The sequence below is a fragment of the Ideonella azotifigens genome (genome assembly GCF_021043325.1).
GTDB lineage: Bacteria > Pseudomonadota > Gammaproteobacteria > Burkholderiales > Burkholderiaceae_C > Ideonella > Ideonella azotifigens.
The window spans coordinates 57,416-113,955 of sequence record NZ_JAJNKD010000010.1; the positions used below are offsets into that span (position 1 = coordinate 57,416).

Consider the following 56,540-nt stretch of genomic DNA (forward strand, 5'->3'; position numbering starts at 1 on the left):
CTGGCGCGCCAGCTGCGTGCGGCAGGTGTTGCGCACGATGCCCAGCAGCCAAGGTCGCGCTTCGTCACCTTTGAGCGAGTCGAGGTAGCGGAACGCGCGCATCGCGGCTTCCTGCAGCGCGTCGTCCGCCGCCTGGGCGTCGCGCAGTAGCCAGCGCGCCAGGTTGTAGCCGGCGTCCAGGTGCGGCATCACCTGTTGCTCGAAGACCTGGCGGCGGTTCATGTGGACATGCTACGCACTGACGATGAAACGGCCATTCATTTCCTCGTGGCCATCGCCGCAGAAGTTGTCGCAGAGGAAATCGATCTTGCCGGGCGCGGTGGGGCGGATCTCCAGCTTGACGATCTGGCCCGGCACCAGGTCGGCCCGCAGATTCAGCGCCGGCACGTTGAAGCCATGCGTGAAGTCCAGCGCCTGCAGCTCCAGCAGCACCGCCTCGCCGGCCTTCAGCGGGATTTCGGCAGGCTCGTACTGGAAGCGCCTGGCGACGATGCGGATTGCGCGAGGCCCAGACTGGGCACCTGCCACGCCGGCAAGCAAGACGGCACCCCCAAGCAACACAAATCTCCTGTCCACGCCGCTCATGCCTTCGCCACCGGCAGATCGGCGATGTCGTACTGCAGGCCCTTCTGCTCGGCCTCGACCTGGCGCCAGCCCAGGCCCTGGTAAGGCGCAGCCGGGTTCCAGGGCAGCGGCGTGCGCTTGTCCTGCGAGCCGGGCACCGGCAACGGGAAGATCAGCGACTGGGCCGAGTGGTGGGCGATGTGGCCGGTCATGCGGTGCAGCGCCTGGTGGATGTGGCCGTAGAACACGGTGACGTGCTGGAACGGCATCAGCAGTGCAATCGCCTGCGCGCCGTCGCGCGTCGCCCAGTCCCACTGCGGCGCCAGGTCGAACAGCGGGCGGTGGGTCAGCACGACCAGCGGGGCCTGCGGGTCGCGGCCGGCCAGGTCGGCCTTGAGCCAGGCAAGCTGTTCTTCGCCGATCTTCGCGCCGGGGTCGGAGACATTGTCCAGCGCGATGAAGTGCACGCCCTGGTGGTCGAAGCTGTAGTGCGTGGGGCCGAACATTTCCTGGAACGCGGCGCCACGGTCCAGCGAAGCGTCGTGTTCGCCGGGCATGAAGTGCACCACCGGCACCTTCAGCCCGGCGACGATGGCCTTGAACTCGGTCATGCGGCGGCGGCGCTCGGCAGGGTCGTCGGTGGTGTGCGTCAGGTCGCCGGTGAAGACGATGAAGGCCGGCGGCTCGGCCAAGGCGTTGACTGCCGCCACGGCCTTGGTTAGCGTGCCGCGCGCATCCGGGTTGGCGGGGCCTTCGTAGCCCCAGTGACTGTCGGAGAGCTGGACGAAATAGAAGTCGCTGCCAGTCGCGGCGCCGGCGGTCTGCATGCCTGCACAGCCGGCCAGGCCGGAGGCGAAGACCGCGCCGCCGCCTGCGGCGGCCAGGTGGAGGAAGTCACGTCGTTGCATTCGAAGGCTCCTGAGCAAGGGAGTTGGGGGTCCTGCCATGCCTTACCGGCGCGCCGCCCGGTTTATTCCGTCGGCGGCACCACTCAATGCGCGGAGAGCGTCTTCAGGTAGGCGATCAGGTCGGCCCGGTCCTGTGCTTCCGGCACGCTGACGCCCATGCGCTGGCCGGGTGCGAAGCGCTCCGGGTCGCTCAGCCAGCGGTCCAGCGTGGCTTCGGTCCACACGCCCCCGGTGGCCTTCAGCGCACTCAGCGCAGGTGAATAGGCAAAGCCGGGCGCCGAGCCCGGCGCCCGGCCGAACACGCCCTGGTGCGCCGGGCCCACGCCGTTGTAGGCAACGGAATGGCAGGCGGTGCAGCGTGCCTGGTAGAGCTGGCGGCCGTGCTCGGCGTCGCCCACGGCGGAGGCAACGGCCGGCAACAAGGCCAGCAACAGCGGAAAGACAGTGAAGCGACGGCTTGGGGACATGGCGGTTCCGGTGGCTGCGGCAGACGGTGTGTCCGCCTCCCCATGCCTTACCGCCGCGCCCTCCGGTTCATTCCCGCCCAAGCTGCACGCCGCCGGTGCGGCGCACCGTGCCAGCCCCGGCACGACCCTCGCCAGTGCACTGGCGGCGTGCGCGTTTCAGGGCCCAAACAGGCCACTCAAAGGCCACGCCCCGGGAACACGCGGCAGCGGTCGGGTTCGCCAGGGCTGGCCTGCAGATTGCTTGTATACCAGCTAGAACTTCAATCCGAACACCAAGGCAGTGCGGGGAAGGCGCTGTGGTGTGTCGGTCGGCTTGTCTACCCACCTTCTGGAGCTTTTGATGACGCAGCAGCACGCGCACTGGAACCGCAGGCAATGGATCAAGCACACCGGCGTGGGGCTGGGCGCCCTGAGCCTCGGCGACCTGGCCCTGGCGGCCGATGCACCGCTCACCGTGGGCTTCATCTACGTGGGCGCCAAGGACGACTACGGCTACAACCAGGCGCACGCCGAGGCGGTGGCCCAGGTCAAGAAGTGGCCCGGCATCAAGGTGGTGGAAGAAGAGAACGTGCCCGAGACCACCGCGGTGCAGAAGACCATGCAGGGCATGATTTCGCAGGACGGCGCAAAGCTGATCTTCCCCACCTCCTTCGGCTACTTCGACCCGCACATGCTGGCCATGGCCGCCAAGTTCCCGGACGTGCGCTTCGCCCATTGCGGCGGCATGTGGACAGCAGGCAAGCACCCGACCAACACCGGCAGCTTCTTCGGCTACATCGACGAAGCCCAGTACCTCAACGGCGTGATCGCCGGCCACATGACCAAGAGCAAGAAGCTCGGCTTCGTGGCGGCCAAGCCCATCCCGCAGGTGCTGCGCAACATCAACGCCTTCACGCTGGGCGCGCAAAGCGTGCACCCGGATATCACCACCACGGTGATCTTCACTGGCGACTGGTCCATGCCGGTCAAGGAAGCCGAAGCCACCAACAGCCTGGCCGACCAGGGCATCGACGTGTTCACGATGCACGTGGACGGGCCCAAGGTGATCGTCGAGACCGCCGCCAAGCGCGGCAAGTTCGTCTGCGGTTACCACGCCTCGCAGGCCAAGCTGGCCCCGGCCGCGTACCTGACCGGCGCCGAGTGGAACTGGACCACGGCCTACAAGCAGATCATCGACGCCGCCAAGACCGGCAAGCCGCACCCGAACTTCGTGCGCGGCGGCCTCAAGGATGGTTTCGTGAAGTCCTCGCCCTATGGCGCGATGGTGCCGGAGCCCGCGAAGAAGCAGGCTGAGACCGTGCGCGCTTCGATGATGGCCGGCACGTTCGACATCTTCAAGGGCGAGCTGAAGGACAACACCGGCAAGGTCGTGATCCCCAAGGGCAAGGTCTTCAAGCAGACCGATGCCGAGCTGGAAGGCATGAACTACCTCGTCGCCGGCGTCGTCGGAAAAGTCTGAGCTTCATCCATGGCGCCGCAGGCCTTGCGGCGCCGCGCAGTCCAGGGAGATTCCCATGTCCGCTGCACCCCGGCCCTGGCATGCCAGCGCTGAAAACATCGCCCTGCCGGTGCTGGCGCTGGCCGGCGCGCTGCTGCTGTTCGGCCTGTTCGTCTGGCTGGGCGGCCACAGCCCGGTGGAAGCCTGGACGCTGCTGTTCAAGGGCGCGTTTGGCGACGCCTTCTCGTGGCAGAACAGCCTGCAGCGCGCCGCGCCGCTGATGCTCACCGCGCTGGCCGTCGCGCTGCCGGCCCGCGCCGGGCTGGTGGTGATTGGCGGCGAGGGCGCGCTGGTGGTGGGCGCGCTGGCCTGCGCCGCGGTGCCTTATGCCTTCACGCCACCGGCCAATGCCTTCGGCAGCACGCTGCTGATGCTGGCCGCGGCCATTGGCGGTGGGCTGTGGGTGGCGCTGGCCGGTGCGCTGCGCCAGTGGCGCAGTGTCAACGAGACCATCTCCAGCCTGCTGCTGGGCTACATCGCGATTGCACTGTTCAAGCACATTGTCGAAGGCCCGCTGCGCGACCCGGCCAGCCTGAACAAGCCTTCGACCAAGCCGCTGGCCGAGGGCCTGCGCATCGGCCCCATCATGGGCGCCGACGGCTTCGACAGCTGGCTGGGCGACGTGCACTGGGGCCTGGTGATCGGCCTGGTGCTGTGCGTCCTCGCCGGGCTGTGGCTGAGCTTCACGGCGCACGGCATGGCGCTGCGCGTGGTTGGTGGCAACGCCAAGGCCGCGCGGCTGGTGGGCCTGCCCAGCACGCGGCTGATCCTCGTCGCCTGCGCGGCCGGTGGTGGCTGTGCCGGCCTGGCGGGTGGCATCGAAGTGGCCGCGGTGCAGACCTCGGCCAATGCCTCGGTGATCGCCGGCCTGGGCTACACCGGCATCCTGGTCGCGTTTGTCGCGCGGCAGAACCCGTGGGCGATTCCGCCGGTGGCCCTGCTGTTCGGCGGCTTCGGCGCGGCCGGCAGCCTGCTGCAGCGGCGCATGGATTTGCCGGACGCTTCGGTGCTGGTGCTGCAGGGCTTTGCGTTTGTGCTGATCCTGGCCTCGGAAGCGCTGCGCGGCAAGCTCTTCCAGCGCCCGCCGCTGCCGCGGCTGCGCAAGGTGCCGAAGCCCTTGCCAGCCGCGCCCGTCGCAACGTCCACCGTGGTGCCACTGCCAACCCGTCCCACCGATGAAGTCCCTGCGCCGCTGGTTTCCGCTGGAGGAAAAGCCTGATGACCACCTCGGATTGGATGGACCTGCTGCTGGCAATCCTGGGCGGCGCGATCCGCGTGGGCACGCCCTTCCTGTTTGTCAGCCTGGGCGAGTGCCTGACCGAGAAGTCCGGCCGCATCAACCTCGGGCTGGAAGGCGTGCTGGTGTTCTCGGCCATGGCCGGATTCGGCGGGGCCTACCTCAGCAGCTCCGCCTGGGTGGGCGTGCTGGTGGCCGGTGCCTGCGGTGCGTTGCTGGCGCTGCTGCACGGCCTGTTGTGCTCGCTGCCTCGGGTGTCGGACATTGCCACCGGCATTGCGCTGATGCTGCTGGGCTCGGGCCTGGCCTTCTACTTCGGCAAGCCACTGATCCAGCCGCAGGCGCCGCAGATTCCCTCGCTGGTGCTGGGCGCCTGGAGCAGTTCGCCACAGGTGCAGTCGGCCCTGTCCATCAACGCCCTGTTCCCGCTGGGCGTGCTGCTGGCAGGGTTGATGGCCTGGGGCTTCGGCAACACGCGCTGGGGCCTGGTGGTGCGCATGGCGGGCGACTCTTCAGACGCGGCCCGTGCGCTGGGCTATTCGGTCAACGGCGTGCGCATCGCGGCTACCACGGCGGGCGGCTTCATAGCCGGCCTCGGCGGCGCGTCGCTGTCGCTGTACTACCCCGGCAGCTGGAACGAAGGCCTGTCCAGCGGACAAGGCCTGATCGCCGTGGCGCTGGTGATCTTCGCGCGCTGGAGCCCTTGGCGCTGCCTGGGCGCGGCGCTGCTGTTCGGCGGCGCGGGCGCCATCGGCCCTGCGCTGCAGTCGATTGGCGTGAGTGGCGGCTACTACCTGTTCAACGCCGTGCCGTATGCGCTGACGCTGGCCATCCTGATCGCCACCTGCTCGCCCAGCCGCGCCGTGAAGGGCGCGCCCATGGAATTGAACGTCTCGCGCTGAACCTCTGAAGGACCAAGCCATGCCAACGATTGCTTCGACCCCTTACGCCTGGCCCTACAACGGCGACCTGAAGCCCGCCAACACCGCGCTCGTCATCATCGACATGCAGACCGACTTCTGCGGCGTGGGCGGCTATGTGGACAAGATGGGCTACGACCTGTCGCTGACCCGCGCGCCGATCGAGCCGCTGAAGGTGTTGCTGGCCGAGGCCCGCCGCGTCGGCATGCACGTGATCCACACCCGCGAAGGCCACCGGCCGGACCTGTCCGACCTGCCGGCCAACAAGCGCTGGCGCTCGCAGCAGATCGGCACCGAAGGCCGCGGCATTGGCGACATGGGCCCCTGCGGCCGCATCCTCGTTCGCGGCGAGCCGGGCTGGGACATCATTCCCGAGCTCTACCCCATTGCCGGCGAGCCCATCATCGACAAGCCCGGCAAGGGCTCGTTCTACGCCACCGACCTGGAACTGGTGCTGCATGTGCGCGGCATCCAGAACCTGATCCTCACCGGCATCACGACCGATGTGTGCGTGCACACCACGATGCGCGACGCCAACGACCGCGGCTTCGAGTGTCTGATGCTGACCGACTGCACCGGCGCCACCGACCCGGCGAACCACGCCGCGGCCTTCTCGATGATCAAGATGCAGGGCGGCGTGTTCGGCGCGGTGTCCGATTCCGGCGCGCTGCTCGAAGTGCTGCGCAGCTTCTGAACCTCTCTCGTCTTCAAGGATTGACCATGGCTTCAGACCTTCAACGCCGCCGCCTGCTGGCCGGCGCCAGTGCCGCCAGTGCCCTCGCAGCGATGGGTGCATCGCCCGCGGCCCGCGCCGACGACAAGATCCTGATCGGCTACTGGCCCATCGCCTCCGGCCTGCCGCTGTACGTGGGCCTGGAGCGCGGCATCTTCAAGGAGGCCGGGCTGAACGTCGAAGGCGTGAAGTTCGCCAGTGCGCAGCAGGTCGCCGAGGCGATGATCTCCGGCCGCATCCACGGCTCGGCCAACGGCACCGCCTCTGCGGTGCTGGGCCTGGCCGAGATCACCAGCCCCAACCTGTTCAAGATCATCTGCTCGAACCCTTCGAACAAGTCGCTGGTGCTGGACGAGTTCGTCGTGCCCAAGGACAGCCCCGTCAAGTCGATTGCCGAGCTGGCCGGCAAGAAGGTCGCCAGCGGCCCCGGCATCCAGAACGTCACGCTGGCCAAGATCATCCTGGAGAAAAATGGCATCGCCAACCCGACCGTCACCGAGCTGCCGGTCGGCCAGCACGTGCCCGCCCTGGCAGCCGGGCAGATCGACGCGGTCTACACGCTGGAGCCCACCGGCACGGCCGGCCGGCTGAAGGGCCTGGCCCGCGTGCTGGAGACCGGCGTGATCGCAAAATATGTGCTGGGCAATGCGGACGCGCCCTGGTTCGGCGGCAGCGCCAGCGTCACCAACAGCTTCATCAAGGACTCGCCGGACCTGGCCAAGCGGTATATCGCCGCCTACGGCAAGGCGGTGGAATGGGTGCGCAAACAGCCGGAAGAATCGCGCAAGCACATGGACGGCTTCACGGCCATCGAGGAAGCGCTGGTCAAAGAGGTGCCTTTGTCAGGCTTCACGCTGTACAACGAATTCAGCGCCAGCGACCTGGGCTACTTCCAGAAGTTCTTCGACGTGTTCACCGAGCGCAAGATCTTCAGCCGCAAGCTGGATGTGAAGTCGCTGCTGTACACCGCCTGAGGAGGCCGTCATGCAGGCGATCAATTTCCTCTACAACAAGCGCTGGCTGCCGCTGCTGGGCCCGCTTCTGCTGCTCGCCTTCTGGCAGCTGATGATCTCGGCGCAATGGGTCAAGCCTGTCCTGTTGCCGCCGCCAGGCGAGACGCTGCAGTACCTGGCCCAGGCCTTCGCCACCGGCGCGATCCTGCCGGACCTGTGGTCCACGCTGCTGCGCACACTCAGCGCGTTTGCCATTGCCATCGCCATCGGCCTGCCGCTGGGCGTGATGCTGGGCAGCGCCGAGAACGCCTATCGCAGCGTCGAGTTCCTGATCGACTTCTTCCGCTCCACGCCCAGCTCGGCGCTGATCCCGCTGTTCATGCTGATCTTCGGCATCACCGACATCAACAAGATCGCCATCGCCAGCTTCGGTGCGATGCTGATCGTGCTGTTCAACAGCGCCTATGGCGTGATGAACGCGAAGAAGACGCGGGTGATGGCGGCGCAGATCATGGGCGTGTCGCGCTGGCACGTATTCAAGGACGTGATGCTGATGGAAAGCCTGCCGCAGACCTTCATCGGCCTGCGCAGCGCCGTCTCGATGGCGCTCGTGATCGTCATCGTCGCCGAGATGTTCATCGGCTCCGAGACCGGCCTGGGTCACCGCATCATCGACGCGCAGCAGGTCTTCAACGTCAAGGACATGTACACCTCCATCCTGGTGACCGGCGCGCTGGGCTACGGCCTGAACCTGGTCTTCCTGCTGATCGAGAAGAAGCTGATTCACTGGGGAGGAAAGGCATGAGCCCCGCACGGCCGCCCGAAGGGGCGAACTCCCTCTCGGAGGGACCGGCCGCCAGGCCGAAGGGAGCCACATCATGAGCGGTGATCAACTGCCTGTCTCGGCCATTCCCACGGAAGTGAAGCTGACCACGCCCGAGAGCAGCGTGCTGACGCTGCGCGCGGCGCCCAACACCCACGTCACGGTGCGCGGGCTGTGCAAGTCCTTTGCGGGCCAGGTGCTCTACAAGGACTTCAACCTGGATCTGCCGCGCAGCCAGATCGTCTCGATCTTCGGGCCGAACGGCTGCGGCAAGTCCACGCTGATGAACATGATTGCCGGGCTGGTGCCGCTGGACTCGGGCGAGATCCTGTTCGACGGCAAGGGCCTGAAGGACACGCGCATCGGCTATGTGTTCCAGAACTACCGCGACGCGCTGTTCCCTTGGATCAGCGCCTGGGACAACATCGCCTACCCGCTGCGCCGGCAAGGCATGAAGGCGGCCGAGGTCAAGCAGCGGGTCGACGAACTGGTGGCCTTGTTCGAGATCCGCTTCGACCTGAAGCGCTACCCCTACGAACTATCCGGCGGGCAGATGCAGACCGTCTGCATCATGCGGGCGCTGGCGCCGCGGCCCGAGGTGATGTTCCTGGACGAACCGTTCTCGGCGCTGGACTTCGAGATGACGCTGTTCATCCGCGCCAAGCTGCAGGAGGCCCACCTGGCCACCGGCGTGAGCATGGTCATCGTCTCGCACGACCTGGAAGACGCGGTGTTCCTGGCCGACCAGATCCTGCTGCTCACGCGCCGGCCCACGCGCATTGCCGAGCTGGTGCCGTTCACGATGCCGCGGCCGCGCACGCCGGAAGCGGTGTCCGACCCCGAGTTCGTGCGCGTCAAGGCCCACACGCTGGAGGTCTTCCGCCGGGAGATGCAAGCATGAACGCAGTTCCGCTGGAGACTTACAACCTGACCAAGCGCTTTGGCGCCTTCACCGCGCTGGGCCAGTGCTCGCTCAGCGTGCGGCCCGGCACGGTGCATGCGCTGCTGGGCGAAAACGGCGCGGGAAAAAGCACGCTGGTGAAGTGCATCGTCGGCTACTACCTGCCCGACGATGGCGCGGTGCTGGTGGACGGGCGCGAGCAGGCCATCACCTCGCCCACCGTCGCACGCGACCTGGGCATCGGCATGGTCTACCAGCACTTCACCGTGGTGCCCGGCATGACCGTGGCCGAGAACCTGCTGATGGCGCGCGGCCACCTGCCGGCGGTGATCCCATGGAAGCGGGCCCGCGCCGAGCTGACCGAATTCATGCGCAGCACGCCGTTCAAGCTGGACCTGGACGCCACGCCGCTGGACCTTTCGGCCGGCGAGAAGCAGAAGCTGGAGATCCTCAAGCAGCTGTTCCTGAAGCCCCGCTTGCTGATTCTCGACGAGCCGACCTCTGTGCTCACGCCGCAGGAGGCCGACGAGGTGCTGGGCGCGCTGCGCGAGCGCGCCCATGCCGGCGACTGCTCGGTGCTGATGATCACGCACAAGTTCCGCGAGGTGAGCGCCTATGCCGACGACGTGAGCGTGCTGCGCCGCGGCCGGCTGGTGCACACCGGCATGGTGGCGGACAGCACGCCCGAGCAACTGGCGCAGGCCATGGTGGGCGGCGGCGAACCGGGCAGCCGCGCGCCGCGCGAAGCCGTGGCGCGCGAAGTGCGAGAACCCGGCGAAGTTCAGCTGGCAGTGGACCAGTTGGAAGTCATGGGCGACCGTGGCGAGCCGGCGGTGCGCAGCCTCAGCCTGGCGGTGCGTGCCGGAGAAATCGTCGGCGTGGCCGGCGTCTCGGGCAACGGCCAGCGCGAGCTGATGGAAGCGCTGGTGGGCCAGCGCGCGCGCGGCAGCGGCAGCGTCAAGGTGGGCGGCCAGCCGTTCGCCGCCACGCGGCGCGAGAACCGCAAGCTGCGCGTGCGTGCATTGCCCGAGGAGCCGCTGCGCAATGCCTGCGTGGGCGACCTCAGCGTGGCCCACAACATGGGGCTGCGCAATTTCGACGAGCCGCCGTTTGCCACCGGTGGCTGGGTGCACTGGGGCCGGCTGCGGGCGCGGGCGCGTTCGTGGATCAGCGAATACGGCGTGAAGACCCAGGGCGAACGCGCGCCCATCCGCAGCCTCTCGGGCGGCAACGTGCAGCGCGCCGTGCTGGCACGGGAACTCTCCGAGCCGGCGCGGCTGCTGCTGGTCTCCAACCCGGTGTTCGGGCTGGACTTCGCCGCGGTGGCCGAGATCCACGGCCGCTTGATTGCCGCGCGCAACAGCGGCACCGCGGTGTTGCTGGTCAGCGAGGACCTGGACGAGCTGCTGGCGCTGGCCGACCGCATCGTCGTGATCAGCGAAGGCCAGATCGTGCACGACGTGCCGGCCGCGCAGGCCGACCGCCATGCGCTGGGCGCCTTCATGGGCGGCAAGCACCACGAACCGGCACAGGAGGCGGCATGACGGAAACCGAAGCCCTGGTCCGCCCCGACCGGATCGAGATCGAGATCGACGCCCAGCCTTTCGCCTATGCCTTCTCGCCTGCGGCCAGCGCACTGGTCATCATCGACATGCAGCGCGACTTCGTCGAACCCGGCGGCTTTGGTGCCAGCCTGGGCAACGACGTCTCGCTGCTGCAGGCCATCATTCCGACCTGCCAGGCGGTGCTGCAGGCCTGGCGCGCCGCGGGCGGCTTGGTGGTGCACACCCGCGAAGCCCACAAGGCCGACCTGAGCGACTGCCCGCCCGCCAAGCGCCTGCGCGGCAACCCCTCGCTGCGCATTGGCGACCAAGGCCCGATGGGCCGCGTGCTGGTGGCCGGCGAACCGGGCAACCAGATCATCCCGGAGCTGGCGCCGAGGCCCAACGAGATCGTGGTCGACAAGCCCGGCAAAGGCGCGTTCTATGCGACGCCGCTGCACGCGATGCTGCAAGGCCAGGGCATCACGCACCTGGTCTTCATGGGCGTGACCACCGAAGTCTGCGTGCAGACCTCGATGCGCGAAGCCAACGACCGCGGCTACGACTGCCTGCTGGTGGAAGACGGCACCGAGAGCTACTTCCCGGCCTTCAAGCAGGCCGCCATCAAGATGATCCACGCCCAGGGCGGGATCGTCGGATGGACCGCGCCGGCCGCACCGCTGATCGCCGGGCTGGCCAGTTGGCAGCCTCTTTCCGACACCTGAATCCTTCCTTCCCTCATGAACCCGCGCCAAAATCTGCTGACCCTTGAAGACTGGCGATCCGCCTACGCTGCAGGCGCTCAACCCCAAGCCCTGCTGGGTGAGCTGCTCGGCCGGCTGTCGCCCACCGACCCGGCCTGGATTGCCCGGCTGGACCAAGCCGGCCTGCAGACGGAGCTGGCCCGGCTGGCCACGCTGGACCCGGCCAAGGCGCCGCTCTGGGGCGTGCCGTTTGCCGCCAAGGACAACATCGACGCCGCCGGCTGGCCGACCACCGCCGCCTGCCCGGCCGCCGCCTACCAGCCCACGGCGGACGCCAGCGTGGTGGCCCGGCTGCGCGCGGCCGGCGCGGTGCTGGTCGGCAAGACCAACCTGGACCAGTTCGCGACCGGGCTGGTCGGCACACGCTCGCCGTTTGGCGAAGTGCCCAACACCTTCGATGCGGACTACGTCAGCGGTGGCTCCAGCTCCGGCTCGGCCAGCGTGGTGGCGCGCGGCATCGTGCCGTTTGCACTGGGCACCGACACGGCAGGCTCTGGCCGCGTGCCGGCCGGCTTCAACAACCTGGTCGGCTGGAAGCCCACGCCGCATCGCCTGGGCATGCAAGGCGTGCTGCCGGCCTGCAAGAGCCTGGACGTGGTCTCGGTCTTTGCGCTGACGCTGGGCGACGCCGGCGAGGTTGCCGCGCTGATTGACGGCCCGGACGAGGGCAGCCCCCTGCCCGCCCCGCCGCTGCGCCCGGCCTGGCTGCCGGAGAAGCCGCGCATGGGCGTGCCCATGCTGCCCGAGCTGGACACGGTGCTGGGTTACGACGCCCCCTGGCGCCAGGCCGAAGGCCGCGCCCGCGCGCTGGGCGCCGAGCTGGTGCCGCTGGACTTCACGCCGCTGTTCGAGGTGGCGGCGCTGCTCTACCAGGGCCCGTGGGTGGCCGAGCGCTATGCCGCAGTGCGCGAGCTGATCGAACGCAGCCCAGAGGTGATGGACCCCACGGTGCTGGAGGTGATCAGCCAGGCTCGCCGCTTCAGCGCGGCCGATGCCTTCGACGGCCGCTACAAGCTCGAAGCGCTGGCGCGCGCCATCGCACCGATGTGGCAAAAGGTCGACGCGCTGATGGTGCCAACCGCCCCCACGCACCCGACGCTGGCGGAGGTGGCCGAGCAGCCGGTGGCGCGCAACAGCGCACTGGGCCGCTACACCAACTTCGTCAACCTGCTGGGCATGGCTGCACTCGCGCTGCCCGGCGGCTTCACCGCCGCCGGCCTGCCGTTTGGCGTGACCTGGATCGCGCCGGGTGGAGCCGACGCCGCGCTGGCCGACTGGGGCCGGCGCTGGGAGCAGGCCCGGCTGGCCGAGGGCGACATGGTGCTGGGTGCGCGCCTGCGACTGGCTTCGCCTTCCGACACGATGCTGCGTCAACTGCCGGCCAGCACGCCCACGTTGGCGCTGGCCGTCGTCGGTGCGCACCTGCAAGGCTTGCCGCTGCATTACCAGCTTCGCGAGCGCGGCTGCCGGTTGCTTGCGCGCACGCGCAGTTCGCCACACTACCGGCTGCACGCGCTGCCAGGCACCGTGCCGCCCAAGCCGGCGCTGGCCCGTGTGGGCGCCGGCGAGGCGGGTCATGCCATCGAGCTGGAGGTCTACGAAATGCCGCTGGAGCAGGTCGGATCGCTGCTGGCGCTGATCCCGCCGCCGCTGGGCCTGGGCTCGGTCGAGCTGGAAGACGGCCGCTGGGTCAAGGGCTTCATCTGCGAGCCCGCGCCGCTGGCGGACGCGCCAGACATCAGCGAACACGGCGGCTGGCGCGCCTACCTGGCCAGCCGAGCCCTGGCCGGCACCAACACATGAGCTTCACCAACGAAGCCGTTGATCGGCAGGACGTGCTGGCCGAAGTCACCGCCTGCTTCCATGCCTACGAAGCGGCCTTCATGGCCAACGACCTGCCCACGCTGATCGGCTTCTTCTGGCAGGACGAGCGCCTGACCCGCTACGGCGTGGCCGACCGCCAACTGGGCCACGCCGAACAGGCGGCCTACCGCCACAGCGTGCCCACGCCCAGCTTCACCCGCCAACTGGAGAACCTGCGCATCAGCAGCTTCGGGCCGGACACGGCCGTTGCACTGGTCGAGTTCGTGCGCAGCGACTCTTCGCTGCGCGGCTTCCAGAGCCAGACCTGGGCGCGGATGCCAGAAGGTTGGCGCATCGTCAGCGCCCATGTCAGCATGATCCCCTGGCCGCCCACGTAACATGACCATCGTCATGAAGTCGTCGCCAGTTCCCGTTGAATCAGAAACGTCTGTCGAGGCCGCGCCGCTGAGCCTCGCCGAACAGGCCTACCGCCAAGTCAAGGCGCTGATCTTCGACTTCAGCCTGATGCCGGGCGACCGCTTCAGCGAGTCCGACCTGACCGGCCGCGTGCTGGTCAGCCGCACGCCGCTGCGCCAGGCGCTGCAGCGGCTGGAGCGCGAAGGTTTCCTGCAGGTCTTTCCGAAGCTGGGTTGGCAGGTCGCGCCGCTGGACTTCGATGCGTTCGACGAGCTGTATGACCTGCGCGTGCTGCTCGAATGCCACGCAGTCGCCAAGCTCTGCGAAGCCGAAGACAGACCGCAACTGGCAGCCCTGGCCGCCGTCTGGCTGCAGCCAGACATCGAGCGCACCGAAGACCCGACAGCGGTGCGCGACCTGGACGAAGGCTTTCACCGCGGGCTGGTGGAAGGCAGCGCCAACCGCGCGATGCTGCGCGTGCACGGCGAGATCACCGACCGCATCCGCATCATCCGCCGGCTGGACTTCACCAAGCCAGCTCGCGTAGAAGCCACCTACGACGAACACGCGCGCATCCTACGCGCCATCACCCGCCGCCGCTCGGACGAAGCCCAACGCCTGCTGCGGGCGCACATCGAGCAGAGCAAGCTCGAAGTGCGGCACATCACGCTGGACATGCTCTACAAGGCACGGCAGAAGGATTGAAAGGCGCAGCCGCTCTTGCACCTGTTTGCCAGCGCTTTGCGCCAGCGCAGTGTCGAGACAAGGGGGAAGGCCGACAATCGATGGGTCGCCACCTTTCCCTGGAAAGCCATGCAACAGCCATCCACCACCCGCTACGACGTCCTCAGCCAGGTGTTTCACTGGGTCACGGCGATCGTGGTGACGATTGCCTTCATCCTCGGCCCAGGCGGATTCGGGCGACTGATGCACCAGGGCGTGGACCCCGCCACGCGCAGCGACATCGTCTGGCACGAGTCGCTGGGCATCCTGGTGCTGGTGCTGACCACGCTGCGCCTGATCTGGGTGGCTGTGCGGCCGGCCGCGCCGCAGGTGCCCATGGCCGGCTGGATGAAACGATCAGCCAAGCTGGGCCACCTGGCCCTGTGGGCCTTGCTGCTGGCGCTGCCGCTGACGGCCTTGCTGGCACTGGGCAGCGAAGGCCACCCGCTGACGCTGCTGGGCGGGGTGCGGGTCGGCCACCTGCCGTTCATTGTCGATTCAGGCCTTGGCGAACTGGCCGACTGGGGCGATGTGCACGGCTTGCTGGGAGACGTGATCATGTGGATCGCCGGCCTGCACGCCGCCGCCGCCTTGTTCCATCACTTCGTGCTCAAGGACACGGTGCTGCTGGCCATGTTGCCCCGCCACAAGCGGCGCTGAATGCCCTGCGGCAAGCGGGTGCTCGGACTCGCATGCAGCCGCTCCTCCCCCTTGCGGCCGCGCGGGCAGCTCCGTGATCTCGGTTTCGCGCTTCTGTACCAGGATCTGGTCAGGCGCGTACTGGCCCTTGATGACGCTGCCGGCGCCAATCACGCAGTTGTCGCCAATCACCGTGCCGCGCAGGATCACCGTGTTGGCGCCGACCCAGACGTTGTCGCCAATGACGATGGGGGACGTCTTGAATGTCGATTTTCCCAGGCCTCCTGCAGGACGGGCTGAGCGGTCATGGTCATGGTCGTACACCATCACGTTCGGCCCGAATTGCACGCCCTTGCCGATGCGGATGCTTTCGTGGCTGACGATCATGCAGCCGTGATTCATGTACGAGTGCTCGCCAATCGACACCTTGGCATGACCGCGCACCCGGATTCTCGAACCGCCTCGAATCTTCACGCCCCAACCCAGCGCAAGGCTGGCTTGCCTGCCGAGGTCGATTTCGGCAAACGGCGAAACCACGCTCCAACGGGTGAATTGGAAACCCTTCACATGGAAGAGCTTGAGGATGCAAAACCTGATCAGCGAATAAGCGACGCACATCGCCCCCCGAATGTATTTCTTCATCTGCGGCTTTCCTGCCTACTTTCCAGCCCATGCGCCGCCGAACGATCCCGCCCCACCGGCCCGGGCCTTGCCGCCTGCGCTGGCGCATCTGTCTCGCTGGCAAGGCCTTGCTGCACAGACTCGTGCCAACGCTGGAACCACGCTTCGGCGCCAACGCCTAGCTTGACGGCACAGGCGCTGCGCCTTGCCGCGCGGCGGCCGGCAGTGTGTATCAGGCGGTGTCAAAGTCGCGGCGGCTGCGACAGCCTGGCTTCCGCGGGGGCGTGGCGGAAAACCCTGCGTTGCCTGGCTATCGCCTGCGGAAGGCAGCGAACACGATGCAAGGACTACACCACTGCCGAAAACGCATCAGTTTCAGCTTGATACAGCGAGGCAGACCTGACCGCCGGCCTCAACCCGGATGCCGCAGATCCTCCACCCACTGCCGCACCTCTGGCGGCGGAGGCGGGGTCAGCAGGCTGACGACGATGGTGACCAGGAAGCCGAAGGGCACGCCGAAGACGCCGGCGGAGATGGGCTGGATGTCCCACCACAGCCCCGCTGGCGCGGTGATGCCGAACAGGCCGCGCAGCCACGGGTGGGTGGCGGCCATGTAGCCGAAGCACAGGACCAGGCCAGCCAGCATGCCGGCCGAGGCACCCCAGCGGTTGGCGCGGCGCCAGAAGAAGCCCAGCACCAGCGCGGGAAAGAAGGCCGACGCAGCGAGCGAAAACGCGGCCGAAACCAGGAACAGGATGTTGGCCGGCTTTTGCGCGGCGACGCTGGCCGCTGCCAGCGCCACCACCAGCAACAACAGCTTGGACAACATGACCCGGCGCGCGGTGCCGGCCTGCGGGTCCAGCACCTTGTGGTACAGGTCGTGCGAGAGCGCGTTCGAGATCGTGAGCAACAGGCCGTCTGCTGTGGACAGCGCTGCGGCCAGGCCGCCGGCCGCCACCATGCCGGAGATGACGTACGGCAGCCCGGCGATTTCGGGCGTGGCCAGCATGATGATGTCGCCGCCGATCTTCAGTTCGGCCAGCTGCAGCACGCGGTCGTGGTTGATGTCCACCACCGACAGCAGCCCGGGGTCGACCCGGTTCCAGTTGGCGATCCAGGCCGGCAAGGCATCGAACGAGGTGCCGACCAGGTGGGTGAAGATTTCGAACTTGACCATCACCGCCAGCGCCGGCGCGGTCAGGTACAGCAGCAGGATGAAGAACAGCGACCAGGCGACCGACTGGCGCGCTTCGCGCACCGAGGGCGTGGTGTAAGAGCGGGTGAGGATGTGCGGCAGCCCGGCGGTGCCCAGCATCAGGCAGAAGACCAGCGCAAGGAAATTGCGGCGCGAGGCCTCGAAGGCGTGTTGCTGCTCGGGCGTGCCGTCCGGGTCGCCTGCGAACTGGGCGGCATGGTCCGGCATGCCAGCCAGCGGGCGGGCGCGGGCCTCCAGCGCCTCGCGCTCGGCGCGCCAGCCCACGATGGCGCTGGCCTCGTCCTTGGGCAAGGCGGCCATCTCGCGCTCGGCCGCCTGGACCTGGTATTGCGGCGCGTCGGCCTTCTGCAGTGCGGCAATGCGCTGGCGCGCTTCGGCCCGCTCGCTGGCCAGGGCTTCGGTGGCGTGCAGCTGCTTGTCGCCCAGCTCGTTGGCCCGGGCGTGGAAAGCCTGGATGGCGGACAGCTCGGCCGGGTCCGACTTCAGCCGTGCCTCGGCTTCGGCCACCTTCTGCAACTGCTGGCCGTAGACCGCCTGCGGAAACGGCACGCCGGTCTGCTTGACGCTGAGCCAGACGACCGGCACCAGGTAGGCCAGCAGCAGCACGATGTATTGCGCGACCTGGGTCCAAGTCACCGCGCGCATGCCGCCCAGGAAAGAGCAGACCAGGATGCCGCCCAGGCCGAGGAACACGCCGATCTCGAACGAGGCAATGTGCGTCAACCGGGTGGTGATGAGACCGACGCCGTAGATCTGCGCCACCACGTAGACAAACGAGCACAGCACCGCCGCGGCGACGCCGATCAGCCTCGGCAGGTGGCCCTGGTAGCGCGCGCCGAGGAAATCCGGAATGGTGTACTGGCCGAACTTGCGCAGGTAAGGTGCCATCAGCAGCGCCACCAGGCAGAAGCCGCCGGTCCAGCCCAGCACGTAGGCCAGGCCCTCGAAGCCGGTCAGGTACAAGGTGCCGGCCAGGCCGATGAAGGAGGCTGCGCTCATCCAGTCCGCCGCGGTGGCCATGCCGTTGTAGACCGCCGGCACGCGGCGGCCGGCCACGTAATACTCGGCCGGGTCTGTCGTGCGGCAGACCACGCCGATGACGGCATAGACCACCACCGGCGCGGCCAGGAACACGAAACCGATGTACTGGCGCGGCATGCCCAGCCGCTCCAACAGGCCCATGCCCAGCACAAACAGCACGAAGCAGAGCGCAAAGCCGAAATAGATCGCGTGCAGCCGGTGGCGCGCCCGCCGGCCGACGTGCGGCTCAGATGGGTTCATCGCGGCTCATCGAAACCATGCGCTTCGTCGATGCTCGGCGTCAGCAGCGCGAACACCACCACCAGCAGCAGGTAGACCAGCATCGCGCCCTGCGCGGCCATCCAGAAGCTGAACGGCCAGCCGAAGAAGCCGAAATTCATGCCGCGTGCATGCCAGGGCAGCACGAAGCTGACGAGCGCCCACACCACCAGCAGCGCCAGCGTCAGGCGCCGGGTGCTGCGCCAATGCCGGCGCGCTCGCTCAGGCAGCGGCGCTGCCGCGGCGGGGGCGCGGCGCTCGGACTCGCGGGTTGGTGTCATGGGCAAGAAAACGGCGATACGACCTGGCATGCGGGGCGCCATTCGGCGGCCCCGAAAGGATTGTCAGGTCAATCCCGCCACCGAATGCCCGACTGCGGCCGCCCTCCAGGCCGGGATATACCCCGAGCAAAGCGCCCGCCGTGAGAAAATATGGGGTTTGGACAAGATAGAAGACAAGGATCCGTCATGGACATCGAACGCATCAATGCCATTGGCAACTCGCTGGCCGACCTGACCCAGCGCACCCTCGATCTACGGGGGTATCTTTGACTACGATCGCAAAGCACTGCGGTTGAACGAAGTCAACGCCACGCTGGAGAACCCCAACATCTGGAACGACCCCAAGCGGGCGCAGGAGTTGGGCAAGGAAAAGAAGCAGCTCGACGAAGTGGTCGGCACCATCGACCACCTGACCAGCAATCTCTCGGACAACACCGAGCTGTACGACATGTCCAAGGCCGACGAGGACCTGGATGGGCTGCTGGCCATCGAGGCCGACGCCGACAAGCTGCGCGAAGTGGTCGAAGGCCTCGAGTTCCGCCGCATGTTCTCGAACCCGGCCGACCCGAGCAACTGCTTCATCGACATCCAGGCCGGCGCTGGCGGCACCGAAGCCTGCGACTGGGCCGGCATGCTGCTGCGCCAGTACCTGAAATACTGCGAGCGCAAGGGCTTCAAGACGACGATGGAAGACGAAACGCCGGGCGACATCGCCGGCATCAAGAGCGCCACCATCAAGGTCGAAGGCGAGTATGCGTTTGGCCACCTGCGCACCGAGACCGGCGTGCACCGCCTGGTGCGCAAGAGCCCGTTCGACTCGGCCGGCGGCCGCCACACCAGCTTCGCCTCGCTGTTCGTCTACCCGGAAGTCGATGACTCTATCGAGATCGACATCAACCCGTCCGATGTGCGCACCGACACTTTCCGCGCTTCCGGCGCCGGCGGCCAGCACATCAACAAGACCGACTCTGCGGTGCGGCTGACGCACATCCCGACCGGCATCGTCGTGCAGTGCCAGGACGGCCGCAGCCAGCACAGCAACCGCGACGTGGCCTGGAAGCGCCTGCGCTCGCGGCTGTATGACTTCGAGATGCGCAAGCGCATGGAAGAGCAGCAGAAGCTGGAAGACACCAAGACCGATGTCGGCTGGGGCCACCAGATCCGCAGCTATGTGCTGGACCAGAGCCGCATCAAGGACCTGCGCACCAACGTCGAAGTGTCGGCCACCCAGAAGGTGCTGGACGGCGACCTGGACGGCTTCATTGCCGCCAGCCTCAAGCAAGGCCTGTGAGCCTTGCCGCGCCCCTGAACCGACCGAACCCGACTGACCTGACCTGACGCCGGCCCGCGGGCCGGCGCCTGGGCCGGGGCGGACAGCCCACCCGGCCAACCGCACCCGGCGCCCACGCCGAAAACAACTGAACCCACGAGGACGCCCAACATCATGATGCGTGAAGGCACTGCCCCCCTGATCCGCCGAGAAGACTACCTGGCCCCGGCCTACTGGATCCGCCGCGCGGACCTGTGCTTCGACCTGGATGCCACCAAGACCATCGTCTCGAGCAAGCTGACCATCGAGCGCAACACCACGCAGGACGTGCAGCCGCTGAAGCTGCACGGCGAAGACCTGAACCTGCTGCGCGTGCTGGTCGACGGCCACAGCGTCTCGTTCCGCCAGGAGGGCGCGCTGCTGATCATCGACGCTCCGGCGGCCGATGCCTTCACGCTAGAGATCCGCAACACGGTCTCGCCCGAGAAGAACACCCAGCTGAGCGGGCTGTACGCCTCCGGCGGCGGGCTCTACACCCAGTGCGAGGCCGAAGGCTTCCGCCGCATCACCTTCTTCCAGGACCGGCCGGACGTGATGGCCGTCTACACCGTCACGCTGCGCGGCGACAAGAAGAAGTACCCCGTGCTGCTGTCCAACGGCAACCTGGTCGAGCAAGGCGAGCTGGACGCAGGCCGCCACTATGCCAAGTGGCACGACCCGTTCCCCAAGCCCAGCTACCTGTTCGCGATCGTTGCGGCCAACCTGGTGGCGCGCGAGCAATGGGTGCGCACCCGCTCGGGCAAGGACCACCTGCTGCAGATCTTCGTCAAGCGCGGAGACCTGGACAAGACCGAACACGCGATGAACTCGCTGATCGCCTCCATCGTCTGGGACGAGGCCCGCTTCAAGCTGCCGCTGGACCTGGAGCGCTTCATGATCGTCGCGGTCGACGACTTCAACATGGGCGCGATGGAGAACAAGGGCCTGAACCTGTTCAACACCAAGTTCGTGCTGGCCAGCACCGCCACTGCGACCGACGTCGACTTCGACGGCATCGAAAGCGTGGTCGCCCACGAATACTTCCACAACTGGACCGGCAACCGCATCACCTGCCGCGACTGGTTCCAGCTGTCGCTGAAGGAAGGCCTCACCGTGTTCCGCGACCAGGAATTCTCGATGGACATGGCCGGCAGCGCGTCGGCCCGCGCGGTGCGCCGCATCGGCGACGTGCGCACGCTGCGCGAGCGCCAGTTCCCTGAAGACGGCGGCCCGATGGCCCACCCGGTGCGCCCGGATGTCTACCAGGCCATCGACAACTTCTACACCGCCACCGTCTACGAAAAAGGCGCCGAGCTGGTGCGCATGATGCACACCCTCGTGGGCCGCGAAGGCTTTGCCGCCGGCATGGGCCTGTACTTCGAACGCCATGACGGCCAGGCCGTGACCTGCGACGAATTCGCGCAGGCCATGGCCGATGCCAACCCGCACAGCGCGCTGGCCCAGCACCTGGACGTGTTCAAGCGCTGGTATGCCCAGGCCGGCACGCCGCGCCTGGTCGCGCACGGCGAGAGCGACGCCGAAAGCGGGCGCTACACGCTGCGCCTGTCGCAGTCCAACACGCCTTCCGCCGGCCAGCCCTACAAGCAGCCCAACCTGCTGCCCATCGCCATCGGCCTGCTGGACCGCAACGGCCAGCCGCTGCAGCTGCAGCTGGAAGGCGAAGATGCACCCGCCGGCACCGAGCGCGTGCTGGTGATGACCGAGGCCGAGCAGAGCTTCACCTTCATCGGCCTGCCGACCGCTGACGTCGTGCCCTCGCTGCTGCGCGGCTTCTCGGCCCCGGTGCTGCTGAAGGACGGCCTGTCCGACGCCGACCTGCTGGTGCTGATGGCGCACGACACCGATGCCTTCAACCGCTGGGAAGCCGCCCAGCGCCTGGGCGTGAATGCGCTGCGCGCCGCGCTGACCCACGACGACACGCCCGTGCTGGACGCGGCCTTCGTCGAAGCCTTGCGCACGCTGCTGCGCGACCCTTCTCTGGACCCGGCGTTCAAGGAACTGGCGCTCACGCTGCCGTCCGAAATCTACGTGGCCGACCTGGTCGAGAACATCGACCCGCAGCGCCTGCACGCCGCCCGCGAAGCCATGCTGGACCAGTTGGCCAGCGCGCTGCAGGCCGACTGGGCCTGGGCCTTCGAGCACTACCAGGTGCGCGGCGGCTACCTGCCCAACGCGGAACAGAGCGGCCAACGCGCGCTGACCAACCTGGCGCTGGCCATGCTGGTGCGCCATGCCGTGGCCAGTGGCGACAACGTCTGGCCGGGCCGCGCCTACCAGCGCTTCAAGGACGCCAGCAACATGACCGACCGCCTGGGCGCCATCGAGGCGCTGGTCAACGCCCATGCCGAACTGGCCACGCCTGCGCTGGAGCGCATGCACGCCCTGTTCAAGGACGAGGCCCTGGTGCTGGACAAGTGGTTTGCACTGCAGGGCCGCGCAGCCGAGCGCGGCGGCAAGGTCTTCGCCCGCATCAAGCAGCTGATGCAGCACCCGGACTTCACGCTGGGCAACCCGAACCGCGCACGCGCGCTGCTGTTCTCGTTGACCGCCATGAACCCGGCTGCCTTCCACCGCACCGACGCGGCAGGCTACGTGTTCTGGGCTGACCGCGTGATCGAGCTGGACGCCATCAACCCGCAGCTGGCCTCGCGCTTCGCCCGCGGCCTGGACCGCTGGCGCAACCTGGCCGAGCCGTACCGCAGCGCTGCGCGCGAAGCGATCGCCCGCGTGGCCGCCAAGCCCGAGTTGAGCGGCGACACGCGCGAGATCATCGACCGCGCCCTGCAGGATTAGGAATGGAACACCCGGCTGCGGCGTACCGCAGCCACCCTCCGAGAGGGTGCTCAGGCCGCTTGGGGCGGCCCGGCGCTGGCCTGAGCTTCTCGGCGGTCACGGTTTTTACATCAGGAGGAATCCAATGAGTCAACGTGTCAGCCTGACCCAATACCTGGTCGAGCAGCAGCGGGAGCACGGGCACATCCCGGCGCAACTGCGGCTCTTGATCGAGGTGGTGGCCCGCGCGTGCAAGCGCATCGCGATCTCGGTCAACAAGGGCGCGCTCGGCGAAGTGCTGGGCACGGCCGGTTCCGAGAACGTGCAGGGCGAGGTGCAGAAGAAGCTCGACATCATCTCCAACGAGGTGCTGATCGAGGCCAACGAATGGGGCGGCCACCTGGCCGGCATGGCGTCCGAAGAGATGGACTCCATCCACGTGGTGCCCAACCGCTATCCCCAGGGCGAGTACCTGCTGATGTTCGACCCGCTGGACGGCTCCAGCAACATCGACGTCAATGTCTCCATCGGCACCATCTTCTCGGTGCTGCGCAAGACCGACACCCAGCGCGGCGTCAGCGAGGAAGACTTCCTGCAGGCTGGCAGCCAGCAAGCGGCAGCCGGCTACTGCGTCTATGGCCCGCAGACCACGCTGGTGCTGACGGTCGGAGACGGCGTGGCCATGTTCACGCTGGACCGCGAGCAAGGCTCCTGGGTGCTGACCGAGGAGAACGTGCAGATCCCGGCGGACACCAAGGAATTCGCGATCAACATGTCCAACATGCGGCACTGGGACACCCCGGTGAAGCGCTACATCGACGAATGCCTGGCCGGCAAGACGGGCCCGCGCGGCAAGGACTTCAACATGCGCTGGATCGCCTCGATGGTGGCCGACGTGCACCGCATCCTGTGCCGCGGCGGCATCTTCATGTACCCCTGGGACCAGCGCGAGCCGGACAAGCCCGGCAAGCTGCGCATGCTCTACGAAGCCAACCCGATGAGCTTCCTGATCGAGCAGGCTGGCGGCATGTCGACCAACGGCCGCCAGCGCATCCTGGACCTGAAGCCGGGCAAGCTGCACGAACGCGTCAGCGTCGTGCTGGGCTCGAAGAACGAAGTGCAGCGCGTGACCGACTACCACCTGCAGCACGACGCCGAGAAGGCCAAGGGCTGAACCCACCGCAGCCCCGCATGCCGCCATGAACACCGACTTCATCTATTGGACGTTCACGGCGGCAGCGCAGTGCGTGTCGACCTTCGTCGCCCTGCTGCTGACCGGCTACGCGCTGGTGCTGTCGCAGATCGAGTCGGCACGAGACCGCGACGACTCGCTGCAGGACATCCATGACGCGCTGCGCATGTCCTACCACAGCCGCCTGACCTGGCTGGCCTGGTTGACGGCCATCGCGGTCGTGCTGAGCCTGCTGGTGGTCTGGGTGAACCGGGCCAACATCCCGCCGCCGGACGCGCTGATGGGTGGTGCCGCGTTCATGGACACGCTGGCCATCGTGGCCGGCCTGGCCTTCGTGGTCACCATCATCGACCCGCGCAAATACCAGAAGGCGGCAGAGCGCGAACTGGAGCAGCAGGCGCAGCTCAAGGAAGGCGAGGACGCCGCCAACCGCACGCCCTCAACCGAGTTCTTCCGCGTCTACCGAAAGCTGGAGCGCTCCCTGCGCGACCTGGCCATGCGCCAGGGCATGGAAGAAGCGCCCACCGAAGGCCGCAGAGGCAGCGCAGCCGGCAGCCTGCGCCAGGTGGCGGAAACCTTGATCCAGCACGAGGTGATCAGCGAAGAGCTCTACAGCGAACTGCAGCAGATCATCAAGTACCGCAACCTGCTGTTCCACGGCCATGTGAAAGAGGCGAATTTCGCGATGGTCGAACGGGCCCGCCATGCCACCGGCAAGCTGAAAGCCGCCGCCAAGCACGCCGACCATCCCGCTCGAACCGAGACCAACTGATCAGCCCAGGCCCAGGCCCACTTCGATCAGCCCGCACAGCAAATGGCCCAGGAACATCTGGGCTTCCTGCTGGTGAACCTGCGCCGCCGCCGGTGTCAACAGGCTCAGGTGGCAAGCCTGCTGCAAGGCCAGGTTGTCCGGCCCCAGCAAGCCAAGAATGGACAAGCCCTCCTCGCGCGCTGCCTGCACCGCATTGAGCAGCAGCGTGGGTGCGCCAGCAGCCGCCGGCTCCACCGAAGTGCTCAGCGCCAGCAAGGCATCCCCCGGCCGGCCGAGCCCACGCACCTGCCTGGCATACAGGTCCAGGCCATCGCCGTCGCCCCAGGGCACGCCGTCGGCCGACAAAGCCAGCACCGCCAACGGCCGTCGCCCTCGCGCCGAGCGTCCTGCCAGCCGGCCCGCCAGGTAGCGCGCCAGCGGCACCGAGGCACCCTGCCCGCACAGCAGCAGCTTGCCGCCGGCCGACAGGCAGGCCGTCAGCCGCTCGGCCATCTCCGCCAGCGGCGCAGCCTGCGCTTCGAGTTGATCGAATACCGCGCGGTGCGCGGCCAGGGCCTGCGCCATGGCCACGGCGCCGCTGCCTGCCGCTTCGGCAGACCCGGTGGAAAACGCCAGCGGTTCAGTCAGCAAGGTCATGTTGCGATCCCCCCAAGGGCTGCAGCACGCAGGCGCCGATGCGACACCCGCGCATGACTGCAATCCTTGTTTTCGCCCGCATGGTGACAAAGCCTGAGCGCGCCAAACCGTGAAAAAGCACCGCTTGGCCCTGTCTTTCATTTGCTTGCACCTGAGCGGCAGGCGCGGCGGGGCTCATTTCCTCACCGCGCCGCAGCCCCAAATTTTCCGGGCCCAAACGATTCAAGCGCTCAAAAATGCCTGCTAGAATTCTGGTTTTCGCCGGTGTAGCTCAGTTGGTAGAGCAGCTCATTCGTAATGAGAAGGTCGAGGGTTCGACTCCTTTCTCCGGCACCATCTCAAGGAAAAAGCCGACGCCAAGCGTCGGCTTTTTTCATTGCCGAAGCCGCTGGTTTGCGATCCGCAAGATGGCGGCCAGACTGCGCTGCACGTCCGAGTCAGTGGTCGCCCAGGAGCACACACTGATGCGCATCGCGGCGTGGCCCTGCCACTGCGTGAGGCCACACCAGCAGGTGCCGTCGGCCTGCAATGCCTCGATCACGCCACGCGTGGCCTGTGCATCGCCGAAGCTCACCAGCACCTGATTCAACACAACCTCGTTGAGCACCGCGAAACCGGCGCCGCGCAGGCCCTGAGCGAAGGCACGCGCGTGGGCGCAGCAGCGCTCGACCAACGCCGCCACGCCGCTGCGGCCGAGCGCGGACAAAGCGGCCCATGCGTCCACGCCCCGCGCGCGCCGCGACAGTTCTGGCGTGAAGTCGGACGGCGTCCAGGCATTGCCGGTCGTCGGCAGGTAGGCCGCTGTCACCGACATCGCAGCACGCAGTGCGTTCGCGTCGCGCACGAACACCAGCCCGCTGTCGTAGGGCACGTTCAGCCACTTGTGCGCATCGGTGGCCCAGGAGTCGGCCTGGTCCACGCCCGCGGAGAGCTGGCGCAGCGCCGGCGCGGCCTGTGCCCAAAGGCCGAAGGCGCCATCCACGTGGACCCACGCACCGTCGCGGTGGGCCTGCTCGCACAGCTCGGCGAACGGATCGAAGGCACCGGTGTTGACGTTGCCCGCCTGCACACACACGATGCTCGGCCCGGCCAGCCGCGGCAGGCGCTCGGCCCGCATGCGCCCTTGGCCATCCACCGGCACCGTGACGACCCGGCTGCGGCCCAGCCCGAGCACCCCCAAGGCCTTGAACAGCGTGGGGTGGGCCTCGGCGCCGACGACGACCGTGATCGGCGGCGCGCCGAACAGGCCGTCGGCCTCGACGTCCCAGCCGGCGCGCGCCAGCACGGCGTGGCGCGCGGCCGCCAGCGCGCACAGGTTGCCCATCGTTGTGCCGCTGACGAAGGCGCCCGCTGCATCAGGCGGCAAGCCGAGCAGTTCGCGCAGCCAGCGCAGCGCAACAAATTCGAATGCGGCCGTCGCGGGGGCGCCGGTCGGATTGGCCGAGTTCTGATCCCAGGCGGTGGCCAGCCAGTTGGCGGCGACGGTGACCGGCAGTGCGCCGCCGACGACAAAGCCGAAGAAGCGACCGCCGGCGCTCGCCATCGTGGCCGGCGAACCGAACTCGTCCAGCCGCCGCAGCACGGCGTCGGCGGCCTGCGGGTGTTCGTTCAGGGGCTGGTCGAGCTCGGCGAGCCGCGTGACCGCGTCAGCCCCCGGGCCCACCGGGCGTTCGTCCAAGCCTGCAAGATAGTGCGAGGCGCGCAGCGCGGCGTCGTGCAACAGCGGGTTCACGGCGTCGCGCCCGTCGATCTGATCATCCATTGGCCCCAGCGGAGTCGCCGCGCATGGCGGCCTTGGGGCCCATTCTGGGGGCCGGCGCGCGCGTTCGTCCAGCAGCGAATCAGGCGTAGCGCCGCGCGCTGAGCTCCAGCCCGATGGGCTTGATCCCGGACGCCCTGCCGGCGCAGCCGAAAGCCTCGAACCGGTCAACGCAGAGCTCGCGTGCGGCGGTCATTGCGTCCTTCAGGAACTTGCGCGGGTCGAACTCGGCGGTGTCTCGGCCCATGGCCCGCCGCATCGCGCCGGTCATCGCCAGGCGGATGTCGGTGTCGATGTTGACCTTGCGCACGCCGTGGCGGATGCCCTCCTGGATTTCTTCGACCGGGACGCCGTAGGTCTCCTTGATCTGGCCACCATGCTCGCGGATGACGGCCAACCATTCCTGCGGGACCGACGAGGATCCGTGCATCACCAGATGGGTGTTCGGGATGCGCGCATGGATCTGCTTGATGCGATCAATCGCCAGGATGTCGCCGGTCGGCTTGCGGCTGAACTTGTAGGCGCCGTGCGAGGTGCCGATCGCAATCGCCAGTGCATCGACGCCGGTCTGCGCGACGAAGTCGGCCGCCTGCTCGGGGTCGGTCAGCATTTGCTCGTGGGTGAGCTGGCCTTCCGCGCCCGAGCCATCTTCTTCACCCGCCCTGCCCGACTCCAGCGAGCCGAGGCAGCCGAGCTCACCCTCGACGGAGACACCCACGGCATGCGCCATCTCGACGACGCGCCGCGTCACGCCGACGTTGTAGTCGTAGCTTGCCGGCGTCTTCGCGTCTTCCTGCAGCGAGCCGTCCATCATCACGCTGGTGAAGCCGGAGCGCATCGCCTGCATGCAGACCGCCGCGCTCGCGCCATGGTCCTGGTGCAGCACGATGGGGATGTCGGGGTACATCTCGGCTGCGGCCTCGACCATCTTGCGCAGAAAGGGCTCGCCGGCGTATTTGCGTGCGCCAGCCGAGGCCTGCAGGATGACCGGGCTGTCGGTCTTCTGGGCGGCCTGCATGATGGCCTGGATCTGCTCCAGGTTGTTGACGTTGAACGCCGGCACGCCGTACTGGTGCTCGGCGGCATGGTCGAGCAGTTGCCGCAGCGAAATCATGGCCATGTGAAGCTCCTTTGAATGGGTTGGATGCGGGTTCAGCGGTCGGCCAGCGCGGGTGCGGCGTCGGTCGTGCGGCTGGTCTCACCGGCCAGCAGGCTGCGGGCGCGCTGCGCGACCCGATCGGCGGTGATGCCGAACAACCTGAACAGCTCACTTGCCGGTGCCGACTCGCCGAAGCGGTCGATCCCGATCACGTCGCCGTCCTCGCCGACGAACTTCCACCACAGGCCGGTGCTGCCGGCTTCGATGGCGATTCGCACCAGGTGCCGCGGTACGATGTGGCGCCGGTAGGTCGCGTCCTGGCGTTCGAACACGTCCATGCAGGGCACCGACACGACGCGCGCCGCGATGCCGTCGGCCGCAAGCAGCTCGGCCGCCGCCAGCGCCACGCCCACCTCGGAGCCGCTGGCCAGCAGCGCGACGCGCTCGCCGGCCGGCCGCCGCAGCACGTATGCGCCCCGCGCGATCGCGTCCAGCCGCCGCGTGCCGTCGCCCGCATGCGGCAATGCCTGGCGCGTCAGCAGCAGGCAGCCCGGGCCGTCGGTTCGGCGCAGCGTTTCGCGCCATGCCACCGCCGTCTCGGTCGCATCTGCCGGTCGCCACACATCGACGTTCGGGATCAGCCGCAAGCTCGACGCATGCTCCACCGGCTGGTGCGTCGGCCCGTCTTCGCCCAGGCCGATCGAGTCGTGCGTGAACACGTAGACGACCGGCAGCTTCATCAGCGCCGACATGCGCACGCCGTTGCGCGCGTAGTCCGAGAAGGTCAGGAAGGTGCCACCGAACGGCCGGAACCCGCCGTGCAGCATGACGCCGTTCATGATCGCAGCCATGCCGAACTCGCGCACGCCGTAGTGCACGTGATTGCCGGTGCCCTGGCCCTTCAGCGGCCGGTGCCCCTTCCAGTCTGTGAGGTTGGAGCCAGTGAGATCGGCCGATCCTCCGAGCAGCTCCGGTGTGGCGGGCCCGACTTCCTGCAGCACGTCCTGCGAGGCCTTGCGCGTGGCAACGTTGGCGCGCAGGCGTTCAGCGTCGGCGCACGCGGTGGCCAGGGCCGCTTCGGTTTCCTCGGAAAGCCCGGCAGCCGGCCGTGTGCGGCGCAGCAGCTCGCGGGCAAGGTCGGGGTAGGCGCGCTCGTAGGCCGCGAAGCGCTCACGCCATTCGCCATGCGCAGCCGCGCCACGCGCCAGCGCCGACCAAGCCTGCGCGACCGGTGCCGGGATTTCGAACGGCGCGGCCGTCCAGCCCAGTGCCTCGCGCGTCAGCGCGATTTCGGCCGCACCCAAGGCTTCGCCGTGCGCCTTGGCGGTGCCGGCGCGATTCGGCGAGCCCTGGCCGATGCGCGTGCGGCAGCAGATCAGCACCGGCTTCTCGGATGCATGGGCCGCGGCGATTGCGCGGTCCAGCGCGTCGAAGTCGTGGCCATCGACGGCACGGATCACGGTCCAGCCGTAGGCTTCGAAGCGCCCCGGCGTGTCGTCGCCGAACCAGCCCTTCACGTCGCCATCGATCGAGATGCCGTTGTCATCGTAGAACGCGACCAGCTTGCGCAGGCCCCAGGTGCCGGCCAGCGAGCAGGCTTCGTGGCTGAGGCCTTCCATCAGGCAGCCGTCGCCCAGGAACACATAGGTGCGGTGGTCGACCACCGCGTGCCCTGGGCGGTTGAACTCGTCGGCAAGCAGCTTCTCGGCGAGCGCCATGCCCACCGCATTGGCAATGCCCTGGCCGAGCGGCCCGGTCGTGGTCTCGACGCCGGGCGTGACGCCGACCTCGGGGTGGCCGGGGGTGAGCGAGTGCAACTGGCGAAAGCGCTTGAGTTCGGCCATCGGCAAGGCGTAGCCGCTGAGGTGCAGCAGCGCGTAAAGCAGCATCGAGCCGTGGCCGTTGGAGACAACGAAACGGTCACGGTCCATCCATTGCGGATCCGCAGGATCGTGCTTCAGGTGGTGGCGCCACAGCGCTTCGGCGATGTCGGCCATGCCCATGGGCATGCCGGGATGGCCGGAATTCGCGGCCTGCACGGCGTCCATGGCCAACACGCGAAGTGCGTTGGCACAGGTCGCGCGAAGTGCGTTGGCGCCGGATGCGACGGAAGTCGGATTCATGGTCATGTTCAGGGCCCCGGTCAGTGGGAAAGCAGCTTCTTGCGCCGCTCGACGAGGCGCATGATCATCGGCGTGAAGATCAGCTGCATCGCCAGCTCCATCTTTCCGCCCGGCACGACCAGCGTGTTGGCGCGCGACATGAACGAGTCGTGCAGCATGCTCAGCAGGTAGGGCATGTCGATGCCCTTGGGGTCCGAGAAGCGGATCACGACCAGGCTCTCATCGGCCGTCGGGATGGTGCGCGCGATGAACGGGTCGGAGGTGTCCACCACCGGCACACGCTGGAAGTTGATGTGGGTGCGCGTGAACTGCGGGCAGATGTAGTGCACGTACTCGTGCATGCGGCGCAGGATCACGTCGGTCACCGCCTCGGTCGAGTAGCCGCGCGTGCTCTTGTCGCGATGGATCTTCTGGATCCATTCGAGGTTGATCACCGGCACGACGCCGATCAGCAGGTCGGCCAGGCGCGCTACGTCCACCTTGTCGGTGGTCACGCCGCCGTGCAGTCCCTCGTAGAACAGCAATTCGCTGGGCGGCAGCGGCGCCCACGGAGTGAAGGTGCCGGGCGGCTGTTTGAAGGGCGCGGCTTCTTCTTCGTTGTGCAGGTACTTGCGACTGGTGCCAGTGCCGCTTTCGGCATAAGCCGCGAACAAGGCCTCGAGTTCCTTGAAGAGGTTCGCGTCCTCACCGAAATGGCTGAAGTGCGGCCGGTTCTGCTTCTCGGCCTCGGCCATCGCGACCTTCATCGCAGCGCGGTCGTAGCGATGGAAGCTGTCGCCCTCGACGACGGCCGCGGCCACGCCTTCGCGGCGGAAGATGTTCTCGAAAGTTCGCGTCACCGAGGTGGTGCCGGCACCGGACGAACCGGTGATCGCAATGATGGGGTGCTTGGCAGACATGGTGGATCTCGCTTTCTAATTAGACGACGCGGGTTCAGCCGGCGCCGGGCCGCCCCAAGGCGGCTGAACACCCGCTCGGCGGGTGGCGCCGGTACGCCGGTGCCGGGTGCTCCATCACACAGCGGCAGCGAAAAGCCCGCGCCTGCCGAACAGCGGCGCGTCGAAGGCCTCGGGCGGTTCGTCGCGGTGGTAGCCCTCGATGCGCTCGACCTCCTGCTTCGAACCGAAGATGAAGCCGATTCGCTGGTGCAAGGCTTCCGGCTGCACCGCCATCAGCCGCTCGCGCCCGGTGCTCGCGGCGCCACCCGCCTGCTCGATCAGGAAGGAGATGGGGCTTGCCTCGTAGAGCAGCCGGAGCCGGCCGGCGCGCGCCGGGTCCTTGCGGTCGCGCGGGTACAGGAACACCCCGCCGCGCATCAGGATGCGGTGCGTCTCGGCCACCAGCGAGGCGATCCAGCGCATGTTGAAGTCGGCATCGCGCGGCCCCGTCTGGCCGGCCATGCATTCGTCGACGTAGCGCTTCACGGCGGGCTCCCAGAAGCGGCTGTTCGAGGCGTTGATCGCGAACTCGCGCGTACTCTCGGGGATCTGCAGGTCCGGGTGGCTGAGCACCCACTCGCCCAGCATCGGGTCGAGCGTGAACGCGTGCGTGCCACGGCCCAGCGTGAGCACCAGCATCGTCGTCGGGCCGTAGATCGCGTAGCCCGCGCCGACTTGCTCGGTGCCGGGCTGCAGGAAGTCCTGCGGCTGCGGGTCCTGCCCCGGCGTGGCGGCACGCAGGATCGAGAAAATGCTGCCCACCGACACGTTGACGTCGATGTTGGAAGACCCATCCAGCGGGTCGAACAGCAGCAGGTACTTGCCGCGCGGGTGCTGGGGCGGCAGCAGATACGGCTCCTCCATCTCTTCGGACACCATGCCGGCGAGTTGGCCGCCCCATTCGGTCGCGCGAATGAAGAGCGCGTTGCTGAGCACGTCCATGGCCTTCTGTTCTTCGCCCTGGACATTGATGCTGGCCGTGGTGTCGACTTCGTTGCCAAGCGCACCGGCCAGTGCACCGAAGGCCACCTTGCGGGCGATCGCCTTGCAGGCCAGCGAGACATCGGTGATCAGCGCATTCAGGTCGCCGGTGGCGCCCGGGTGTCGACGGCGTTCGTCGATCAGGAACTGGGTGAGTGTGGGTCTTCCTCCGGTGGGCATCGCTGTCTCCTTGTTTCAATGTGATGTGTCGGCACCGACGGGCATCGCCAGCCGGTGCAGCAAGTCTTGCGGTGTTGCGAGCCGCCACAGATCGGCGGGCAGCTGCGTCGGTGCGTGGCCGTAGCCCCAGCCAGCCCATGCTGCGGCACTGCCGGCGGCCAGCGCAGCGGCGATGTCGACCGCCGCGTCACCCACCATCAGCAAGCGCTGCGCCGCCACGCCGAGCCGGCGCGCGGCCTGCTGCAGCAGCAGCGGCGACGGCTTGCGCTGCGAAGGCGTGTCGGCGCCATGCACCGCAGCGAAGGTCGCAAGCAGGCCTGCCTCGTGGAGCACGGCGCGGGCCAGTGGCGTCGGCTTGTTGGTGATGACGACCAGCGGACGCTGCGCGGCCAATTCGCCGATCACCGCGAGAATCCCGTCGAAGACCACGCTGCCCGCCATCGGCGCACGCAAGGTGGCGGCGTCGAAGCCGCGCCGCAACCGGGCCGCGAGCTCGTAGCTGTCGTGGGGCGCGAGCGCATCGGTGGCCAGCGCACGCGCGATCAAGGCGTCCGGTCCGTCGCCGATCCACGCACGAACGGTGTCCAGCGGGAAACTGGGCAAGCCCTGGTCGGCCAGTGCCGCGTTGAGCGCGTGGGCGATGCCGCCGGCGCTGTCGACCAAGGTGCCGTCGAGATCGAAGGCGATCGCGTCGAAGCGCTTCATCGCCGTGCCGCCCCGGCGCCGTCGCGCAGCGCTGCGATCGCGCGGTGGTAGTCACCGGCACCGAACACGGCCGAGCCGGCCACCAGGGTGTCGGCACCAGCTTCGGTGACCCGCCGCACGTTGGCGGCGTTCACGCCGCCATCGACCTCGAGCCAGATGTCGCGCCCGGTCGCCTCGATGCGGCGGCGCACCGCTTCGATCTTCGGCAGCACGTGGTCAATGAAGGTCTGGCCGCCAAAGCCGGGGTTGACGGACATCAGCAGCACCAGATCGAGCTGCTCCAGCGTATGGCCCAGCCAGTGCAGCGGTGTCGCCGGGTTCAGCACCAGCCCGGCCTTCACCCCGAGTGACCGGATCAGCTGCAGCGTGCGGTCCACATGCTCGCTGGCCTCGGGGTGGAACGAGATGATGGATGCACCCGCCTGCGCAAACAAGGGGATCAGCGCGTCGACCGGCTTGACCATCAGGTGCACGTCGATCGGTACGGGCTGGTCGCCGCGCCGGCAATACGGCTTGATCGCCTGACACACCATCGGACCCATCGTCAGATTCGGCACGTAGTGGTTGTCCATCACGTCGAAATGGATCAGGTCGGCGCCGGCTTCGATGACAGCCGTGACCTCGGCGCCGAGACGCGCGAAGTCGGCCGACAACAGGCTGGGCGCGATGCGGATCGTCTGGTTCATGCAAACCTTCCTTCGTAAAGCAAATCGACGGCATTCGGCATTCGCGGCGGGCACGCCAGCTGCTGCAATTCGCCCAGGCTCAGCCAGGCGTGCGTTCCCAGCGCCGTGCCCGGTTCGGCCGGCAGCGGGTGCTGCAGATCGCCCAGATGCGGCAGCACCAGGCCGGCAGCGGAAAAGTCCCCGCCTGCTGTCCAGAAGGTCGGCGTCACCACCGTCCACAGGCCGGCACCGACGGCAGCGCGCAGGCCGTTCGGCGAATCCTCGAAGGCGACGGCGCGGTCGGCACCCATGCCGAGCGTCGCAAGCACGAGACGGTAGATATCGGGCGCCGGTTTCTTCGCAGGCACCTGGTCGCCGCAGGCGATCACGGCAAACATTTCCAGCCCGCGCGTACCAAACGCGGACTGCAGCAGTGCGTCGACGTTCACCGCGGTGGTGGTGGTGGCGATCGCGAGCCTGCAGCCCGCCGCCAGCGCCTCTTCGAGCAGCCTGGCCACGCCGTCCCGCAAGGGCACGCCGCCCTGGCGCACGGCGGCGCTGTAGAACTCGGTCTTGTCGGCGTGGATCTCGGGTACTCGCGCCATCAGGTGCTGGCGCAAGGCGGTGCTCACCGGCAGGGACTGGATGTACGAGGTGATGCGCTCCTTCCCGCCCGTCACCGACAGCAGGCGACGGTATTCGGCGCGCGTCCAGGTCCAGCCCAGCCGGTGGCGTTCGAAGGCGAGGTTGAAGGCAAGGCGGTGCGCCTCCTCGGTGTCGGCCAGCGTCCCGTCGACGTCAAAGATCAGCGCTTCGACGGTCATGCCCGCTCCTCCGGCGAGGTCGCCGCACTGGCATCGAAGACACGGCTCGCGAGGATGTCCTCGGCCTGCAGGGTGGCGAGCTGCTCGCGCGACAAGGCCTCGGTCGAGCCGAACAGCCGGGTCGCGTGGCGCAGCCGGATGCGGTCCAGCGCATTGCGGATCGAGCGTGCATTCGCGAAATGCGGCTGCTGCCTGCGCAAGGCCACGTAGCGCGCAAACGCCGGCTCGGCCGAGGCGTCGAAGTGGTAGTTGAGCTGGGTCAGCATCAGCTGCGTGATCTGCATCAGCTCGGCCTGGCTGTAGTCGGGGAAGTCGATGTGGTGCGCAATGCGCGAGGCCATGCCCGGGTTGCTGCCGAAGAAGGTGTCCATGCGGTTCTTGTAGCCGGCCAGGATCACGACCAGGTCGTCACGCTGGTTCTCCATCACCTGCAGCAGGATCTCGATCGCCTCCTGCCCGTAGTCGCGCTCGTTCTCGGGGCGGTAGAGGTAGTAGGCCTCGTCGATGAACAGCACGCCGCCCATGGCCTTCTTCAGCACTTCCTTGGTCTTGGGCGCCGTGTGGCCGATGAACTGGCCGACCAGGTCATCGCGCGTCACCGCCACCAGGTGGCCTTTGCGCACGTAGCCGAGCTGCTTCAACACCTCGGCCATGCGCATCGCGACCGTTGTCTTGCCGGTGCCGGGGTTGCCGGTGAAGCACATGTGCAGCGACGGCTTGGTGGCCTGCAGGCCCTGTTCGGCACGGAGCTTGTCGATCAGCAGCAGCGCGGCGATGTCGCGGATGCGGCCCTTCACCGGCGCCAGGCCGACGAGTTCCGCATCCAGCTGGTCGAGCACGGCACGCGCGCCCGAGCTTTCGAGCATCGCAGCCGGTGCCCCTGGTCCGACGCGCACGTCGGCCTGCCCCACCGGGGGACGCGGGCCGGCTTGGGGCGGCCCGGCGCTCGGCCCGCCGACGGCAAATGCGGTGTCCATGGCGGCGGCGCTCAGTAGCGGGCACCTTCGGGGGCGCGCTGCACCGCGTAGCTCTCGATGCTGTAGCGGATCGTGCGGCCAGGCTCCTCGGTCCGGATCAGGCGGAAGCCGGGTTCTTCCTTGGGCCGGTTCACGATGAAGGACACCACCACCGATTCGGTGCCGTGCGTCGAGTCGAACGCGCTCAGTCGGATGTAGTGGCTCGGAAAAGTGTTGCGGCAGTTGCGCAACTCGAGCATCACGCCGGCGGCGTCCTGGATGTCGAACATCGGGTTGCCGAACATCTCCCAGAAGGTGTTGCGCGGGTGCGGGTCGTCGGTGTACTCAAGACCGATGGCCCAGCCCTTGGCGAGACAGTGGTCGACCTGTTTGGTGATCTGCTCGTCGCTCAGGTCGGGCAGGAACGAGAAAGTGCCTTGGGTGATTCGCATGCTCGTGCTCTCTTTCGTCGATTCGTCAGGCCACCGAGGCGGTCGGCACGAAGTCCGAGGTGTCGGTCGAGGTGTAGTTGAAGGTGATGTCGCCCCAGGTGTCGAGGGCGGCCGCCAGCGGGGAGCACCACTTGGCCGCGTCGCGCAGGATCTGCGGGCCCTCTTCCAGGATGTTGCGACCTTCGTTGCGCGCCAGCACCATCGCCTCGAGCGCGACGCGATTGGCTGTCGCACCCGCCTGAATGCCCTGCGGATGCCCGATGGTGCCGCCGCCAAACTGCAGCACCACGTCATCGCCGAACAGGTCCAGCAGCTGGTGCATCTGGCCGGCGTGGATGCCACCCGAGGCGACCGGCATCACCTTCTTGATCGCGCCCCAGTCCTGGTCGAAGTACACGCCGCGCGGCAGGTCGACGCTGGTGTGCGTGTCGCGGCAGACGTTGTAGTAGCCCTGCACCGTCATCGGGTCACCTTCGAGCTTGCCCACCGCCGTGCCGGCATGGATGTGATCCACGCCCACCAGCCGCATCCACTTCGCGATCACGCGGAAGCTCACGCCATGGTTCTTCTGCCGCGTATAGGTGCCGTGGCCGGCGCGGTGCAGGTGCAGGATCATGTCGTTCTGCCGGCACCAGTGACTCAGCGACTGGATGCCGGTGTAGCCCACCACCAGGTCGACCATCACGATCACCGAGCCCAGGTCTTTTGCGAACTGGGCGCGACGGTACATCTCTTCCATCGTGCCCGCGGTCACGTTCAGGTAGCTGCCCTTGACCTCGCCGGTCGCGGCGCTGGCCTTGTTGACGGCGTCCATCACGAACAGAAAACGGTCGCGCCAGTGCATGAAGGGTTGCGAGTTGATGTTCTCGTCGTCCTTCATGAAGTCGAGCCCGCCTTTCAGGCCCTCGTACACGACGCGGCCGTAGTTGCGGCCGGACAGGCCGAGCTTGGGCTTGGTGGTGGCACCCAGCAGCGGACGGCCGAACTTGTCGAGCCGCTCACGCTCGACCACGATGCCGGTCGGCGGGCCGGCGAAGGTCTTCACGTAGGCCACCGGAAACTTCATGTCCTCGAGCCGGGCCGCCTTCAAGGGCTTGAAGCTGAAGACGTTGCCGATGACGGAGGCCGCGACGTTGGTGATCGAGCCCTCCTCGAACAGCGACAAGTCGTAAGCGACGTAGCAGAAGAACTGGCCCGGAATGCCCGGCACCGGGTCGACGCGGTAGGCCTTGGCGCGGTACATGTCGCACGCGGTGAGCCGGTCGGTCCAGACCACGGTCCAGGTTGCGGTGCTCGACTCGCCGGCCACCGCGGCCGCCGCCTCGATCGGGTCCACCCCGTCCTGTGGCGTGATGCGGAACAGCGCCAGGATGTCGGTCTGCTTCGGTTCGTAGTCACCGTCCCAGTAGCCCATCTGCGCGTACTTGAGCACGCCCGCCGAATAACGCTTCTTCGCGTCGGTGATCTGCACTGCGTCTTTCATGTTGCCCATCTGGATTCCCCTGCTGTTGGGTGTGTCGGTGAAAGCTGATGGGTGCAATGTAGGCAGGATCAACGATTTGGAATAATTAAAACTATTCGCTCTGACATCTCGAAAAGCTAATATGTCACCATGCCACTCACCCGCAACGCCACGTTTCGCCAGCTGACCGCGTTCCACACCGTCGCGAGGCTGGGCAGCGTCTCGCTCGCGGCAGACGAAATGCACTTGACGCAGCCGGCGGTGTCGATCCAGATCGCCGCGCTCGAAGCCTCGGCCGGCACGCCGCTGCTGCAGCGCAACGGCCGCGGCGTGCGCCTGACCGAAGCGGGCGAACTGCTGGCCGGTTACGCGAGCCGCATCGTCGACCTGTGGCGCGAGGCCGGCGAGGAGATGGCCACGCTGCGCGGCGTGTTCTCGGGCACGCTGCGTGTGGGCACCGTGACGACGGCCGAGTACCTGCTGCCGCCGCTGCTGGTGTCCTTCATCAACGACCGTCCCAAGGTCAAGGTCAAGCTGCAGGTGGGCAACCGCGACGAGATCGTGCGCATGCTCGCCGGCCAGGAGATCGACGTGGCGATCATGGGCCGCCCGCCGGCCGAACTGAAAACCGACTCGCGCACATTCGCGCGCCATCCCATGGCATTCCTCGCCGCGCCCACCGACCCGCTGATGGCCATGCCCGACCTGACCCTGGCCGACGTCGCCGAGACCCGCATCCTCGTGCGCGAGCGCGGTTCCGGCACGCGCACGACGGTCGAGCGCGTCTTCAAGGACCAGGGCCTGCCCTTGCGCATCGGCTCCGAGCTGTCGAGCAACGAGGCCATCAAGCGCATGTGCGCGGCCGGCTTCGGCGCGGCATTCCTGTCGATGCACACCTGCGTGCTCGAGATCAACGCCGGGCTGCTGGCGCTGCTGCCGGTGGCCGACAACCCGATCGTGCGCGACTGGTATGTGATGCACCTGGCCTCGCGCCAGTTGCCGCATGTGGCGCTGGCCTTCGAGGAATTTCTCTGCGACCAGGGCCAGACGGAGATCCAGCGCCAGCTGGGCCAGACGCCAGGCCCTGCAGCTGCGAAGCGCCGGCCGGCTCGCAAGAAAGCGGCTGGCTGAGGTCTTTCGCGAACAGCAGACGCTACATCGCCGCACGGCGTGCGCACAGCGGCGGCGCGCTACAAGTCGTACCAACCCAGTCCGACGACAAAGCCCGAGGTGCGCAGGCCATCGGCACGCTGCTGCTGCAGGCCGAAGTCGATCGCCAGCCTGTCGCGGCGCAACCAGTGGCGTGCGCCGACCTGCATGAACGTCGCCTCGTTCTCACGCGCCAGTTCGGCGAAGAACAGCGTGCGCTTGAACAGCTCACGTTCGATCCCGACGGCGCCGTTCCAGCTGCGGCGTGCATCACGGGCCTTGCCGATGCCCACATTCAGGTGCAGGAATCCGCCGCTGTCGCCCAGCGCGATGGACAGCGGCAGCTTGATCTCGACGGACGGCAGCGTGCCGCCGCTGTCGTGGGTACGCTCTGCGGCCAGCGTTGCGCTCAGGCCCCAGCCCCAGCCGTCGCGCGCGATGTCGTTGAACAGCTGCTTGAACTCGACCTCGGCCTCGTGGCCGGTTTCGCTGCCGCGGCGATCATCGAGGCGCGTCAGCTCAAACTGCACCGAGGTGCCGGCTTCGAAGGTGTACTCCGGCTCGACCGACAGGCCACGCACCTTGCCCAGGCGCTGCGCCCACGACTCGAACGACCACACCTGCTCATCGTCTTCGAGCACCGCGGTGCGCGCGACCTGGAACGGGCGGTCGTTGGCCGCTGCGGGCGGCGTCGCGACCGCGCCTGAAAGCGCGACACCCAGCAGAGCCCCGCGAACCGCCGCATGCCGGTCCAGCCGGCTCAGGCGCCGCGGCAGTTTCGCGTAGCGCGCCAACAGCGACACGAGCGCAAGCACGGCCAGGATCACGCGGCCGTCTGCCCGCACCGGCGTCGGCTTCGCCAGTGCCGGCGCGGTGAGCGCCGCCGCCAGCACATCGGCCGAGGCCAGGCGCGTGAAGGCCAGGCCGCGCTCGCTGCCGAGCAGGCGCAGATAGGGCTCGCGCAACGCCGACAGGTGCTCGCTGCCGGGCGTCGCGCCAAGCGCCGGCGCGGGGGCGGCGTCGCCGTCGTCGGTCATGGTCTCGCCGCTCAGGCTGCTCCCGCGTCCGCGGCCGTAAAGATCGGCCTGCGCCACTTCGTCGGCCTGCCAGAAGCCCAGTGGCCGCCCGCTGGGATCGCTCTTCGGAATCGGCGACGGGCGCAGATCGCCGACGCCGACGATCAGGCCAGCAACCTCGCCCGGCTTGTCATCGAAGCTTGGCCGATGGCGCGGGTTCAGCGGCGGCGCCTCCTGGCCATCGGTGACGAACACGAGCGCCGGGTGACCCGGCAGCTGCCTGGCGACATCGATGCCGCTGTGCAGGCCTTTCGCGATCTCGCTGTTGCCGCTCCAGGCCATGCGGCCATCGATGCCCGCCAGCGTGGCACGCAGTTCGCTCAGGTTGGCGCAGACCTCGACCGGCTCGAACAGCAGGAAGGACCGGTACTCGGTGAACACGCCCCAGCCGACCTTGGATCCGCAGGGCAGTCGCAGCAGCGCAGCACGCAGCGCGTGCTTCGCGTAGGCCAGCCGCGAAACCGGCTTGCCGTCGAGCAACTCGTCCTGCACGTCCATGCTCTGCGTGATGTCGAGCACGATGACATGCTCGAAGCGCGCCCTCTCGACCACCCAGCCCGGGTTCAGCAGGCAGGCTGCGAGCGCGCAGGCGGCGCCCGACAGCAGCCAGCGCTCGGCGTGCCCGCGCCAGGATGCCACGGCCCGCCGCGAGAGGCCGGTCATGTTCACGGCAACCCCGGCGAATAGCCACGCATCGTCGTCACGGCACGCTCGCGGTTGCGCTCCTGGCCGAGCGGCCCGGGTTCGTCGTCGTCCGGGTCGGGCAGCAGGCGCTGCGCACGCTCGAGGTTGTAGCGCGCGTCCCACTGGGCCGGGTCGTCGCGCAGCACGTCGCGGTAATACTCTTTGGCGAGTTCGAGCAGCGCAATCGCCTGGCCAGGCTGCGTGCTCGCGCGCACCTCGATCGCCTGGCGCACCAGCAGGTTCGCGCTGTTGTAACGGGCCGCGGCGCCCACACGCGGGTCAGGCTGCAGGGCACGGTAGCGGTTCAGCGCTGCGTCGCGAGCCCCGCTCGCCGCCTGCGACTGGGACTGCGCATAGGCTTGCGCAAAGCGCAGTTCGGGCGGCTGGCCGGGCGCATCGGGGACCGCCTGGCCGGTCGCGATCAGCGCGTTCGTCTGCGCGGCGCGCCACCACATCGCCGCATCGAACAGCGCTGCGACGACCGCCAGCGCCAGCAGCACCAGCACCTGGCGGGTGCGACGACGAGTCGCTAGGCCCATCGGCGGAGCTCCAGCAGGTTGGCGCCCAGCAGCAACAGCACGCTGGCCAGCGCCGCGGCGTAGCCCCAGCCCGACAGGTCGCGACGCGGCATCGTGTCCTGGTAGGTGATGGGCAGGTTCTCGAGTCGGTTCACGTCGTCGATCGCCTGCTGCAGCGCCTCGGGTGTGCCGGCCTCGTAGGGGCGGTAAGGCGTGCCCAGCGACAGGAAGTAACGGTGCAAAAAGTACTCGGGCACCGCGTCTGCATTGGCCGGCGGCTCGGTCTGGTCGGGCAGCAGCCCGGGGCTGCGCGCCGAGCGGATGTAGATCCAGTAGATGGCCGCCCGGGTCTTGCGCGCGAGCTGCGCGATGCGGTCCCGAGCGCCGGGATCCAGCCGGTCGCCGCCGTCGGACACCAGCATCACGATGCGCGAGCCGGTGTAGGGCCGGTCGCCAAAGGAGGCCAGCGCAGACTCCAGCGCGAGCCCGATGTTGGTCTCGGACAATCCCCGCCCGATGTTGCCGGCATTGATCGCCGCCTGGATGACCTCGCTCTTCTGCGTGAACTCGAGCACGCGCAAGGGCAAGGTGCTGAACACGATCATGCCGAACCGGTCGTCCGGCCGCTTGGCCGCGAACTCCGAAAGCACGCGCCGCGCCACCACCCCCTTGGTTTCGCGGGCCTCGTTGGCGCGCAGCTTGGCGTAGTAGTCGAGCGCCTCCGGCCCTGTGCCGCTCACCGATGGCTTGCGCCCGCCGCCGAAGCTCTGGTCCATGCTGCGGCTGCGGTCCAGCACCAGCACGATCTCGGCGCCGCGGCCGACCCGCTCGACCTCGTATTCGGGCCGGTACGGGCCGGCGATGCCGACGACGACGGCCGCGAGCGCCAGCACCGCCGCGCCGCGCAGCAGCCCGTGCAGCAGCTGCGAGCCGCGGTCGCGCGGCAGCAGCGCGACCCAGGCATTGGGCAAGGCCCCCCGCGTCCGGGCGAACAGCGGCAGCAGCGCGAGCGGCAGCAGCACCAGCCAGAGCGGTTGGTCGAAGCTCACAGGTGTACCTTCGTGCTGCGCACTGCGGTGCGAGCCCCTTCGGGCGGCCGGGCGGGGCTCATGCCGCCCCCCGCTCGAGGTCGCGGCAGCGGCGGCAGAGCGCCACCAGCCAGCGCATGTCGCCAGCCTGCGGGCCGCTGCCGAAGAACTCCGCGCGCGACTGGGCGAAAAAGCCGGCAAGCTCGTCTCGCAGCGGCGCAAAACGCGGTTGCCGTGCGACAAAGCGGGCCAGGCCGGGTTCGAACAGCACCTCGCCGGCCAGCGCGTTCAAGGCCGCGTGCAGTTGCTGGTAGGCGGCGCGGCGTTGCGCGGCGTCAGGTGCATCCGGCAGCGCCTGCAGCACCGTCCACGCACGCCCGAAAGGCCGCCGCCGCCGCGCCGACCAGGGCAGGACCAGGTAGACCTGCGCGAGGTAGGCCAGCAGCAGCACAAGCACCACGGCCTCTACCGCCAGGCGCGTGCGCACCGCGGCCGTATCGAGCATCGGCGGGGCCAGGTCCGGCCGCAGTTCACCCAGCCCTTCGCGAGGCGACGGATCGACGGGCGTGAGCGGCCCAACGGTCAGCGGCCAGGCATCGATGCGGAGCTGTTGCTCCCGCGGCGAGCCATCGAAGCGCAGCACGAGCGCCGGCATCTCGAGCACGCGCAACTCGCGCGGCGCGAGAAAGACCTGGTAGTCGAGCTGCAGTTCCTCGGGCACGCCGGTGAGCGACTTGCGCAGTGCAACGCGTTGCAGCTCCAGCGCCCTGCCCCGGCTGCCGGCGCGCGGCAGCGAGGCTTCGTCCAGCCTCAAGCCGCTGGGCACCTGCAGCGCGATGCGGCGTGTGACCATGTCGCCCACCGTGTAGCCGAAGGCGCGCGGTTCGTTGCTGCTCGCGCCAAGTGTCTGCGGCGCGGCGCCCGCCCGGCCAACCAGGGCCAGGATCAGCAAGGCGGCGGCCAGCGTCGGGGCGCGTTGCGTCATGACTGGAAGTGGCGGGTGACGGCTTCGGCGTCGTACCCACCTTCGATGAACAGCGGCCTGAGCCGCCGGCTGCGGAACAGCTGCAACAACGCGTCGCGGCGCTGCGCGTGCGCGGCCTCCCAGCGCGCACGCAAAGCCGGCCGCCACCAGACCAGGCGCTGGTGGCCGCTCTCGGGGTCCATCACCTGCACCAGGCCGCGCTTCGCGCTCAGGGTGAATTCCAGCGGGTCCCACAGCACGGTCGGCACGACCTCGTGCAGGACCAGGGCGTCGAGCAGCTCGGCAATCACGTCCAGCGGCAAATGGAAGTCCGAAACCAGGAACAGCAGCGTGCGCTGCCGGCTCAGGTGACCCGGCGCATGGCCCAGCCCGTGCGCATCCCGCCCTTCGGGATGCAGCAGGCGCAGCTTGCGCGCGACCTCGCCGCCGACACCGCGCGCGCGGCTCTGCGGCTGCAGCAGGTCGGCGCGCACCGCGCTGTCGCAGCCGACAAAACCGAAACTGTCGCCGGTGCGCCAGGCCGACCACGCGAGGCTCTCGACCAAGTCGGCCAGCACGGTCAGCTTGGGCACCTGTCCACTGAAGCCCATCGAAGCCGACAGGTCGGCGACCACCGTGACCGGCATGGATTTGCGCTGGCTGTAGATGCGCACGCGCCAGTCGCCGAATGGATCGCGCAGGCTGGCGTGCAGATCGAGGCGGCGTGGATCTGGCGCGTCGAGCAGCGACACATGGCCGCGGAACTCGAAGCCACTGTCGCCCCGCCTGCTGCGATGGTGGCCGGGAAAGTGGCCCGCCACCGGCGCATCGACGCGGTAGTGGACCTCGCGTATCGGCGCTGCGGCGTGCATCTGCAGGTCGGCCATGATCAGCCTTCAGTCTCTCAAGGCGCGGCGACACTGCCGAGGATGCCGGCGATCAAGGGCGCGGCGATCTCGGGCCGGCGCATCTCGTAGACCGGCTGGAAGCACAGGCGGTGCGCGATGGTCACGTCGAACACGGCTTGCAGGTCCTCGGGCGTCGCGTAGTCGCGGCCTTCGAGCCACGCCGTGACGCGGGCCGCGCGCAGCAGCATGCTCATGCCGCGCGGGCTCGCACCGGCCAGCATCAGCTGCGCGGTGTCGAGGCCCGAGAGCTTCACGCCGTAGTCGGCCGGTGCCGCAGTCGCGCGCCACAGTTCGAGGGCATATTGCTGCAGCCGCTCGGAGGTCTGCACGCTGCGCTGGATCTGCGCGGCGATGTCGTTGAGCTCGCGGTAAGCGAGCATGCCACCGGCCAGCGAGGCGACCAGCGCATCGGTGTCGTGGTAACGCGGGTCGAACATCAGCGCGCGGCGCTGGTCCTCGTCCGCCGGCGTCTCGATCGTCACCTCCATCATGAAGCGATCGCGCGCCGCAGAGGCGATCTCGAAGGTCTCTTCGCGCTCGACGCGATTGCGGTCGGCGAAGACCTGCAGGTGCGGGAAGCGCCACTCGCGGTTGAAGGCCGAGACGCTGCGCTCGGCCATCACGCGCAGCAGCAGCGAATGCACCTGCGGGCGGGCGCGGTTGATCTCGTTGAAGAAGAAGATCGCCAGGTCTTCGCCATGCTCGATCAGCGGCCCGGGGTCGACCGCCGGCCGGCCCTCGGCGCTGATGTAGGTGTAGTAGATCAGGTCGTTGGGCATCAGGTCGATGGTGCCCTCGGTGCGCGCATAGGCACCGCCGAGCACGCGCGCAAAGGCGCGCAGCAATGTCGTCTTGCCAACGCCCACATCGCCCTGCAGCAGCACGTGGCCGCGTGCGAAAACAGCGGTGTTGACAAGGCGGATCACGCGCGCCTGGCCCATCACGGCCGTGCTCACTTCGCGTTCGATTGCCAGCGCGCGTTCGCGCCAGTCCTGCAACAGCGCATCGCTGCGATCCATGCAAACCCTCTCTGCACTGCCTCTGCACTGCCGAGGGCGAGACACTCTGTCACGCCCTCGGGACGGGCGCAATGCTCGCGCCGACGAAGTGCCTAGACAAGCAAGAGCCGAGCCGGTCGCCGATGTCGGTTCTCACTCAAGGTGAAACTTCTTCCACTGAAGATGGAACTGCTCGGGCTCGGGTACCCGCCAAGCTGCCCGCCGGCCGATCATTAGGCAGCGGGGTGGCTGACAGCTTTGCAGCGGCTGCGGCCACTGGCCGAACACCGGCGTACTCACGCTGACCGTCACCAAGCGGTCGCAGGGTCGTGCAATCGGTCCTGGCCCGAATGACTGCTATAGGAGGTGCTGCGGTCGTCGGGTCTCGACGAACTGGAAGGCGCAGCGCCACCGACTGCTTCCATGCGACCCGAATTTGCGGTCCCGACCCAAAGCAGTCGAAGATCTGGGCGTGGTGAACAGCTCAAAAGCGGGCAGTCAGACGTCGCCGCGCAGGGTCGCTGTAACGATCCATTCCAACAACTCATTCGTCGATGATCCATGCGCGGTCGGACACAAACTCTGGGCGCCTGCGCGGACGGCTTCATAGCTCAATCCGCGCAGCGCTTCGCTCGCCGTGAGCACGGTATCGCGTGCGGAAGACTTGCACAGTCGAAACAGTATTCGCGCTGTCGCGGTGCAGTCGATATCGCCCAGCACGTAAGCGATGCGCTCCTGCGTCTCAGACGGCAGCACGACGCACATGCGTTCAAGGTCCGCCCACTCGTCGGGCGAGAAGCGCTCCATTTGGTGTCGCACCTCCAAGAACTCATGGTCATACCAGTAGTCGTCTGTAGCGCGGCTGATAAGGTCGAAATCGAGCATGATTGCTTTGATAGGCTTGGCTCGGCCCTACTTGAAATCGGTCATCGGCGAATGCCCGTTGGCCGGGAGTGCCACTTCGCCAAGCGGTTGGGAAGCCGCCGCTCGCAGCAAGAGCCAATGGTAGCCAAGGTCAGGTTCAGGCAACAATGCGGAACTGACGTTGCCGGCCATAAGCGGCCCGTCGCGCAAAGCTCGAAATTCTGGCCGCGGCGTGCCCCTGAAGCACAGGTTTTCGGCGACGAGTCTGGACTGCTGTTCGGCCCGAGCCGGCCAAAAGCCGGACCTACCGCTGGCGCGCACCGACCGCGCCGCATTGCGGTCACGAGGACCCGGCAACACCGGCTGCTAACTTGGCGTCTTGCTCGTCCTTTGCCGCCTCTGCGGTGTGCATGCGGTCCCGATGTTTTATGCGCACGGCGCTGCATAGCTGCCAGGAAATCGTCCATCGTCATGGGCCCGAGCCTTGGTCGGCCGAGCGCGAAGAACGCGTTGGCGCCGCCCGTGGCGTTCGAAGCGCTGTAGCGCCCAGAGGCGCGGCGAGGCGCCTGAGCGCGCCTGATGTAACGGGAGGCAGCGTCATCAAGAGTAATGATGCCCGGCACGGCGGTGCTCCCTAGCATGCTTGGGCACGCAGTTAGCGATGCGCAAAGGAGCTCAAATGCTCGATCGGCGGGCAGCCCTCAAGGCGATTCCGCACGGGCCCACCCCTCGAGAGCCCATCGTGCAAGCCATCGGCCGGCGGCCCCAGCGGGCGCCGGCCGGAGCCCCGCTTCACTACGAACGTCACCGGACCACGCTGTACCGCCTGGTGCAGCAGCACGCGACCAGATTTGTCGCGCACACGGAAGCGCACCAAGGCGGAGCTGCCGAGCTTCATCAAGGACGAATTCGACGCCTTCCTCGAATGCGGCATCCTGGCCCACGGATTCCTGAGGTTGCGCTGCGGCAAGTGCAGCCACGACAATCTTGCAGCGACAGCTGGATCAGCCGCGGATAGCGTCATCGCTGCGCTGAAGCGGACGTGATTTTGAGTCAGACAGCGAGGGAATCCTCATGCGAATTCTTGATACAGCCACCAGGGGGGCCATTCAAACCGTCATCGACGCCCACATGGTGGAGTTCTCCAACATCCCCGGTTTCGTCGAAGCAGAGCCGGGCTTCCCGCTCATCGACGGCGCCATTCGTAAGGAGCCTTCGATCATCGTGTTCGTCGCGCAGAAGAAGCCGACGACGCACCTGCTGCCCGAGGAACGCGCCCCTCGCCAGATCGGGCCATATCGTGTGTGCGTGATGCAGGCCGACCCGTTGCGGCAGATCCGGGCAGGGCTGGGCGGCCAGCCAATTTCCGATGCGGTCGAGGACTCCGCGACGGGACTCACCTACCAGCCGCTCCCCGGCAATCCGATTGACCGCACGTTTGTCGTATCGAAGCGGATGCTCTGCCATGTCGGTCCCGACGCGGGTTGGCCGGTACTCAAGCCGTTCCTGGAGGCGACGAAGCACACGTTGTCCGTTGCAATGTACGACTTCAACGTAGACTACATCGCAAAGTCTTTCGTCGAGACCGTTCGCGACAACGATCTCAAGGTGACGCTGACGTGGGACGACGGAATGACCGCGCCCGAAACGGCGATCCGAAAGAAGCTTCGCGCGCGGCTGGGGGATAACCTGGACGGATGGATCGTCCATTGCGGCGGCGGATTCCGCTTCGCCAGCGCCTATCACGAGAAGGTCGCGGTCCGCGATTCGAAATCTTTCTGGCTGTCGAGCGGCAACTGGAGTCTCCGCAGCCAGCCGGAGATCGATCCGATCGGGGTTCCGGCTCAGGCTAAGGGAATGTACAGCAAGGGAAACCGCGAATGGCACGTCATCATCGACGACGCGCCGCTTGCACAGGTATACGAGCAGTACATCAAGCACGATCGGGACGGCTCGAAGGCCGAAGCTGACGCGGGCGGCGACGCCGAGCTCGATGCCTCGACGATGCCGCGCTTTCCCGACCTCTTCGTCCCGATCGACGAGCTCTCCGACGTGGAGGCCGACGTCGCGACACCCGTGGCGCCGCAGACATTGCCGAGCACCGCGCGTGACGTGACCATCCAGCCGCTGCTCACGCCCGACAACTACATCGGCCACATCCGCCAGTTGCTCAGAGGCGCGCGACGCTCGATTTCAATGCAGTACGCGTACATCACGTACAGCGACAAGCCGAAGGACGCCGATTTCACGCAGATGCTCACCGACCTGGCCGAGATGAGCAACCGATCCGACATCAAGATGAGGATCATCGTCGGCAGCAACGGCGCCGCCGACAAGATCCGGAAGCTGGTCGAAGCCGGCTTCAACGAAACGGTGTTCCGCACGCAGGCCAACATCCACAACAAGGGAATTGTCGTCGACGGGGAAATCGTGCTGGTGAGCAGCGCGAACTGGTCGGGCGACGGCGTTCTTCGCAACCGCGACGCGGGCCTGATCATCCGCGACAAGGAGATCGCTCGGTACTACGAGGCGGTCTTCGATTTCGACTGGGACAACCGCTCAAGCGCAACCCTCGAGGACGATCCTGCGGTCAGGGTCGCGGATGCGGCCGAAACGCCGCCGGGAATGGTACGCATGTCATGGCGTGAATATTTCGAATAAGGAGACTCTCATGGACCAGAATGGATTTCTCACTGGCAAGGCGACCGATACGACCTGGATCAAGCCGTTCGGGCAGAAGTGGCTCGAGGTCACGTACAGCGTCGTCGACGGGATGGCCGTGCTCGAAGGTTGTCTGATCCTCGGAACGGTGGCGCAGATGCAGGCGGTCAAGCATTTCATCGCGAACAATCCGCTGGCGATCAAGGCGGGCATCCAGCCCTTTGCCGCCGGAATCCTCGGCGCCCAGTTCCGGTGGAAGAACAATACGATCCCCTTCGAGATCGATCCCAACCTGCCTAATCCGCAGCGCGTGAATGACGCCATCGACCATTGGAAAGACAAGACCGAGATGAAATTCGTCGCTCGCGATCAGAACAACAACAATCACATCGACTACGTCGTGTTCCGTCCGGGCGGCGGCTGCGCCTCGTCGGTGGGCCGGCGCGGAGGCCGGCAGGACATCATCCTCGGGCCGCAATGCACAGCCGGGAACTGCATCCACGAGATCGGCCATACGGTCGGCCTGTGGCACGAGCAGAGCCGCTCGGATCGCGAGAGCTTCGTAACGATCAACTTCGCTAAGGTCGATCCCGACTTCAAGCACAACTTCGACATGCACATCCAGGACTGCGTGAACCTGGGGCCCTATGACTTCGGCTCAATCATGCACTACCCGATGAATGCCTTCAGCACCGATGGCACCGACACCATCGCGCCGAAGGCAGGCGTCAACACCAACGGGGCGGTCATGGGTCAACGCATGGCATTGAGCGACCTCGACATCGAGGGCGTGAAGAAGCTGATCGCCGCTTCGGAATGAGAGGGTGCCGTGGCACTGATCATCGATAACCGCAACTCCATCCCGGGGCCCGGCGTTCATGCGCTCATCGTGGGCGTGAGCGACTACAAGAATCTGCGCGACTTCAACGACACGCCGGTCGAGCCGCAATGGTTCCTGACGACGCTGACGTCGGGGGCTTCGAGCGCGTTTGCGATCTCGCAGTTACTGCTGCGCGACAAGTGCAGGCTGCCGCTGAAGACGCTGCGCCTGCTTCTTTCGCCGCATGCCGAGGAGCTTACGAAGACGCCGGCGATCGGGGCTTCGGGAGCGTCACCTGCGACCCGCGCGGCGCTTGAGGCCATGGCCCTCGATTGGCGCACCGATGCGGAGAAGGAAAAGGACAGCATTACCGTCTTCTACTTCGCGGGTCATGGATTGCAACGCGGACCCGAAGACGGCGTCGGACTGCTCGAAGACTTCAGGCCCGACAACGGTCCTCCGCTCGCGAAGAGCTTCGAGGTCGGCGACATCAAGAACGGCATGGCGCCGTCCGACACGCGCCCCAACATCGCGATGACGCAGTTCTACTTCATGGACGCCTGTCTCACGCGTCCGGAAACGCAGAAGAAATTCGTCGGCGTGCAGGTTCCCGAAGTCTTCGGAGCCGAGTTGAGCAGCATCGAATATCGTTCCGCGCCGCTGATGTTCAGCACCGTCGGCGGCGCGATCGCGCTCGGACGCGAAGGGCAGCCGAGCCACTTTGCCGAAGCACTGACGCTCGCATTCGATCGCGCGGCCGAGGACCCCATCGACGATGGGGCAGGCAATACGGTGTGGCCCGTGACGTCGCTTACCGTGAAGAACTACCTCGACTACTACTACGCGAAGCTCAACCTCGGGACGCAGGTCACGCTCAACGGTATCGTCGGAACGCCGGTGCTGCGGAACCTGACCGACCCGCCCAGCGTCGACATGTCGATCGAAGTGCAGCCCGACGCGTTGGGCAACGGGTACAACCTTTGGCTACTGGATGGCAACGACGCGCCGACGCCGCCGTGCACACCTGCCGCCCTGAAGAAGGTCGAAGTCACGATACCGGCGGGGATCTATCGAGTGAAGGTCGATGCTGGGCTGTTGAGGGTGAGTCCGTATCGCTCGCCGCCGAAGTGGGTCACGCAGAAAGTGGCGGGGCCCTGGCGGCACAATCTTCAACCGCTGCTGAACGGATGAAGAGGAGGAGCCATGGTCGATCCCAACGATAACCTGCTGGCTTCGCTGACCGTTCGCCTTCCGTTTTCCGGCTCCTCTGACAATCGCTGGGCCGACGCGTTGCCGGTGGAAATCCGCGATGCGTCGAAGTTTGTCCTGCGCGCCAAGGGCGTATGCAACGACCCGCTAACGGTGCCGGCCGGAAACTACCTGGTGAGCGCCACGCTGCCCGACGGACAGGTCGCGTCGTTCGACGACATCGTGAGACTGGAGCCCGGTGGCCATCGCGAGCTGACGATATCGGCCGAAGGACTGAGCTTGCCGCCGTCGCTCAAGTACAGCCGGACGTTCGGCGAAGAGGTCAGCGACTTCGTGCGCCCGGTCACAGACCTGTTTGCCTCTCGCACGACCACCGTCATGGTGGGCAACTGGATACCGCTCGCGATGGATCCGCCGGCTGCCGCGCAGGTCGATTGGAAGCCCACGGCGAGCACGCATCTCGAAGTCCACTATAGCGACGGCGTGCCGGTTTGGGTCGAGGTCCAGCGCCATGACAACGCGATGTACTTTGCGATTCCGGTCGACGAGCAAGGAAAGACGATCGCGCAATGGTCGATCATCGTGCCGAAGCCCGATCCGAACGACCCGAATCCCGACTCTGCAAACCTGAAGCCCGATTCGATCGACCTCAAGCTCGACTTCGGCGATGGCGACCTCAACTCGTTCTTCGACTACATCCAGAGCGGCCAATCGTTGACGGCGCGATCGATCGGGCGGTCGATTATCGAGAAGTCCGAGCAGTACATGATGGCCAAGCGCCGTTGCCCGCTGCTCGCAGCGCTGGGCGCGTATGTCCTGCTGCGCGCCAGCGAGCTCGACGGCATGGATGAGTGGACCCGCAATCTCTCGCAGTGGTTCGGGTGGTTGCCGGATGCCGGCGCGATACGCGTCGAGTACCTGGCAAGGCAGAACCGGCACAGCGAGGCGGTCCAGCAACTGCTGCAGATGCCCTCGCGGGGTGTGCCGTGGTTCCGCTCTGGGATCGGCTATCTCGGGAATCGCGCCAAGGTGTATTCGAGCGTGGCCAATCGCGAGACTTCACGCCTCGCCGTCAGCATCGACGACGCACGGAAGCTTAACGATCTGTCGCGGTTCTTCAGCCAGCTCGCCGCGGCGCTCGACGTGACGCGCGCGACGACCGTGCTTCGCGGCATGCCCAAGCTGGCGCATGACGTAGCGGCTGCGGCTGGTCCCGATCTCGCTTTCACAGCGGCGCCACCGTGATCTCGACGTCGTGCGATCGATCGCGATTCCATGGATATGACGCGGTCGTTAGGAAATCGCCGGGAGCCAGGCAGTCATGCGCGAATTGATGGATCTCCGCCGAGAGGACGTAAGTCGAGTGCTTCAACTTCGTCTCGTCGAACCTCAGCGTGAAGGACACCGTCTCGCGCATGCCGTCGAGCGAGCGGATTCTCGTTTCGGCGACGCGAATGGCCCGTGCATCGAGCATGAGGACGTCATCGAGGCCAACGATCAACTCGGCATCGTGAAGACGTCGAGGGCCAGGCAAGCGGACACTGCCGGGAATCGTGATCGTAGCCATCCTGAAATTGCGCTCAGGGTGCATGCATGAGCGATGTCGAAATCGTAGCGCAAAGGTCAGGCCTGGAATGCAACACCAATGAGCGCATGAGCAGCCGGCAACTACGATGAGCGACACAGGGCGATTTCACACGCGCCAATACGCGTGGCACCCGCGCGGCGTCGAATTCGACGCCGCGGCCGAGACGCCGCTGGTGCTGCCGCCAGGTGTGGCTCCATCGTTTCATCCTCGGGCGCAATGTGAAGCCCGTGGCGCTGAACCTATGCCAACGGGGCCTTCATGGCGCTGGTCCAGAACAGGGATGCGCTGCCCGCGCGCAAGATCTGGGAGAACGTGTTCCATGACGCGCCGGTGGGAACCACGGACATCACGCCGCCGCAAGATGCGCTGGCGCATGCCCGGCGGAACTCGGCTCCTTCCCTAAGGGCTACGAGCTCCAGCGGACCGCGATGGTCGACCTGGCCACCCAGCAGCCTCGCGCTTTCCTGAACGTGGTGCGCGGCAATCGTGAACACCCGGCTGGCGTCGACCTGCCCTCACTCGAGCCGCTGCTGAGCTGCTGATGAAGCTCAGCCTGTTCAATTCCCATTCGGAAACGCCATCGGCCTACACGAGCGAGATAGAGGGGCTCTCGGCGCAGATCGAAAAATTCTCGCAGGGTCTGCTTTAGCGGCAGTGGCCCGGCACGCCACCCTACAGTGGCATCACGGCCCCGGTTTGCGGTTGTATATCTTGTCGTGGAGCCGCTTCAACTCCTGCTCCAGCGTGGGGGGCACGGCCCCGGCCGACGGGTCCTGCGCCGGTAGAGGCTGGTCGGGATCCATGGTGAAGCGCCTGGCGAGCAGCTCCTCGTAGTCCTGCAGATCCACGGCATCCGCCGCCGGATTGGCGGTCAGGATGTCCTTCTTGTCGTCGGGCTTGAGTGGTTGCATGGCGACCTCATCGAGCAATTTTGGCGAGCAGCCGGTCGCGCACAAAGGTGCGCGTCACTCTGTCGTTCTGGCAGACCTCCGGCACCCCGGCTGGCGCCAGCCAGTAATTGTCCATGATCGCCGGATTGCTGGGGTCATGCAACTCGCAGTGGAAGGAACGCCAGGTCGGCGGATAGCCCAGCGGCCCACGGGTCAAATCAGACAGGAACCCGGTAGCGTTCACTGTGCAGAACTTGGGCTGAACGGGCGGTCCGTTCTTGTTGTTCAAGTCCGGCGGAGAGTCGACATAAAGGTCCACCAGCTTGCCGTTCGTATAGCTGGACACGGCGTGCTGAAATTCATGCGGCGCGGTGAGGGAGGTAGCCGTGTGGTGCATCGCGACCGTGCCGGGAGTCAAGTAGAAATGCCGGTGGCTCAGGGTGGCACCATCCAACGTGAACGCGACGCCCGGCCCGCCGTCGTCGTCGGTGGTGAACCATGCGCTGGCGCGCTGATGGCTCGCAGACGCCGAAATTGCATAGACCACATCCGCGATGATGTTCTGGCTGATCAGGAAATCGCGTATCGGGTTGCGCCGCGCCACCAGCAGATTGCTGACACCGTCCTGCGCCGCGAAGGCGTGGGCATCGTCAACCGGCAACCCTGTGGCGAACAGCGACAGCAGGCGGATGTGAGGCGATATCGCAGGGTCTCCAAGAATCAATTCGGACTGACTGGGAAGACCCGTGAAGAGCGATCGCTCGATGTAGCGGACGCAGTTGTCAAAATTGACCTGTTGCGCCGCCGTGGCAATCGGGTCCGCCACGAAGGTGTTCGAGTTCCAGGGCGCCTCCAGCGCCGGATTAGCGACCACCAGAATGGTGAACGGATTCGATTTGCCGGGGGTGCCCGCGCGGATGACGGTCGGGGCTGGAATCGTGGCCATGCGCAAGTCCTTTGCGGAGGGTGATGGATTGTCGCGGGAGGGACTCAACGGGCAAGACCAATCGGCCTCAAGGCAGGGTGCGGGCTGTCGTGGTCTTGACCGTGTCGCGGATGCGGTCCAGGCTGAACTGCCCGAAGAATCCCCACACGAACGCAGCAAAGAAGTCAGCTCCACTGCCCATCCACGCGTTGACAAAAATGAGATACCCGGTGAGCGACGTGAGCGCGGCGGTGAAGAACCAAATGCTCCAGTTGACCTTGGCCGACTCCTTGGCCAACTTCACCAGGTCGGGGGTTTGCATCAAGTTGCCGGCGTAGGTCTGTGCAGTGACGACATCGCCGCCACCCAGATCGGCCATGATGGTCAGGAAGCCCGCCTGACTGGGTGTGATCTCGGCACCGTTGCTGTTTTCGTTCGCAATTGACGCCTTTGCCGCGCCGTCACACTTCCAGACGACTGGCCTAGGGGGCGCGCCGCCGGGCCAGTCGAGTTTCACGGTAGTCATGCGATCCAGGGGCAGCAGCGCCGGCACCAAAATTCTGCATATGAGCTTGGGAGGTGCCGCCGCGGGCAGAGCAGGGGGCGTGGTGCGGGCGATCGGCGTAGGCAGCGGACCCGGGGCGGCCGGAGGCATGGCGGCTGGAGGAGCAATCACCGCAGCGGCCCCCGGAAAGTTTCCGGTTTCAAGGCAATGCCGGAGCCCAGCATCACCCGGCATTTCAAGCTGCATCCGAGCCTCGACGTCGCGCCGGACGGCGGTCAGCCTTTGCAGCGTGTTCAACGGCTCCGCATCGGATGCGGTTTGTCGAAGCACCTCAGCGGCCAACGCGGACAGCGCCAACGCCACCGCTGGCTTGGCGGCCTGGAGCGCCACTGCGGCCGCGCGGAATGCCTCGGCAATCGCCCGCGGAGCGGTGAACGCCGTGAGCGTTCGCACCGCGATGGCCACCTTGTCGCATTCAGAGACGAACTGCCCCGCGGTTGCCTGATAGGCCGCCGTGACCAGGGTCAGGATGCGCCCGCGCTCCTGCTCGAGTGCCTGAGCCGGGGCGCTCCATTCGCCCAGCTCGTGAAGCGACTCATACAAATCCAGAAGCCAGGGCTGCAGCGCGGCGGCCAGGGACGGCGCCAGGGTTGACCGGAAGGCATCGAGCCGCCGTTGCGCGTCGATGACGTCACCCGCCGCCGCGGCCGCGTCGATGTCAACGAGCTGCCCTGCCAGCGCCTCCAGTTTCTCGCGCACCATCGCGTCCGGCGCCACATGGCCTGGCGCCAGCTGCTCGTGCACCTGCAAAAGCGCGAGACGCAGTGCCTCCGCCGCTTTGCCCGCCTCCAGTTCGATCGCATCGGCGCCACCAGCGCTCTTGGTCAGCGCAGCCTGCACCTCCGCCGGAGTTCGGGCGTCGCGAATGTCGGATTCCAACGCAGCCACCAGTGCGATGAACCGCTGCTGCACAGTCGGATCCTTTTGCTGCGCGGCACGTCTTCCGAGCGCCCCTGCCGCGCGATAGGCCTCGAGCCGAGCCGTGTCCAGGGCGGCCCGCCCGGCGAGTCGAACGTTGACTACCCAGCCGATAACGACGCCAACAAGGATCGTGATGAACAGATAGACCGGAAGGAAAGCCACCTTGAATGTCACGTCGATCGCCTGGCTCTGTTTTAGCGCGGGCGAATGCACCGTCAGACGCGTCGTGTAGGTTCCGACGGAAGGCTCGCTCGAGACCCGCAACTTCAGGTCCGTCCCTTGACCGGCCACGACGATGGACGAACTGAGAGCGGGATTCAGCACGGTGTCGACCAGTTCGCCGGCGGCGTTCTTCAGCTGACCACCACTTACGGAGAGGCCTTCAATGGCCGCCGCACCGGATGTCTCGCGCAGCCGTATCGACGGAACGTAGGGCAGACCGCCCGCGACTGGAAGGTCCGTCCGCAGCACGACGGATGCGGGCAGGTCCAGGACCGGCTCCGCGGCGCGGACGACACGGATATCCAAGTTGTCCTGCGTGCCGTCGGCGAACACCACGGTCAGCGGCACCACAAAACGGCCTGCGGCCGGACAAGTGCCGGAGACCGCCCCCATCACCTGGTACTCGGTGATCGCAGGCATTGAAGGCTGGGGCACCTGCCAGGTGATGGACCAGGCGACCGCGGTGGCGGAGCCCGCCTCTTTGCGGATGTTGTTGGTCCTGACGGCCTGCGGCACCTTTCCCGCCACCCTGAACCGCAGTGTCAACGCCTGGTTGGTGCAGTCGACAACAAAGAGTTCGGTTCCCGAAACCGTGGCCACCTGCCCGGCCGGCGACAGCTTCGCGCACAGCAGCAGCGACAGAAACAGAAGCGCCTTGCTTTTACGCTGCATGATTGCAGGGCCTCAACGGCTGCGCATCCGCCTCAGCCAGTGCGTGGTGGTGCTGGCCATCGTACGCTCCATGGTTTGTGCCCGGGACGGCATCGGCGCCGCAGCAGCGTCGGCGGCGGCTCCCGCAGCAGCGGGCGGCGTTGCAAGCTCGTTCAGTGCGCTTACTAAGCCGATGACCGCTTCGAGCTTGCCTTCGGCGAGGATGTGGTCCGCCAACACCTGCGCCAATGCACGGGCGTTCTGCATGGCCGCATCGACAGTCGCCTGGTCGGGCGGGGTCGGCAGAAAGAACCGGGCCATGAACCGGTTGTGTGCGTCCACCAGCGCGAGCAGCTGCGGCCCCAGGTCACCGGCCAATGCAACCGCGTCGGCCTGCTGTTGAAGGCTCAAGGACGGGTTGCCGGACAGCTCCCTGGCCTGGTCGATGGCCCGACTCAAGGCTTCCTTCGCCTGGCCGAAGCTGACCACGTATTCGTCGACTCTGACGTCATCACTCATCGTGCACCTCGCTCGTTGCCGTTCTACGGATGGTTCGGTTTGGCCCCTGTGGCGCTATGGAGCAGCTGCCGCCTTCTTCAACTTGTCCCGGTTTTCCTTGGTGGCCGCAGCCACCGCCTTCCAGGCTTCGAGCGCCTCCTCGAATTGAGCCTTCGCCGGCCGGTCCTGCCCCAGCAACACCACGGCGTTGACGGCGTTCGACAGCTTGGCGCCGACAGCGGGCAAA

The 56,540-nt window shown here is 67.2% G+C and carries 53 protein-coding genes, 1 tRNA gene and 1 pseudogene (2 of these 55 running past the window's edge); 23 read left to right on the forward strand and 32 right to left on the reverse strand.

All coding sequences use genetic code 11. The features are described from left to right. The 4 genes from LRH25_RS19990 to LRH25_RS20005 form a co-directional block, all read right to left on the reverse strand. Positions 1-222, reverse strand: the 5' portion of a protein-coding gene (locus tag LRH25_RS19990; protein WP_141290094.1) for a sigma-70 family RNA polymerase sigma factor. It extends 306 nt beyond the left edge of the window; 222 of the gene's 528 nt are visible here — the first part of the coding sequence; the start codon lies at positions 220-222; its stop codon lies beyond the left edge, outside the window. Positions 223-231: 9 nt separating this feature from the next. Then, entirely contained in the window at positions 232-585 is a 354-nt protein-coding gene (locus tag LRH25_RS19995; RefSeq protein WP_141290093.1) for a cupredoxin domain-containing protein, read from the reverse strand. Continuing rightward, a complete protein-coding gene (locus LRH25_RS20000; RefSeq protein WP_141290092.1) occupies positions 582-1,472 on the reverse strand; it encodes a metallophosphoesterase family protein in 891 nt (296 codons plus the stop codon). The genes LRH25_RS19995 and LRH25_RS20000 overlap by 4 nt, the downstream gene beginning before the upstream one ends. 83 nt (positions 1,473-1,555) lie before the next feature. After that, the gene (locus LRH25_RS20005) at positions 1,556-1,939 is read right to left on the reverse strand and encodes a c-type cytochrome (RefSeq protein WP_141290091.1); all 384 of its coding nucleotides are present in this window, start codon (positions 1,937-1,939) and stop codon (positions 1,556-1,558) included. A 340-nt stretch (positions 1,940-2,279) separates the two neighbouring features. Here LRH25_RS20005 and LRH25_RS20010 point away from each other — a divergent pair, with 340 nt between their 5' ends. The 13 genes from LRH25_RS20010 to LRH25_RS20070 all read left to right on the forward strand — a co-directional run bounded on the left by LRH25_RS20010 (position 2,280) and on the right by LRH25_RS20070 (position 14,912). Next, on the forward strand, positions 2,280-3,398 hold the full coding sequence (locus LRH25_RS20010; protein ID WP_141290090.1) for a BMP family ABC transporter substrate-binding protein: 1,119 nt from the start codon (positions 2,280-2,282) through the stop codon (positions 3,396-3,398). Between the two features lie 55 nt (positions 3,399-3,453). Then, positions 3,454-4,656, forward strand: a complete 1,203-nt coding sequence (locus LRH25_RS20015) for an ABC transporter permease (RefSeq protein WP_231012048.1) — start codon at positions 3,454-3,456, stop codon at positions 4,654-4,656. Continuing rightward, a complete protein-coding gene (locus tag LRH25_RS20020; RefSeq protein ID WP_141289453.1) occupies positions 4,656-5,576 on the forward strand; it encodes an ABC transporter permease in 921 nt (306 codons plus the stop codon). Before LRH25_RS20015 ends, LRH25_RS20020 begins: the two co-directional genes overlap by 1 nt. 19 nt (positions 5,577-5,595) lie before the next feature. Beyond that, positions 5,596-6,288 carry a biuret amidohydrolase gene (gene biuH / locus LRH25_RS20025; RefSeq protein ID WP_141289454.1) on the forward strand — a complete coding sequence of 231 codons (693 nt, stop codon included), beginning with the start codon at positions 5,596-5,598 and terminating at the stop codon, positions 6,286-6,288. Between the two features lie 26 nt (positions 6,289-6,314). Then, positions 6,315-7,301, forward strand: coding sequence for an ABC transporter substrate-binding protein (locus LRH25_RS20030; RefSeq protein ID WP_141289455.1), 987 nt, complete (start codon positions 6,315-6,317; stop codon positions 7,299-7,301). A gap of 10 nt (positions 7,302-7,311) precedes the next feature. After that, positions 7,312-8,085, forward strand: a complete 774-nt coding sequence (locus tag LRH25_RS20035; RefSeq protein WP_141289456.1) for an ABC transporter permease — start codon at positions 7,312-7,314, stop codon at positions 8,083-8,085. A gap of 73 nt (positions 8,086-8,158) precedes the next feature. Further along, positions 8,159-9,004 (forward strand): ABC transporter ATP-binding protein, encoded by an 846-nt coding sequence (locus tag LRH25_RS20040; RefSeq protein WP_141289457.1) that lies wholly within the window; start codon positions 8,159-8,161, stop codon positions 9,002-9,004. Beyond that, entirely contained in the window at positions 9,001-10,548 is a 1,548-nt protein-coding gene (locus LRH25_RS20045; RefSeq protein ID WP_231012049.1) for an ABC transporter ATP-binding protein, read from the forward strand. Before LRH25_RS20040 ends, LRH25_RS20045 begins: the two co-directional genes overlap by 4 nt. Then, on the forward strand, positions 10,545-11,270 hold the full coding sequence (locus LRH25_RS20050) for a cysteine hydrolase family protein (protein WP_211361670.1): 726 nt from the start codon (positions 10,545-10,547) through the stop codon (positions 11,268-11,270). The genes LRH25_RS20045 and LRH25_RS20050 overlap by 4 nt, the downstream gene beginning before the upstream one ends. A 15-nt stretch (positions 11,271-11,285) precedes the next feature. Then, positions 11,286-13,112 carry an allophanate hydrolase gene (gene atzF / locus LRH25_RS20055; RefSeq protein ID WP_231012054.1) on the forward strand — a complete coding sequence of 609 codons (1,827 nt, stop codon included), beginning with the start codon at positions 11,286-11,288 and terminating at the stop codon, positions 13,110-13,112. Then, positions 13,109-13,510 carry an AtzH-like domain-containing protein gene (locus LRH25_RS20060; protein WP_141290012.1) on the forward strand — a complete coding sequence of 134 codons (402 nt, stop codon included), beginning with the start codon at positions 13,109-13,111 and terminating at the stop codon, positions 13,508-13,510. The genes atzF and LRH25_RS20060 overlap by 4 nt, the downstream gene beginning before the upstream one ends. Positions 13,511-13,523: 13 nt before the next feature. After that, positions 13,524-14,234 (forward strand): GntR family transcriptional regulator, encoded by a 711-nt coding sequence (locus LRH25_RS20065; RefSeq protein ID WP_141290015.1) that lies wholly within the window; start codon positions 13,524-13,526, stop codon positions 14,232-14,234. Between the two features lie 108 nt (positions 14,235-14,342). Next, on the forward strand, positions 14,343-14,912 hold the full coding sequence (locus tag LRH25_RS20070; protein ID WP_141290013.1) for a cytochrome b: 570 nt from the start codon (positions 14,343-14,345) through the stop codon (positions 14,910-14,912). Positions 14,913-15,047: 135 nt separating this feature from the next. Here the strand turns inward: LRH25_RS20070 and LRH25_RS33180 are convergent. From LRH25_RS33180 to LRH25_RS20085, 3 genes and pseudogenes are all read right to left on the reverse strand, one after another. Then, positions 15,048-15,533, reverse strand: a pseudogene (locus LRH25_RS33180) (acyltransferase); the annotation flags it as partial. Positions 15,534-15,924: 391 nt separating this feature from the next. Continuing rightward, entirely contained in the window at positions 15,925-18,009 is a 2,085-nt protein-coding gene (locus tag LRH25_RS20080; RefSeq protein WP_231012055.1) for a VC_2705 family sodium/solute symporter, read from the reverse strand. Then, the gene (locus LRH25_RS20085) at positions 18,006-18,308 is read right to left on the reverse strand and encodes a DUF4212 domain-containing protein (RefSeq protein WP_231012057.1); all 303 of its coding nucleotides are present in this window, start codon (positions 18,306-18,308) and stop codon (positions 18,006-18,008) included. The genes LRH25_RS20080 and LRH25_RS20085 overlap by 4 nt, the downstream gene beginning before the upstream one ends. A 186-nt stretch (positions 18,309-18,494) precedes the next feature. On the opposite strand from LRH25_RS20085, the gene prfB reads away from it, so the two are divergent. The 4 genes from prfB to LRH25_RS20105 all read left to right on the forward strand — a co-directional run bounded on the left by prfB (position 18,495) and on the right by LRH25_RS20105 (position 24,374). Next, positions 18,495-19,599, forward strand: a protein-coding gene (gene prfB, locus LRH25_RS20090) for a peptide chain release factor 2 (RefSeq protein ID WP_141290052.1) whose coding sequence is annotated in 2 segments (ribosomal slippage) — positions 18,495-18,575 and positions 18,577-19,599 — 1,104 coding nt in all. Because the reading frame shifts where the segments join, the coding sequence is not laid out codon by codon here. A gap of 156 nt (positions 19,600-19,755) precedes the next feature. Further along, entirely contained in the window at positions 19,756-22,431 is a 2,676-nt protein-coding gene (gene pepN, locus LRH25_RS20095) for an aminopeptidase N (RefSeq protein WP_231012058.1), read from the forward strand. Between the two features lie 124 nt (positions 22,432-22,555). Continuing rightward, positions 22,556-23,584, forward strand: a complete 1,029-nt coding sequence (locus LRH25_RS20100) for a class 1 fructose-bisphosphatase (protein ID WP_141291218.1) — start codon at positions 22,556-22,558, stop codon at positions 23,582-23,584. 25 nt (positions 23,585-23,609) lie between these two features. Next, complete coding sequence (locus LRH25_RS20105) at positions 23,610-24,374, forward strand: hypothetical protein (RefSeq protein WP_141291216.1); 765 nt, start codon at positions 23,610-23,612, stop codon at positions 24,372-24,374. Here the strand turns inward: LRH25_RS20105 and LRH25_RS20110 are convergent, their stop codons facing one another. After that, the gene (locus LRH25_RS20110; protein ID WP_231012059.1) at positions 24,375-25,010 is read right to left on the reverse strand and encodes a D-sedoheptulose-7-phosphate isomerase; all 636 of its coding nucleotides are present in this window, start codon (positions 25,008-25,010) and stop codon (positions 24,375-24,377) included. It abuts the gene before it with no gap. Positions 25,011-25,270: 260 nt separating this feature from the next. Between LRH25_RS20110 and LRH25_RS20115 the strand changes: the two genes are divergently transcribed. Next, positions 25,271-25,346 (forward strand) — tRNA-Thr (locus LRH25_RS20115). 37 nt (positions 25,347-25,383) lie between these two features. Here the strand turns inward: LRH25_RS20115 and LRH25_RS20120 are convergent. From LRH25_RS20120 to LRH25_RS20170, 11 genes are all read right to left on the reverse strand, one after another. After that, the gene (locus LRH25_RS20120; protein ID WP_231012060.1) at positions 25,384-26,772 is read right to left on the reverse strand and encodes a pyridoxal phosphate-dependent decarboxylase family protein; all 1,389 of its coding nucleotides are present in this window, start codon (positions 26,770-26,772) and stop codon (positions 25,384-25,386) included. A gap of 79 nt (positions 26,773-26,851) precedes the next feature. Then, positions 26,852-27,889, reverse strand: a complete 1,038-nt coding sequence (gene fba / locus LRH25_RS20125; RefSeq protein WP_141291629.1) for a class II fructose-bisphosphate aldolase — start codon at positions 27,887-27,889, stop codon at positions 26,852-26,854. Positions 27,890-27,921: 32 nt separating this feature from the next. Continuing rightward, a complete protein-coding gene (gene tkt / locus LRH25_RS20130) occupies positions 27,922-29,991 on the reverse strand; it encodes a transketolase (protein WP_231012061.1) in 2,070 nt (689 codons plus the stop codon). Between the two features lie 20 nt (positions 29,992-30,011). Then, positions 30,012-30,890 (reverse strand): phosphoribulokinase, encoded by an 879-nt coding sequence (locus LRH25_RS20135; RefSeq protein WP_141290541.1) that lies wholly within the window; start codon positions 30,888-30,890, stop codon positions 30,012-30,014. Between the two features lie 114 nt (positions 30,891-31,004). Continuing rightward, on the reverse strand, positions 31,005-32,090 hold the full coding sequence (locus LRH25_RS20140) for a class 1 fructose-bisphosphatase (protein WP_141290539.1): 1,086 nt from the start codon (positions 32,088-32,090) through the stop codon (positions 31,005-31,007). 15 nt (positions 32,091-32,105) lie between these two features. Continuing rightward, complete coding sequence (locus LRH25_RS20145) at positions 32,106-32,795, reverse strand: HAD-IA family hydrolase (RefSeq protein ID WP_231012062.1); 690 nt, start codon at positions 32,793-32,795, stop codon at positions 32,106-32,108. Further along, the gene (gene rpe / locus LRH25_RS20150; RefSeq protein WP_141291158.1) at positions 32,792-33,481 is read right to left on the reverse strand and encodes a ribulose-phosphate 3-epimerase; all 690 of its coding nucleotides are present in this window, start codon (positions 33,479-33,481) and stop codon (positions 32,792-32,794) included. Before rpe ends, LRH25_RS20145 begins: the two co-directional genes overlap by 4 nt. Continuing rightward, a complete protein-coding gene (locus tag LRH25_RS20155) occupies positions 33,478-34,284 on the reverse strand; it encodes an HAD-IA family hydrolase (RefSeq protein ID WP_141291155.1) in 807 nt (268 codons plus the stop codon). Before LRH25_RS20155 ends, rpe begins: the two co-directional genes overlap by 4 nt. Beyond that, the gene (gene cbbX, locus LRH25_RS20160; RefSeq protein WP_231012133.1) at positions 34,281-35,150 is read right to left on the reverse strand and encodes a CbbX protein; all 870 of its coding nucleotides are present in this window, start codon (positions 35,148-35,150) and stop codon (positions 34,281-34,283) included. Before cbbX ends, LRH25_RS20155 begins: the two co-directional genes overlap by 4 nt. A gap of 122 nt (positions 35,151-35,272) precedes the next feature. Then, positions 35,273-35,692, reverse strand: coding sequence for a ribulose bisphosphate carboxylase small subunit (locus tag LRH25_RS20165; RefSeq protein WP_141290150.1), 420 nt, complete (start codon positions 35,690-35,692; stop codon positions 35,273-35,275). A gap of 25 nt (positions 35,693-35,717) precedes the next feature. Beyond that, the gene (locus LRH25_RS20170) at positions 35,718-37,184 is read right to left on the reverse strand and encodes a form I ribulose bisphosphate carboxylase large subunit (protein WP_141290151.1); all 1,467 of its coding nucleotides are present in this window, start codon (positions 37,182-37,184) and stop codon (positions 35,718-35,720) included. 120 nt (positions 37,185-37,304) lie between these two features. Here LRH25_RS20170 and LRH25_RS20175 point away from each other — a divergent pair, with 120 nt between their 5' ends. Next, positions 37,305-38,285, forward strand: coding sequence for a LysR family transcriptional regulator (locus tag LRH25_RS20175; RefSeq protein WP_141290152.1), 981 nt, complete (start codon positions 37,305-37,307; stop codon positions 38,283-38,285). A gap of 59 nt (positions 38,286-38,344) precedes the next feature. On the opposite strand, the gene LRH25_RS20180 is transcribed toward LRH25_RS20175, so the two are convergent. From LRH25_RS20180 to LRH25_RS20210, 7 genes are all read right to left on the reverse strand, one after another. Then, positions 38,345-40,042, reverse strand: coding sequence for a vWA domain-containing protein (locus tag LRH25_RS20180; RefSeq protein WP_231012065.1), 1,698 nt, complete (start codon positions 40,040-40,042; stop codon positions 38,345-38,347). 2 nt (positions 40,043-40,044) lie between these two features. Next, entirely contained in the window at positions 40,045-40,602 is a 558-nt protein-coding gene (locus LRH25_RS20185) for a hypothetical protein (RefSeq protein WP_231012066.1), read from the reverse strand. Then, positions 40,593-41,630, reverse strand: coding sequence for a vWA domain-containing protein (locus LRH25_RS20190; RefSeq protein ID WP_231012067.1), 1,038 nt, complete (start codon positions 41,628-41,630; stop codon positions 40,593-40,595). Before LRH25_RS20190 ends, LRH25_RS20185 begins: the two co-directional genes overlap by 10 nt. Positions 41,631-41,688: 58 nt before the next feature. Then, positions 41,689-42,594 (reverse strand): hypothetical protein, encoded by a 906-nt coding sequence (locus LRH25_RS20195; protein ID WP_231012068.1) that lies wholly within the window; start codon positions 42,592-42,594, stop codon positions 41,689-41,691. Continuing rightward, complete coding sequence (locus tag LRH25_RS20200) at positions 42,591-43,460, reverse strand: DUF58 domain-containing protein (protein ID WP_231012069.1); 870 nt, start codon at positions 43,458-43,460, stop codon at positions 42,591-42,593. The genes LRH25_RS20195 and LRH25_RS20200 overlap by 4 nt, the downstream gene beginning before the upstream one ends. A gap of 17 nt (positions 43,461-43,477) precedes the next feature. Further along, positions 43,478-44,500 (reverse strand): AAA family ATPase, encoded by a 1,023-nt coding sequence (locus tag LRH25_RS20205; protein WP_141285320.1) that lies wholly within the window; start codon positions 44,498-44,500, stop codon positions 43,478-43,480. A gap of 477 nt (positions 44,501-44,977) precedes the next feature. Next, complete coding sequence (locus LRH25_RS20210) at positions 44,978-45,364, reverse strand: hypothetical protein (RefSeq protein WP_141285318.1); 387 nt, start codon at positions 45,362-45,364, stop codon at positions 44,978-44,980. A 1,053-nt stretch (positions 45,365-46,417) separates the two neighbouring features. On the opposite strand from LRH25_RS20210, the gene LRH25_RS20215 reads away from it, so the two are divergent. The 4 genes from LRH25_RS20215 to LRH25_RS20230 are packed head-to-tail and all read left to right on the forward strand — an operon-like array spanning position 46,418 to position 51,278. Further along, positions 46,418-48,004, forward strand: a complete 1,587-nt coding sequence (locus LRH25_RS20215) for a phospholipase D-like domain-containing protein (RefSeq protein WP_141285316.1) — start codon at positions 46,418-46,420, stop codon at positions 48,002-48,004. Positions 48,005-48,014: 10 nt separating this feature from the next. Then, on the forward strand, positions 48,015-48,824 hold the full coding sequence (locus LRH25_RS20220) for a M12 family metallopeptidase (protein WP_170200737.1): 810 nt from the start codon (positions 48,015-48,017) through the stop codon (positions 48,822-48,824). Between the two features lie 9 nt (positions 48,825-48,833). Beyond that, a complete protein-coding gene (locus tag LRH25_RS20225) occupies positions 48,834-50,015 on the forward strand; it encodes a caspase family protein (protein ID WP_141285312.1) in 1,182 nt (393 codons plus the stop codon). Positions 50,016-50,027: 12 nt separating this feature from the next. Then, positions 50,028-51,278, forward strand: a complete 1,251-nt coding sequence (locus LRH25_RS20230) for a hypothetical protein (RefSeq protein WP_141285310.1) — start codon at positions 50,028-50,030, stop codon at positions 51,276-51,278. Here LRH25_RS20230 and LRH25_RS20235 read toward each other — a convergent pair. The 6 genes from LRH25_RS20235 to LRH25_RS20260 all read right to left on the reverse strand — a co-directional run. Further along, positions 51,259-51,600, reverse strand: a complete 342-nt coding sequence (locus LRH25_RS20235) for a YbaY family lipoprotein (RefSeq protein ID WP_170200736.1) — start codon at positions 51,598-51,600, stop codon at positions 51,259-51,261. The genes LRH25_RS20230 and LRH25_RS20235 overlap by 20 nt on opposite strands. Positions 51,601-52,304: 704 nt before the next feature. Further along, positions 52,305-52,532, reverse strand: a complete 228-nt coding sequence (locus LRH25_RS20240; protein WP_141285306.1) for a hypothetical protein — start codon at positions 52,530-52,532, stop codon at positions 52,305-52,307. Between the two features lie 7 nt (positions 52,533-52,539). After that, complete coding sequence (locus LRH25_RS20245; RefSeq protein ID WP_141285304.1) at positions 52,540-53,457, reverse strand: hypothetical protein; 918 nt, start codon at positions 53,455-53,457, stop codon at positions 52,540-52,542. Between the two features lie 67 nt (positions 53,458-53,524). Beyond that, the gene (locus LRH25_RS20250) at positions 53,525-55,816 is read right to left on the reverse strand and encodes a hypothetical protein (RefSeq protein WP_141285302.1); all 2,292 of its coding nucleotides are present in this window, start codon (positions 55,814-55,816) and stop codon (positions 53,525-53,527) included. A 12-nt stretch (positions 55,817-55,828) separates the two neighbouring features. Further along, on the reverse strand, positions 55,829-56,314 hold the full coding sequence (locus LRH25_RS20255; protein ID WP_231012070.1) for a hypothetical protein: 486 nt from the start codon (positions 56,312-56,314) through the stop codon (positions 55,829-55,831). Between the two features lie 54 nt (positions 56,315-56,368). Continuing rightward, a protein-coding gene (locus LRH25_RS20260; RefSeq protein WP_141285298.1) for a hypothetical protein crosses the window boundary here: on the reverse strand, positions 56,369-56,540 show its final stretch. 389 nt of this gene lie beyond the right edge of the window; only the last 172 of its 561 coding nucleotides appear in the window; the start codon falls outside the window, past its right edge; the stop codon is at positions 56,369-56,371.

Coding starts and splice junctions, on each gene's coding strand:
- LRH25_RS19995 (WP_141290093.1), bottom strand. CDS start 585: ATGAGCGGCGTGGACAGGAGATTTGTGTTGCTTGGGGGTGCCGTCTTG.
- LRH25_RS20000 (WP_141290092.1), bottom strand. CDS start 1,472: ATGCAACGACGTGACTTCCTCCACCTGGCCGCCGCAGGCGGCGGCGCG.
- LRH25_RS20005 (WP_141290091.1), bottom strand. CDS start 1,939: ATGTCCCCAAGCCGTCGCTTCACTGTCTTTCCGCTGTTGCTGGCCTTG.
- LRH25_RS20010 (WP_141290090.1), top strand. CDS start 2,280: ATGACGCAGCAGCACGCGCACTGGAACCGCAGGCAATGGATCAAGCAC.
- LRH25_RS20015 (WP_231012048.1), top strand. CDS start 3,454: ATGTCCGCTGCACCCCGGCCCTGGCATGCCAGCGCTGAAAACATCGCC.
- LRH25_RS20020 (WP_141289453.1), top strand. CDS start 4,656: ATGACCACCTCGGATTGGATGGACCTGCTGCTGGCAATCCTGGGCGGC.
- biuH (WP_141289454.1), top strand. CDS start 5,596: ATGCCAACGATTGCTTCGACCCCTTACGCCTGGCCCTACAACGGCGAC.
- LRH25_RS20030 (WP_141289455.1), top strand. CDS start 6,315: ATGGCTTCAGACCTTCAACGCCGCCGCCTGCTGGCCGGCGCCAGTGCC.
- LRH25_RS20035 (WP_141289456.1), top strand. CDS start 7,312: ATGCAGGCGATCAATTTCCTCTACAACAAGCGCTGGCTGCCGCTGCTG.
- LRH25_RS20040 (WP_141289457.1), top strand. CDS start 8,159: ATGAGCGGTGATCAACTGCCTGTCTCGGCCATTCCCACGGAAGTGAAG.
- LRH25_RS20045 (WP_231012049.1), top strand. CDS start 9,001: ATGAACGCAGTTCCGCTGGAGACTTACAACCTGACCAAGCGCTTTGGC.
- LRH25_RS20050 (WP_211361670.1), top strand. CDS start 10,545: ATGACGGAAACCGAAGCCCTGGTCCGCCCCGACCGGATCGAGATCGAG.
- atzF (WP_231012054.1), top strand. CDS start 11,286: ATGAACCCGCGCCAAAATCTGCTGACCCTTGAAGACTGGCGATCCGCC.
- LRH25_RS20060 (WP_141290012.1), top strand. CDS start 13,109: ATGAGCTTCACCAACGAAGCCGTTGATCGGCAGGACGTGCTGGCCGAA.
- LRH25_RS20065 (WP_141290015.1), top strand. CDS start 13,524: ATGAAGTCGTCGCCAGTTCCCGTTGAATCAGAAACGTCTGTCGAGGCC.
- LRH25_RS20070 (WP_141290013.1), top strand. CDS start 14,343: ATGCAACAGCCATCCACCACCCGCTACGACGTCCTCAGCCAGGTGTTT.
- LRH25_RS20080 (WP_231012055.1), bottom strand. CDS start 18,009: ATGAACCCATCTGAGCCGCACGTCGGCCGGCGGGCGCGCCACCGGCTG.
- LRH25_RS20085 (WP_231012057.1), bottom strand. CDS start 18,308: ATGACACCAACCCGCGAGTCCGAGCGCCGCGCCCCCGCCGCGGCAGCG.
- pepN (WP_231012058.1), top strand. CDS start 19,756: ATGCGTGAAGGCACTGCCCCCCTGATCCGCCGAGAAGACTACCTGGCC.
- LRH25_RS20100 (WP_141291218.1), top strand. CDS start 22,556: ATGAGTCAACGTGTCAGCCTGACCCAATACCTGGTCGAGCAGCAGCGG.
- LRH25_RS20105 (WP_141291216.1), top strand. CDS start 23,610: ATGAACACCGACTTCATCTATTGGACGTTCACGGCGGCAGCGCAGTGC.
- LRH25_RS20110 (WP_231012059.1), bottom strand. CDS start 25,010: ATGACCTTGCTGACTGAACCGCTGGCGTTTTCCACCGGGTCTGCCGAA.
- LRH25_RS20120 (WP_231012060.1), bottom strand. CDS start 26,772: ATGGATGATCAGATCGACGGGCGCGACGCCGTGAACCCGCTGTTGCAC.
- fba (WP_141291629.1), bottom strand. CDS start 27,889: ATGGCCATGATTTCGCTGCGGCAACTGCTCGACCATGCCGCCGAGCAC.
- tkt (WP_231012061.1), bottom strand. CDS start 29,991: ATGAATCCGACTTCCGTCGCATCCGGCGCCAACGCACTTCGCGCGACC.
- LRH25_RS20135 (WP_141290541.1), bottom strand. CDS start 30,890: ATGTCTGCCAAGCACCCCATCATTGCGATCACCGGTTCGTCCGGTGCC.
- LRH25_RS20140 (WP_141290539.1), bottom strand. CDS start 32,090: ATGCCCACCGGAGGAAGACCCACACTCACCCAGTTCCTGATCGACGAA.
- LRH25_RS20145 (WP_231012062.1), bottom strand. CDS start 32,795: ATGAAGCGCTTCGACGCGATCGCCTTCGATCTCGACGGCACCTTGGTC.
- rpe (WP_141291158.1), bottom strand. CDS start 33,481: ATGAACCAGACGATCCGCATCGCGCCCAGCCTGTTGTCGGCCGACTTC.
- LRH25_RS20155 (WP_141291155.1), bottom strand. CDS start 34,284: ATGACCGTCGAAGCGCTGATCTTTGACGTCGACGGGACGCTGGCCGAC.
- cbbX (WP_231012133.1), bottom strand. CDS start 35,150: ATGCTCGAAAGCTCGGGCGCGCGTGCCGTGCTCGACCAGCTGGATGCG.
- LRH25_RS20165 (WP_141290150.1), bottom strand. CDS start 35,692: ATGCGAATCACCCAAGGCACTTTCTCGTTCCTGCCCGACCTGAGCGAC.
- LRH25_RS20170 (WP_141290151.1), bottom strand. CDS start 37,184: ATGGGCAACATGAAAGACGCAGTGCAGATCACCGACGCGAAGAAGCGT.
- LRH25_RS20175 (WP_141290152.1), top strand. CDS start 37,305: ATGCCACTCACCCGCAACGCCACGTTTCGCCAGCTGACCGCGTTCCAC.
- LRH25_RS20180 (WP_231012065.1), bottom strand. CDS start 40,042: ATGACCGGCCTCTCGCGGCGGGCCGTGGCATCCTGGCGCGGGCACGCC.
- LRH25_RS20185 (WP_231012066.1), bottom strand. CDS start 40,602: ATGGGCCTAGCGACTCGTCGTCGCACCCGCCAGGTGCTGGTGCTGCTG.
- LRH25_RS20195 (WP_231012068.1), bottom strand. CDS start 42,594: ATGACGCAACGCGCCCCGACGCTGGCCGCCGCCTTGCTGATCCTGGCC.
- LRH25_RS20200 (WP_231012069.1), bottom strand. CDS start 43,460: ATGGCCGACCTGCAGATGCACGCCGCAGCGCCGATACGCGAGGTCCAC.
- LRH25_RS20205 (WP_141285320.1), bottom strand. CDS start 44,500: ATGGATCGCAGCGATGCGCTGTTGCAGGACTGGCGCGAACGCGCGCTG.
- LRH25_RS20210 (WP_141285318.1), bottom strand. CDS start 45,364: ATGCTCGATTTCGACCTTATCAGCCGCGCTACAGACGACTACTGGTAT.
- LRH25_RS20215 (WP_141285316.1), top strand. CDS start 46,418: ATGCGAATTCTTGATACAGCCACCAGGGGGGCCATTCAAACCGTCATC.
- LRH25_RS20220 (WP_170200737.1), top strand. CDS start 48,015: ATGGACCAGAATGGATTTCTCACTGGCAAGGCGACCGATACGACCTGG.
- LRH25_RS20230 (WP_141285310.1), top strand. CDS start 50,028: ATGGTCGATCCCAACGATAACCTGCTGGCTTCGCTGACCGTTCGCCTT.
- LRH25_RS20235 (WP_170200736.1), bottom strand. CDS start 51,600: ATGGCTACGATCACGATTCCCGGCAGTGTCCGCTTGCCTGGCCCTCGA.
- LRH25_RS20240 (WP_141285306.1), bottom strand. CDS start 52,532: ATGCAACCACTCAAGCCCGACGACAAGAAGGACATCCTGACCGCCAAT.
- LRH25_RS20245 (WP_141285304.1), bottom strand. CDS start 53,457: ATGGCCACGATTCCAGCCCCGACCGTCATCCGCGCGGGCACCCCCGGC.
- LRH25_RS20250 (WP_141285302.1), bottom strand. CDS start 55,816: ATGCAGCGTAAAAGCAAGGCGCTTCTGTTTCTGTCGCTGCTGCTGTGC.
- LRH25_RS20255 (WP_231012070.1), bottom strand. CDS start 56,314: ATGAGTGATGACGTCAGAGTCGACGAATACGTGGTCAGCTTCGGCCAG.